Origin of the sequence: Rathayibacter sp. AY2B9, from assembly GCF_002931595.1 — a bacterium.
Lineage (GTDB): Bacteria > Actinomycetota > Actinomycetes > Actinomycetales > Microbacteriaceae > Rathayibacter.
Map to the genome: position 1 here is coordinate 113,057 of NZ_PSUB01000004.1, position 56,402 is coordinate 169,458.

The following is a 56,402-nucleotide window of genomic DNA, read 5'->3' on the forward strand; positions in this document are numbered from 1 at the left end:
CTGCCCGCCCTGGCGACGGTCGCCCTCTCGATCGTCCTCGCGTTCGTGTTCGGCTACACGCTCACGCTGCGGGGCGTGCTCCGCTCCGGAGTGACGTGGCGCGCCGCCGTCGGCATCGCGCTGGCGGCCGACACCGTCTCGATCGCCGTGATGGAGGTCGTCGACAACACGGTGGTGCTCGCGATCCCCGGAGCGATGGACGCGGGCCTCTCGTCCGGCCTCTTCTGGGGCTCGCTCGCCGGCGCCCTGGCCCTGGCCTTCGTCGTCACGACCCCGGTGAACCGCCTGCTCATCTCCCGCGGCCGCGGCCACGCGGTCGTCCACGGCCTGCACGGCTGAGCCGCGCGGGCCTCGACAGGGCGCCTGCGGCGGCTGCTCGACCAGCAGGAGGCGCGTGCCGATCGAGCCGCGCGGGCAGCGGGCGCCGCGAGATCCCGCCGGGCGTCAGCCCTGCAGGCGGCGGTAGTGGCGGTTGCGGACCGAGAGGATCGCGCCTCCGATCACCGCCGCGAGGAACGAGCCGGCCAGGACGCCGACCTTCACGTGGTCGTCGGACTCGCTGCCCGCGCCGAACGAGAGCTCGCCGACGAGCAGCGACACCGTGAATCCGATGCCGGCCACGAACGCCATGCCGATCACGTCCACCCAGCGCAGCGACGGATCCAGGCCGATGCCGCGGAACCGGGTCAGGAGGAAGGTGCTCCCGGCGATGCCGAGCGGCTTGCCGAGCACGAGGCCCGCGATGATGCCCACGGCGATCGAGTCCTGGAACGAGTCGACCAGGCCCGCGACTCCGCCGACCGTCACTCCGGCCGAGAAGAACGCGAAGACCGGCACCGCGACCGCGGTCGAGAGGACGCTCCAGCGATCGGCGAAGTGCGCGGCGAGGCCGTCGTAGACCGGGCGCCCCTCCGCATCCGACCCCACCTGCACCCGGGCGCGCTTCGTCGCGACGACCGGCACGGTGAAGCCGAGCAGCACGCCCGCGACCGTGGCGTGGATGCCCGAGGCGTGCACGAGCGCCCACGTCGCCACTCCGAGCGGGATCAGCACCCACCAGGCGCGCACGCCGCGCTGCACGCAGACCGCGAAGACCGCCAGCGGCACCAGCGCGAGCAGGAGCATCAGCACGTCGATGCCGGCGGTGTAGAAGACGGCGATGATCGTGATCGCGATGAGGTCGTCCACCACGGCGAGCGTGAGGAGGAACGTCCGCAGCGCCGGCGGGAGGAAGCGGCCGACCACGGCGATCACCGCGACGGCGAAGGCGATGTCGGTGGCGGCGGGGATCGCCCAGCCGTCCAGCGCGGCTCCTCCGCGGGGCAGGTTCACCGCGGTGAAGATCAGGGCGGGGACGGCCACGCCGCCGACGGCCGCGACGATCGGCACGAGCGCCGTCTTCGGGTCGCGGAGCTTGCCGGCGACGAACTCCTCCTTGAGCTCGAGCCCGACGACGAAGAAGAAGATCGCGAGCAGGCCGTCGGCCGCCCACGACCCGACGCTCAGCTCGAGGTGCAGGGCCTCGGGGCCGAAGCGGAAGTCGCGGACCGCGCTGTAGAGCGCGGACGCGGGGCTGTTGGCGACGATCAGGGCGAGGAGGGTCGCGGTGAGCAGGAACGCTCCGCCGACCGTGTCCTTCTGGAGGGTCTGGCGGAGTCCCCGCCAGATCGAGTGGGGGGCCTGATCGGCGGGCAGGGGCTGGTGCGGCATGAGGGGTTCCGTCCGGAGGGGTGGGTGAGCGCGGGGACGCGGCCGCGGACTCCGGAGGAGGGGCGGTCGCGGGTCAGCCGCGCGGCGGGGGGCAGCCGGCGATCTCGCCGTGCGCGTTCGTCCCCCAGGAGCTGAGCCATCCGTTCGTACCCGAGGCGCGCTTGGTCAGCAGCAGCCGGGTCGGGTACGCCGCGGCGGCGCGCGCGCGGGCGCGGCTCTGCGGAGGGAGGGTCAGGGGCACCTGTCAAGGGTACCGGTGGCGCCCGTGAGGGGGCAGGGTGCGGACGAGCGCGCGGAGAGGGGAGCCGCTCTCCGCGTGCTGAGAGAGCCGCGCATGCCGACGCCCGCGCCGATCCCGCCGCCGTCCGGCGCCGCGGGCGCCCGGAGCTCGCCTTCGCGGCCGGCGCGGAGGCGCCCGTCGCAGCTCCGTGCTCCTCGCGCGGGAGCAGCCGCGACCCCTGCACGCTCCACCCGGCACCGGTACCCCTACCCGTGGATCCACCGCAGGCGCATCGTAGGGCTATGAAGCAGATCCAGTACGCCGGCGCGACCTTCCAGGTGGGGGACGCGGTCGCCGACGCACTCGTCTCCTACGCCTCCGGGCTCGCCGCTCACGGCCGCACCGACAGTGTCGAGCTCCCCGTGCTCGGCGGCGACGGCCACGCGACGGTCGTGACGCTGCTGCTCAACTCCGCGACGAGCCTCTTCGTCTCCGGCGCCGCAGGCCTCCTGCCCGGGCTCGACGAGAAGGCCGTCGCCGCCGACCTCCGCCAGCGGACGCAGTGGCTGGACGCGGTCCCGGCGGTCACCGCCGTGGAGCCGAGCGCTCCGGAGGACCTGATCTGGCTCGAGTTCCCGGAGGTCGCGGCCCTGATGGACCCCGAAGCCGGCGCCCACTCCCCCGCGACGCTCCACCTCGTCGAGCACTCGCCGCGGCGCGACTCCCTCGTCTTCACCGTCGTCTACGTCAGCACCCTCGACCGCGACCTGGGCTCGGGGGAGATCCGCCGGCTGCTCGAGACGAGCCGCCGCAACAACGTCGAGCACGGCGTCTCGGGGATGCTCGTCTTCCGCGGCCGCCGCGTGATGCAGCTGCTCGAGGGCGAGGAGTCGGACGTGCGCTCGCTCTACGCGCGGATCCTCGCCGACCCGCGGCACGAGGGCGTGGTCACCGTCTGGACCAGCGTGCACGAGCAGCGGCGCTTCCCGGACTGGTCGATGGGCTTCGACGAGCTCGACCTGCCCGTCGAGCGGCCCGCCTCCTGGCCCGAGCCGGACCTCCCCGAGCAGTCGATCGACGCCGTGGCGGACGACTACCTCCGCCGCCGGTCGGAGGCGCTGCGGAGCGCGCTGGTGAGCAGCGACCCCCTCGTCGCGAGCCTCGCCGTCATCCTGCACGGGCACCGCCCCGAGCGCGTTCTCGAGGGCGGCGCCGGAGTGCGGCTCCGCTGCGCCGAGTGCCGCGCCTTCGACGCCCACGACGGGTACGACTCCTACCCCTGCGCGACCGCGAGGACCGCGATCCAGGCGCTCGAGGCGGCCTGACGCGAGCCGGGCGGCCGTGCGGGATCACCGTCCCGGGGCACTCCGAGCGCACCCCCCTTCCGCGGGTCTGCGCAAGCCCGTCCGCTCGCCCCGGCGCGCCCCTAGGGTGAGGCCATGACCGATCCCGGCGCGGCCCGCCACGACGTCCTCATCATCGGCGGCGGCAACGCCGGACTCTCGACCGCGGGACGGCTGCGGCGCTCCGGAGTGGACGACGTCGCGGTGATCGAGCCCCGGTCGACCCACGTCTACCAGCCGATGCTCTCCCACGTCGCGGGCGGCACAGCACCCGCCTCCGCGGCGACCCGGCCCCAGGGCTCGGTGACGCCGAAGGGGATCGTCTGGATCCAGGACCGCGTCGAGACGATCGACCCGGTCGCGCACACGGTCACCCTCCTCTCCGGCCGCACCGTCGGCTACGGGCAGCTCGTCGTCTGCCCCGGGATCCAGAAGGACTGGGCCGCGGTCCCCGGGCTCCAGGAGGCGATGGACTCGCCGTTCGGAGTGTCGAACTACGAGTACGAGTACGCCCGCAAGGCGTCGCAGGTGCTCCGCGAGGTCCGCTCCGGCACCGTCGTCTTCACGCAGCCCGGCGGCCCCGGCACCTGCTCCGGCGCCTCGCAGAAGCCGATGTACCTCGCCTGCGACTACTGGCGCGCGACCGGCGTCCTCGACCGCATCCGCGTCGTGCTCGTCGTGCCGACCCCCACCCTGTTCGGGATGCCGCTGATCGACTCCGAGCTCGAGCGGAAGGTGGCGGAGTACGGGATCGAGGTCCGCTACGGCCGCGAGCTGGTCGAGGTCGACGCGGCCGAGCGGAGGGTCGTCCTCGCCGTCGACGAGCGCGCGACCGCCCTCCCCGGCCCCGACCGCGCGCGGCGCTCGACCGACGGCCCGCGCGAGACGCTGTCGTACGACGTGCTGCACGCCGTGCCCCCGCAGTCGGCCCCCGACTGGCTGGCCGGCACCGGACTGGCCGCCGAGGGCGACGAGGGCGGCTTCGTCGAGGTCGACCCGCTGACCCTGCGGCACCCGCGGTTCCCCGACGTCTGGGGGCTCGGCGACGCGGCGGCCACGGTCAACTCGAAGTCCGGAGGAGCGCTGCGCCAGCAGACCACCACGCTCGCGAAGAACCTCGTCGCCGCGCAGAAGGGCCGCCCGCTCCCCCGCGTCTACAACGGCTACTCCGTCTGCCCCTTCGTGGTCTCGCGCTCGAGCGTGGTGTTCGCCGAGTTCGACGACCGCTACCGCCCGAAGCCGACCGTCCCCTTCTGGACGGGCCTGGCGAAGGAGCGGCGCCTCACCTACCTCGCCGACCGCCGCGTCCTGCCGTGGGTGTACTGGAACCTGATCCTGCAGGGACGGGCCTGAGCGTCCTCTTCCGGACATGTCCGGAAGAGGCGCTTGCCGCTGCCGGAGGCGCTCCCGAGACTGAGGGGTCGGCACCACCGTCCGACGTGCCCCCTCGTCTCCTGGAGGACCCGATGCGGCCCAGCCCGACTCCCGACCGCTCCGGCACCGCGCGATGACGACCGCGCAGGACTGGGGGCCCTCGACCGACGCGGACTCCGCCGGCGGTCCGCCCGCCTCGCGGAGGCAACGCGTGCGCGCCTGGATGCGCGGCGGCTCCTTCGGGCCGACCGGCCTCACCCGGCGCGGCTGCCTCCTGGTGCTGGCGTCGGTGCTCGTGGTGGCGGTGCCGGTCGTCGCGCTGACGCTCGCGCATGTCGATCCGCACGCGTCGCTCAAGGTCTGGATCCTGGCGATCACGCTGATCGCGCTGGTCGGAGCGCTGCTCCGGGTCGTCGCCGACGCCGGTCCGGACCCGCAGGCCGACCTCGACCGCGCGGGCAAGGCGGTCGGAGCAGTGGCCGCGGCCTACACGGCGCTGGCCGTGATCATCGACTGGGGGATGCTGCACCTCTGAGGCGCGGTCAGCGGGCCTCGTCGCGCGGGTCGTCCGTGCCGTCGGGAGCGCTGCCGATCACGTCCGGTGTGCCGCCGGTGCCGCCCTGCGCGCTCCCGGTCCCGCCCTGCGCCGCTCGCTCGTCCTCGCGCCGGCTGAGCCAGCCCGGGCCCTCGCGCCGCAGCCGCTCCGCCTCCGGACTCGGGACGGGCGGCGCCGCCGGCCGCCGCAGGAGCCGCACCTGCCGGACCGCGCCGAGCACCACTCCGGCGCCGAACAGCGGCAGGCCGAGCAGGAGCACCAGCCACAGCGGCGCGTGCCGGCGTCCGCCGCCGACGACCGCGCCGAGATCCCAGCCCGCGTCCGCCGCCAGCCAGAGCATCCCCGCCACGAAGACGGCGCTCACCAGCGAGAGCGCCCAGGGCTGTGCGAGGAGGAGCGCCTGCGTGCGCTCCGTGCGGAAACCCTTCGCCATGCGCCGATCCTAGGCGGGCGTCAGCCGGCGAGGATCCGGTCGACCAGCCCCTGCGCGTCGCCCTCCGCGGGAACGATCTGCACGGTGTCGCCCTCGATCGGCTGCATGACGGAGAGCGCAGACTCGACCCGGTCGCCCACGCGGAGGAGGAGCCGGGCGTCGGCCCCCTCGTCGATGGCCGCCTGCGAGCCGCGGCGCAGGAGGGCGGCGCCCGCCTCGTCGAACCGGACGTCGACGACCCCCGTGCTCGGATCGGCCTCGACCGCGGCGACGCCCGCGCGGGTGAAGTCCTCGGGATCGACGAGGACGTCCTGCCCGCCGACCGGGACGCACTGCGGATCGGAGCCGGGCTCGCAGAGCGCCGAGACGGCGACCCCGAGGCCGCCGACGGGCTCCGGAGTGGCGGACGGGGACGCCGCGGGCGACGACCCGGCGGAGCAGCCGGTCAGGGCGAGCAGGAGGAGCGCGGCGGCTCCGGGGGCGGTGCGGCGGATCACGGGGTCTCCTCGGGTCGCGTCGGAGCGCGCCACGATACCGAGGCTTCGGCGTAGCGGCCACTCGGCGGCACGGCTCCGGCGGAGCGGCTGCGGGCGGAGCGGCCGGTCCGCGGCACGGCCTGGGCGGGCGGCGGCGGCCCGCCCTCAGAGCCGGACGACCAGCTTCACCGCCGACACACCCTCGTGCAGCCGGTCGAGGGCGGGCTGCAGCGCGGCGAGCCCCTCACCCACCACCTCGGGCGCCGGGGCGCAGACGTGACGGCCCTCGGCGAGCGCCGCCGGCAGGTGGTCGCGCCACAGCATCGGCCCCACCTCGTTCGTCATCAGCGAGCCGCCCCAGACGAAGCGGGCGCGGATGCCGCGGCGCCGGGCCGCGATCTGCAGCGCCGCGGTGCCGCCGACCACGCGCAGCATCGTCCGCACGAAGGCGGCGCTGACACCGCGCCGGCGCGGGAGCGAGCCGAACGAGACGGAGGGGCTGGCCAGGGCGACCCGTCGCGCTCCGGTGGCCGCGGCCACCGCCACCGACGGGGCACCGGAACCCGTCCCGATCGCGAGCACCCCCGCGACCTCGTGGCCCGCGAGCGCCGCCACCAGGTCGGCGACGACGGTGGGGCTGCGGTAGTCGAGGACGATCTCGGCGCCCAGCTCGCGCATCCGATCGTGGTTGCGGGGGGACGCGGTCGTCGCCACGCGGTGCCCGGAGGCGACGGCGAGCTGGATCGCGTTGCTCCCCACGCTCGTCGTCCCACCCCAGACCACGACCGTCCTGCCCGTCGGCCGGACCGGGGCGCTCGGGTGCGGCAGGGCGAGGTGGTCCCGCTGGAACAGCGCCGTCGCCGCCGTCGAGACCGCGAGCGGCAGCACCGCCGCCTCCTCGAAGCCCAGCCGGTCGGGGATCGGCGCCGCCAGGTCCTCGCGCACGACCGTGTACTCCTGGAAGGCGCCCTCGTCGCGGTTCCGCCGCCCGCGCTCCATCCCGACCGCGTACGCGACGACCCGGTCGCCGACGGCGAAGCGCGTCGCTCCAGGGCCGACCGCCTCGACCACTCCCGCCACGTCCTCCCCGAGCACCGCCGGGTACGGCACCCACCGGAACATCAGATCGCCCGTCCACTGCTTCATCTCGTCGACCGGATTCACGGCCAGGGCGCGGTTGCGCAGCAGGACCTCCCCCGGACCGGGGACGGGCATCGGAGCGGGGCGGACGACGAGGTCGGCCCGCGGGGCGGTCAGCAGGGCGGCGGCGTTCTCGGGCACGGGCGGCTCCAGTCGGAAGTGATGGCAGGACGTGTCGTCACACTACTCCTGATGACACGTCGTGTCGTCAGCTATCCTGGGCGGATGTCACGCTGGGCCCCCGACGCCGCCCTCCGCCTCGAGCAGGCGGCGATGGAGCTCTTCGCCGAGCACGGCTACGCGGGCACCACCGTCCCCGCGATCGCGGAGCGCGCCGGGCTCACCACCCGCACCTTCTTCCGCCACTTCGCCGACAAGCGCGACGTCCTCTTCCTCCGCGAGCGCGAGTTCCCCGAGATCGTCGGCCGCCTGCTCGCCGGCGCCCCCGCCGGCCTCGCGCCGATGGACCTCGTGATGCACGGCCTCGAGGCGGCCGCCTCGGGCGACCTCCAGACCTGGCGCGCTCCGATCGCCGCCCGCCGTGCCGTCGTGCGCTCCGAGTCGCAGCTGCGCGAGCGCGAGCTCCTGAAGTCGGCCGCCCTCGCCGAGAGCATGCGCGCCGCCCTCGTCGACGCCGGAGTCGCGCCGGAGGACGCGGCCCTCGCCGCCCTCGCGGCCTCCGCCCTCTTCGACCTCGCCCTGGAGCGCTGGCTCGCCGCACCCGAGGGGTCCCTCCTGGTCGACGTCCTCCGCGCCGAGCGCGCACGCCTCGGCGCGCTGCTCGCGCGCTGACCCGCACGACGCTGTCGAGGCGTCGCGAACGGTCGTCCTCCGCGGCGGGAGGCGACCGTTCGCGACGCCTCGGACCGGCGAGCGGGGGACGATCCGCTCAGAGCGCCCAGGGGAAGGCGGGGGCGTTCGAGCGGGCGCCCTGCGCGGCCTTCGAGCGGCCGGGCTCGCCGAGCTCGGCGAGCAGCGCCTCCGACTCGCCGACGAGGACCGCGAGCGCGCCGGGCGTGAACCAGTCGGGGCGCAGGGCGAACAGGAGGTCCTCGGTCGCCGTGTTGCCGCTGGCGCCCGGCGCGAAGGGGCAGCCGCCGAGGCCGCCGAGCGCGCCGTCGACCACCGCGGCCCCGGCCTGCACGGCGGCGATCGCGTTCGCGACGCCCGAGCCCCAGGTGTCGTGGCCGTGGAACACGATCTCGCGCGGCGGGGACTCCGCGGCCACGCGCGAGACGAGCGACGCCACCTGGCCGGCGTGCGCCTGCCCGAGCGTGTCGCAGACGACCACGTCGGCCGCTCCCGCCGCTCGCGGGTCACGCGCGATCGCGAGCACGCGCTCCGGGTCGACCGGGCCCTCGAACGGGCAGGTGAACGAGGTGGCGATGCACAGCTGGATCCGCCCGCCGACGCTCTCGGCGAGCGCGACCGCCTCCGGCATCGCGGCCAGGCTCGCCTCGGTCGGCCTGCCGACGTTGGCGAGGTTGTGCGAGTCGGACGCCGAGAAGCAGTACTGGAAGCGGCGCGCCCCCGCGGCGGCCGCACGCTCGACGTGGCGCGGAGTCGCGACCCACACCCAGCACCGCTCCAGCTCCTCGGGAGTGAGCGCGGCGATCACGTCGAGGGTGTCGGCCATCGGAGGGACGAGGTCGCCGCGCGCGAGCGAGCCGATCTCGAGCTCGGGCACCCCCGCGGCGAGCAGCGTGCGCGCGAGGTCGACCTTGCGCTCGGTCGTCAGGAGCTTGCCGGTGAGCTGCAGGCCGTCGCGGAGGGTGACGTCGCGCAGACGCGCGGAGGCGAGCGCGGTCACCGGCCGGCCTCCTCGGCAGCGGCGGCGGAGGGAGCGGCAGGAGCCCCGCCGGCGGAGGGAGCAGCGGGACCGGTGCCCCGGAGCATCCCCAGCACCTCCTCGGTGTCCTGGCCCAGGTCGGGCGCGAGCGAGCGGATGGGGAGGGAGCGGCCGCCGAGCACCGGCACGATCCCCGGGAAGCCCACGCCGCGCAGAGTGCCGCCGGCGTCCTCGACGTCGAAGGGCTGGATCATGTCGCGCGCCGCGTACTGCTCGCTCGCGCTGATGTCGGCGGCCGTGTAGATCGGGCCGGAGGGGACGCCCTCGTCGTCGAGGACCGCGAGCGCCTCGGCGGCGGTGCGGCCCGTCGTCCACGCGCCGATCGCCGCGTCCAGCTCGTCGCGCCGGGCCCAGCGCTGCTCGTTCGAGGCGAGCGCCGCGTCCTCGCCCAGGTCGGCGCGGCCGATCACCGCCATCAGCCGCTGGAAGATCGCGTCCGCGTTCCCCGCGATCACGATGCTCGCCCCGTCGGCGCAGGTGTAGGCGTTGGTCGGGGCGATGCCCTCCATCCGCCCGCCGACGCGCTCCCGGACGATGCCGTGCGCCTGGAAGTCGGGGATCAGCGACTCCGTCATCGAGAACATCGCCTCGTGCAGCGCCACGTCGACGACCCGCTCCGCCAGCGGTGCCGGATCCAGCCCCGCGGAGCGGCGGGTCTCGCGCTGGAACAGCGCCATCATCACTCCGTAGCCCGCGTACAGCCCGGCGATCGAGTCGCCGATCGAGACGCCGACGCGCACGGGCGGCCGGTCCGGGTCGCCGACCAGCTCGCGGAACCCGCCCATCGCCTCCGCGACCGCCGCGAACCCGGGCCGGGCCGACAGCGGGCCGGTCTGCCCGAACGCGGAGATGCGGCCGATCACGATGCCGGGCCGGGCCTCGTCGAGCACGTCCGGCCCGATCCCCCAGCGCTCGAGCGTGCCGGGCCGGAAGTTCTCGAGCACCACGTCGCACTCGGCGACCAGGCGGCGGACGGCGTCGCGCCCCTCGTCCGTGCGCAGGTCGAGCGCGATCGAGCGCTTGTTGCGGTTGATCGTGTGGAAGAGGAGCGAGGTCTCGGACCCCTCGTGCAGCCGCCAGCGGCGCAGCTCGTCCCCCGTGCCGGGCCGCTCCACCTTGATCACCTCGGCGCCGAAGTCGGCGAGCAGCCGGCCAGCCGTGGGCGCCGCGATGAAGTTGCCGAGCTCGAGGACGCGGACGCCCGCGAGCGGGAGGGGTGCGGTCATGGCACGGCCTTTCGCTCCCGTCGAGGCTAGCGCGGAGGACGGCGCCACCCCCTGCCCTCACGCGGACGCCCGACCTACACTTGCCGGACATCATGCGCAGACACACCCTCACTCCGCGACCGGACTGGCGAGCCCGCTGCGACGAGATCGGCTTCAGCTTCTACGACCTCCCCTCCGAGGGCGGCCGCCCCTACTGGAACGAGTCCGCGGCCTACTCCTTCGAGCCCGCCGAGATCGACCTGCTCGAGCGCACGACCTCGGAGCTCTTCGACCTCTGCATGGAGGCGTGCGAGCTCGTGGTGCGGAAGGGCCGCTTCGCCGAGTTCGGCATCCCGCCCCGCTTCCACGAGCTGGTGCGCACCTCGTGGGACGAGGACGACCCCACGGTCTACGGCCGCTTCGACCTCGCCTACGACGGCGCGGGCGCGGTGAAGCTGCTCGAGTTCAACGCCGACACCCCGACCTCGCTGGTCGAGACCGCCGCGGCCCAGTGGCAGTGGCTCGTCGAGACGAAGGGTCCCGACGCCGACCAGTTCAACAGCCTGCACGAGCAGCTCGTCGAGCAGTGGCGCCACCTCCGCCTCGAGCGCTGGAGCCTCGACGAGGGCGCCCGGTTGCACCTCGCGTCGCTGCACGACTCCGGAGACGGCGAGCTGATCGTCGAGGACGCCGACACCGTCGCCTACATGGCCGAGACCGCGGCGCAGGCCGGCTTCGACCCCAAGCTGATCTTCGTCGAGGACATCGGCTACGAGCTCGACGGCGCGGGCTTCCTCGACGGCGACGGCGAGCCGATCCGCCACGTCTTCAAGCTGTACCCGTGGGAGTGGATGCTCGGCGAGCAGTTCGGCGGCCTCCTCCTCGACCGGCGCGAGCGCACCCGCTGGGTCGAGCCGGCGTGGAAGCTCCTGCTCAGCAACAAGCAGCTGCTGGTGGTGCTGTGGGAGATGTTCCGCGGCCACCCGAACCTGCTGCCCGCCTCCGTGCATCCGCTGCCCGGCACCGCCCAGGTGCGCAAGCCGCGCCTGGGCCGGGAGGGCGCCAACGTGACGGTCCTCGACGCCGACGGCTCGGTCGTCGCCGAGAACGGCGGGAGCTACGGCGCCGAGGGCTTCATCCACCAGGAGCGCGCCGAGCTGGCCCGGGTCGACGGGAAGACCGTCGTCATCGGCAGCTGGATCGTCGGCGAGACCCCGGCCGGCATCGACGTGCGCGAGACGAGCGGCCTGATCACCGGCGACCTGGCGGAGTTCGTCCCCCACTACATCGAGGGCGGACGGAGCGACGGGGCCGCGACGGACGCGGACGCCGCGTCGGCCGCCTCCCGCCCCGAGCACGGCGCCACCCCCGCCTACGGCGCTCCCGCGCCCGGCACCCCCGCGCCCGAGTACGGCGCCCCCGAGCACGACCGGCCGCAGGACACCCGCGCGGCCCGCCCGCAGGACGAGGAGACCCGATGACGGACGACGACCGCACCCCCGGCGATTCGGGGACGCCGAGCTCCGGGAACGACTGGGGCAGCCGCGAGCCCGGAGCGGGCTCCGGCACGCCGAGCGGCGGCTCGAGCGGCGGCACCGGCCGCGGCGACGGCGCCACCCGCACCGCTCCCCACCGCTCCCGGAGCGTCGGCATCAGCGGCATCGCGAAGAACCGCCGCGGCCTGCTCATCGGCGGCGCGGTCGCGGTCGGCGCGGTCGGCCTCGCCGTCGCCCTCGCGAACGGCGGCCCCTCGACCGACGGCGTCGTCGCCACGGGAGCCGACGGCCAGGACTACGTCATCCCCGAGAACGCCGAGCGCCCCGTCTATGCGAGCCGCGAGGACTGCCTCGCCGACGTGCGGGAGCAGATCGCCCAGCTCCAGGCGCAGGGCGAGGAGGTCGGCGACGACCCCGAGCAGCTGTGCGAGGCGACCGACGAGTACCGCGGGCACTACGCCGGCGGTTTCTGGCTCGGCCCGCTGATCTTCGCGTCCTCGCGCTGGAACTCGACGCGGGCGACCAGCTGGGCGCCCGTCGCGTCCGGCGGCTTCGCGGCCCGCGGAGCGACCCAGCCCGACGTCGTGCAGCGCGCGCCGGCCGGCTCGACCGTCGGCTCGAAGGCGACCCTCTCCGGCGGCTTCGGCTCCTCCGGCAAGTCCGGCTTCGGCTCCACCGTCGGCGGCTGACCGCGGCGCACCTCGGCCCTCGCGCCCGAGACGCGCCGAGGCGTCCGCGTGCCGCCGGGACACCGCTCGCAGGCCGGCGTCTCGACGATCACGGGGACGGCTCGCCGCCGCTCCCGCTCTCAGGAGGAGGGCGTCGCGCTCGGGAAGAAGTGCCGCTCGACGGGATCGCCGTCGGCGTGGGTCAGCGCCGCCGCGCGGATCTCGCGGTCGCGGCCGGTGAGCCGCTGGGTCTCCTGCCGCCGGAACTCGCCCCACGAGGGCACCATGAACGTCTCCAGCTGCACGTCGGCCTCCTCCCCGCTCCGGTAGAGCGCCCACCGCGAGGCGCCGGTCCGGCGGCGGGAGCTCTCCAGCAGCCGCATGGCCGATCGGAAGTCCGCGAGGGAGTCGGGGCGGACCGTCCACGAGATCTGCACCATCACCGGCCCGTCCGTCGGCTCCGGCTCGAACACCAGCGTGGGCGTGGGCCACGACATCGAGATGCTGCGGTCGACGGTGCCCGTCCCCGGCAGCAGGGGCAGCACCCGCACGCTGGCCGCCACGAGGAGGAGCAGAGCGGCCGCCGCGGCGTACGCGGGCGCGGTGCCGAGCACCTGCGCGGCCAGGCCCCAGCCGATCGACCCGACCGCCATGGTCCCCATGAAGACCAGGATGTAGATCGAGGCTCCGCGGGACCGCACCCACTGCGGCAGTGTGAGCTGCAGTGCCGCGTTCAGCACGGTGAGGGTGCCGATCCAGGCCAGCCCCGCGAGGACCAGCAGCAGCAGCGCCGGGACGAGGGGCAGGACGGCCGCCGCGAGCGTCCCCGCCGCGAACAGCACGGCGCTCGCCCCGATGACGACGTCGTCCGAGAGCTTCCGGCGGGCGAGCGGCAGGGCGAAGACGCCGAGCACGGCGCCGGCACCGAGGGCCCCGAGGAGGAAGCCGTAGCCGCTGGAGTCGAGCTGGAGGCGCTTCGCGGTGAGCGGCAGCAGCGCCCACAGCGCGCTGGCCGGCAGCGCGAAGAGCGCGGAGCGGAGGAGGATCCGGCGGACGAGGTGCGCGGAGGCGACGTACCGGATCCCTCCCTTCAGCGCGGCGCCGAACTGCTCGCGGTCGTCGAGGCCGGTCTGCGCCGGCCGCTTCCACCAGAGCAGGGCGAGCACGGCGCCGATGAAGCTCAGGGCGTTGATGCCGAAGACCACCGGAGCGCCGAACGCCGAGAGGACGACGCCCGCGAGGGCCGGGCCGACCGCGCGCGCGCCGTTCACCGTCACCCCGCCGAGGGCCGACGACGCCGCGATCAGGTTCCGGGGCACGAGCTCCGGCTGGATCGCCTGCCAGGCGGGCGAGGTCAGGGTGGAGGTGATGCCGAGGAGGAAGGTGAAGGCCAGGATCGTCCACGGCGTCAGCGCGCCGACCGCCGCCACGACCGTCAGAGCGGCCGCCAGCAGCGCGCTGGCCGACGACCCCCAGATGAGCAGCCGCCGCCGGTCGAGCGAGTCGGCCAGCACGCCCGCGGGGAGGGCGACGAGGATCGAGGGCGCCAGGCTCGCCGTCTGCACGAGCGCGACGACCGCCGCGCCCGCGGCCGCCTCGACCAGGTACCACTGGGCACCGACGGTCTGCATCCAGGTGCCGATGTTGCTGCCCAGCTGGGCGAACCACAGCACCCGGAAGGCGGTGATCGCCATGGGCGCCCAGGCCGACGGCTGCGTCGGCGCGGACGTCTGCGCCGGGGCGGCCGGAGCCGGAGCGACGTCCTCAGTCACGGGGCACGGCCTGCCGCACCGAGAAGAGGTTGCCGAACGGGTCCAGCAGCTGGCACAGCCGCTCCCCCGTGAACACCGTCTTGGGTCCGCGGTGGGCGACGGCGCCGTTCGCCGTCCAGTCGGCGACGACGGCGTCGACGTCGGGGACCGTCCAGTACGGGCTCGTACCGTCGGGTCCGGGCCGGTTCAGCTCGTCCCGCTCGTGCAGCGTCAGGCGGGTGCCGTCCAGGTCGTAGGCCACGAGCGCCCCGCCGCGGACGACGGGCTCGCGCCCGAGCCGCGCCGAGTACCAGGCGATCGCGGCGTCGAGGTCGTCGACGAAGTAGAAGACGTTTCCGACTCCGGCGAACTCCGTCGTCGTCATGCTCGGGCCGGCGGGAGGGCGTCGCGGAGGAAGGCGAGCGAGGGGCCGATGGCCGCCTCCGTGTACCCCTCGGCGTGACGGGTGCCCGGGATCAGCTGCAGCGTGCTGGCGACTCCGACCGCGGAGAGCGCCGCCTGCATGGCCTGCGCGTCGCTCACGGGGACGAACTCGCCGAGCGAGTTGGCCAGGAACACCGGCCCGCCGTCCGGGGAGGCGTGGCGCGTCGTGGAGGCGGCGGTGAGCAGCCCGCGGTCGCCCCCGACCTCGTTGAGGATCGTCCAGCGCAGGAAGGCGTCGTTCCGGCCGGTCTGGTTGATGTCGGCGCTCTTCATGACGTCGAGGTCCTGCGTCGTCGGCGTGGCCGGGAGGTCGTCGGTCGCCTCGACGATGCCGAGGAGGTCGAACATCCCCGACCAGCTGACGGCGGGCCGACCGGTGGCGATCGCGGCCTCCACGACCAGGTTCCCGCCCGCCGATCCGCCGAAGAACGCCAGCCTGCTCCGGTCGAACGCCCACTCGGACGCGACCGCCCACCGCTCCGCGGCGAGCACGTCGTCCCTGCTGGCCGGGAAGACCGAGTCCGGAGCCTCGCGGTAGTCCGCCGCGAACACGAGGTAGCCGGCGTCGACCAGCATCGTCGCGAGCGCCCGCTCCTTGCTCTTGTCCCCCCGGAACCACCCGCCGCCGTGGATCAGCACGACGGCCGGCCGAGCAGCGTCCTCGGCCGGGGACTTCGACCTGCTGTACACGTCCAGCACCTGCGGCGACGACCCCCCTTCGACGTACGGAACCCCGATGCTCACTGACGGCTCGTCCGACACGGTGACCCCCTCCGGTCCAGATTCTCGACTGCAGTCAGACCGTAGGAGCCGGGGGCGGCGCGAGCCAGGCCCTGGCGGGGTCACCCAGGAGGGCGCCCTCAGGCCCGCCTCCCGCGGCTGGGCGGATCGCGACTAGCCTCGGAGGGTGTTCCTGACCGAGCCGTACGGCTTCCGCGACCGCTCCGCCCTCGACGAGCGCCGGGCCCTGCTCGAGGACGAGCCCTCGGTGCAGCCCCTCCGGGCGTTCCGCGAGGAGCTCCTCGCCCGGCGCACGCGCAGGCATCCCGGTGCCGTGGTGCCCGACTTCGACCCGGCCGAGGCCGGCGTCGAGGCGCGTGCGCTCATCGTGCTGGAGGCCCCGGGACCGATGTCTACCGGCCCCGACGGCTCCGGCTTCGTCTCGGTCGACAACGACGACGCGACGGCCGCTTCGACCTGGACCCTCCGCGACGAGGTCGGACTGCACGCCCGCACCCTGATCTGGAACATCGTGCCGTGGCAGCTCGACGGCGCCCCCGACGCGGACGAGGTGCGGCAGGGCGCGATGGAGCTGCGCCGGCTCCTGCCGCTGCTCCCCGACCTGCGGGTCGTCGTCAACGCCGGGACCGCGCCGACCAGCGGCTGGAAGAAGAACATCGAGCCGTACCTGGTCGACGGCCCGACGGTCATCGACTCGTGGAGCCCCGGCCAGCGGGCGATGAGCCAGCCTCGCAAGCGCGACGAGCTGAAGCGCGCCTTCGAGCGCGCGACGCACCTGGTCGGCTGAGCCCCCGGGGCTCCGAGGCGTCACGAACGGTCGTCATCGGAGCCGGGAGGCGGCCCTTCGCGACGCCTCGACCGCCGGCGGGCGGTCCGCTCAGGCCGAGCGGGCGTCCCGCAGCGCGTCGGCCGACTGCTGCGCGGCGCGGCGGACGTCGCGGTCCGGGTCGCGGAGCATGCCCGTCAGGACGGCCTCGACGCTCGCCGCGAACTCGCCCTTCGCGTCGCGACCGGAGGAGATCCCCGCCAGAGCGGCCGCCACGAGAGCGCGCGCTCCGGCCGCGCGGACCCGGGGGTGCTCGTCGGTGGTCAGGCGGGACAGCTTCTTCTGCCCGCCCAGCACGCGCTCGGCGCAGACGCGGGCGCACATCTCGCGGACGCGCCAGGAGGGGTTCGCGAGTCCGGCGGTCACCGCGTCGGCGGCGTCGTCGTCCCAGACGTAGAGGAGCGCGCGGGCACCCCAGAGCTCGGGCCAGTAGAGGGAGGGCGCTCCCTTGAGGATCCCGTCGGCGTGCTCGCCGCCCACGGTGAGGAGGAAGGACTCGCCCTCGTACCCGCCGGTGAGCAGGGCCGCGGATCGCAGGGCGACGTTGCGCTCCCCCTCGCGGGCGACCTGCGCGCGCAGGCGCTCCTCGAGCGGATCGGTGAGGGTGACGGTCGGTTCGTTGTCGCGTGCCATGAGGCTCCCGAGAGTACTCGACCGCCCCGCGCCTTCGAAGACCCGCAGCGTTCGGCGCCGCGGCGGTCGGCCCTCTCCGTCCTGCGGCGATGGTCCGATCAGCACTCGTGCCACCTGCTGGTCGGGTGGCGCCGCAGGGACCACGGCTGAGGGACGCCTGGTAGATTCGATCCGATCGACCCCCTCCCAAGCCTCTACGCGATGCTCACATGGGAGGGGCCTTTTTCTTCGGCACCGAGGTACTGCGATGGCACGGAAACCGAGCCTGTCGTGGAAGCAGCAGGTCCAGCTCCTCCGTGACAGCGGGCTCGGCATCGCCGACGGGGAGGCCTGCACGAGCTACCTGGCCGCGCAGAACTACTACCGCTTCTCCGGGTACGCCCGCTACTTCCAGCGGGCTCCGCACGACGGGGACGACTCGTTCGCGGACGGAGTCTCGTTCGAGGACGTCCGAGCGGTCTGCGACGCAGATGAAGCGCTGCGGCAGAGCCTGCGTGCTCGACTGGCCCGTGCCGAGATCCTTCTCCGCAGCCGTACGGCTCATGTCATCGCTCGTGAGCACGGCCCGTACGAGTGCTCTCTCGAGAAGAGCTTCTACTCCGAGTCTCCGAACGCGGAGTCGACAGTCGATACGTGCCTCCGCGACATCGAGCGCAGCAGGGAACGGCATGTCCTCCGCTTCACGGAGCTCCCCGGCGGCAGGGGCGCGGCCGCCTTCGGCGAGCTACCGGTGTGGTCGGCCGTCGAGGCCTGGTCCTTCGGAACTCTGTCGAGATGCATCGAGCGAGGGGCACGAGGATCGCTTGCGGGGGACGTCGCGTCCGGTCTGGGAGTCGCCCGAGCCGGTTTCGCCTACCGGGTCCGCGCACTCGTCTACCTGCGCAACCGGTGCGCTCACCACAGCCGGCTCTGGAACCACTCCGTGATCGATGCGGGCCCCACGCCCAACAACGTCCGCGCGAAGGCGAAACGTCTCGCCGGGCAGTTCACTCCGCGCTCGGTCGTGGACGTCATCGCTTCGTTGGACGACATCCTCCTACGAGGAGCGGACGCGGCCCCGATCCTTCCGGAGCTCGTCGCCGAGCATTCCCTGCACGACGTGTTCTGGCGAGGGCTCACGACGCCCCGGAGCCCCCTCGATCATCGAGGACCGCAGTGAGAGCGACGCGACCGGGACGGTCCCTCCCGCCCCGCGCCACGGCGGATGCCGCAGCGGAACGGACGATGCCCGCCCGCTCAGGAGGCGCCCACCGGGAGGTCGGCCCCGCCTGACTATGCTGGTGCCACCCCCGGCAGCCGAGCCCTCTGAGCCTCGTCCGCGCCGGGGTGGCGCGGCTCACCCGCCCGGGGAGCGGAGGAGGTCCTCTCATGGCCGATCGGCCGAACCTCCGCCATGTCGCGGCGGTCGCGGGCGTCTCGCACATGACCGTGTCGCGCGTGCTCAGCGGGCACCCCAACATCAAGGAGTCGACCCGCCAGAAGGTCCTCGAGGCGGTCGACGAACTCAACTACCGGCCGAACATCGCCGCCCGCTCCCTCGTCACGCAGCGCACCGACCGCATCGGCGTGATGATCGAGAGCGGCGCCGAGTACGGGCCGTCGAGCACCCTCCGCGCGATCGAGCGCGCCGCCCGCGAGAAGGGGTACTCGATCACCTCCGTCGCGCTGCGGCCGGACCTCGAGATGACCCCCACCGACGCGATCGACCACCTGATGGGCCTCGGGATCGACGCGCTCTGCGTGATCGCGCCGCGCTCCTCCTCCGTGGCGACCCTCCGCACCGTCGAGATCGGCGTGCCGACGCTCGTGGTGAAGAGCGACAAGGATCCGAGCTTCCTCACCGTCTCGGTCGACCAGCAGGCCGGCATGTTCCAGGCCGTCGACCACCTGGGCAACCTCGGCCACCGCGACGTGCTGCACCTCTCCGGCCCCCTCGACTGGCTCGACGCGCGCGCCCGCGAGCGCGCCTTCCACAGCCGCGCGAAGTCGTGGGGGATGCACGAGCGCCCCATCGTCATCGGCGACTGGACCCCGGACTCCGGGTACGACTTCGCCGCGAGCCTGCAGTCGGTGCCCGACTTCACCGCGATGGTCGTCGCGAACGACGAGATGGCGCTCGGAGTGATCCACGGCCTCGTCGAGCGCGGGATCCGCGTGCCCGAGGACGTGAGCATCGTCGGCTTCGACGACCTGCCCACCGCCCGCCACTTCCTCCCGCCGCTGACGACGGTCCGCCAGGACTTCGACAAGCTGGGGACGACGGTCGCCGAGGTGATCCACGCGAGGATCCGCGGCCAGGAGATCCCGCAGCGCACCCGGATCCCCACGGAGCTGGTGATCCGCTCCTCCACGGCCGCTCCCCGATCGTGACCCTCCTGTTCCCGTCCCGCCGCATGCGCTCGCGTATCATCGGCGGCAGCCCCTGGCACGCCGGACCCTGACGGCGCGCCGCACACGAACCGAGGACGGCACGTGGCGATCTCATCGAGGACGACCCGGAGCTCCGCGGCACCCGTCGTCGAGATGACCGGCATCCGCGTCTCCTTCGCCTCCGGACCCGCTCTGAAGGACGGGAACCTGCGGCTGGTGCCGGGCGAGATCCACGGACTGATGGGCGAGAACGGCGCGGGCAAGTCCACGCTGATCAAGACGCTCACCGGCATCCACCAGCCCGACGCGGGCGAGATCCTCGTCGACGGCGTCGCCCGGCGCTTCAGCGGCCCGGCGGAGGCGAAGGCAGCGGGCATCACGGCCGTGTTCCAGGACGAGCGCCTCACCGACAACCTCAGCATCGGCGAGAACGTGATGCTCGGCCACGAGGTCCGCGGCCGCTTCGGCATCTCCTGGTCGCGCACCCACCACCGCGCGGCCGAGATGCTCGCCGAGCTGGGCCTGGAGGACCTCGACCCGCACCTGCCGCTGCGCTCGCTCTCGCCGGCGATCCGCCAGCTGGTCGCGATCAGCCGCGCGATGGTCGACCGTCCGCGCGTGCTCGTGCTCGACGAGCCCACCTCCAGCCTCGACCTCAGCGACGTGGCCCGCCTCTTCACCGTGCTGCGGAGGCTGCGCGACCAGGGCGTCGCGATCCTGTTCGTCTCGCACTTCCTCGAGCAGGTCCTCACCCTCAGCGACCGGCTGACGGTGCTCCGCGACGGCGGCACCGTCGGCGAGTACCCGGCGCACACCATGGACCGCGCCGAGCTGATCGCGAAGATGATCGGCAAGGACATCGATGCGCTGCGGCAGATCGGCTCCGACCGCCGCGAGCACCGCCGCCAGCCGGTCGGCCCGGCGATCTACCGCGCGCACGGGATCGGCCGCCGCGGCGCCGTGGGCCCGACCGATCTGGAGCTGCACCGCGGCGAGATCGTGGGCTTCGCGGGCCTGCGCGGCTCGGGGCGCACCGAGCTGGCGTCGCTGGTGAGCGGGGTCGAGAAGCCGGACACCGGCGAGGTGCTGATCGACGGCCAGCCCGCGCACATCTCCGACCCGGTGTCGGGCCTGCGCCACCGCATCGCCCACTCGAGCGAGAACCGCCGCGAGGACGGGATCATCGGCGACCTCTCCCTCCGCGAGAACCTCGTGCTGGGCCTGCAGGCTCTGCGCGGCTGGGCGCACCCGCTCTCGGCTGCCGAGACCGACACCCTGGTGCGCACCTACGTCGAGGCGCTGAACATCTCGCCGGCCGACCCGGACATCCCGGTGAAGTACCTCTCCGGAGGCAACCAGCAGAAGGTGGTCCTCGCGCGGTGGCTCGCGACCCGTCCGCGGCTGCTCGTGCTCGACGAGCCGGCGCGCGGGATCGACGTGGCGTCGAAGGTCGAGATCCAGGCGCACATCGCGCAGCTCGCGAAGGAGGGGGTGACCGTCGTCTACATCTCGTCCGAGCTGGAGGAGGTGGTTCGCCTCAGCGACCGCATCGTCGTGTTCAAGGACCGCGAGAAGATCGGCGAGGTCAGCAACGGCCCCTGGCTCACCGTCGACACGATCGTCGAGATGATCGCCGCCGACCGCGACGACGACCTCGACGACGACGACGACTGACCTCCCCCGCCGGCCGAGCGGCCGCACCGTCCACCGGGTCTCGATGAGCCGTCCGGGCTGCTCGACCGCCAGGACCTCGACGCGCCGGCGGGTCCCGCTCGGGCACCGGGCCTGCGAGGATCCGGGGGTGGACGATCAGCGACCGGACGAGCTCGCGGAGCTGCAGCGGCGCGCCTACGGCCGAGGCTCCGACATCGAGCGGGACCCCGGCGCGCTCGCCCGGCTCTCCGCGCTCGAGGCCCGCGTCCGTCCCGCCCTCGGCACCGCACTGCCGGACGCGGTGGTTCCCGCGGTCTCCGGGGACGCGGCGCCGGAGGACGCGGCACCTTCCGCGGACGCCTCCGCCGACGAGGAGTCCGACCCCCTCGGCCACGTCCCGCCCCGCCGCTCCCGTCGGCGCGGCCTCCTCCTCCTCGCCGCGCTGGCCGCGACGGCCGCCGTCGCCGCGGGGGCCACCCTCCTCGCCACCGCCGGGGACGGACAGCCCGGCCGCGCGGTCGCCGTGCTGCCGCTGTCGAACGGCACCGACCTCCCCGGCTGGGAGGGACTGGGGTTCGACGGATCGGTCACCACCGAGGACTTCGGCGGGCTCACCGTCGTGCGGCAGAGCCTGCCCGCCGACACGGGGCTCACCGTCGTCCGGCAGCGCCGCTCCTCGAGCGCCGGCTCCTGCCTCTACATCCTGCGGACCGCCGAGCCGCAGGACGGCCTGTTCTTCCAGGGCTGCACGGCCGGACCGTTCCCCGCGGTCGCGCAGTTCACCGTGACGTCGGCGGCGCCGGAGGCCCTGCGCGAGCGGTTCCCGATCGGCACGTCCCTGCGGTTCGCCCTCGAGGGCGACGAGATCCGCGTCCGATCCGACGCCCCCTGACCGCTCAGATCCCCGTCCGCCCGCGCGGATCGCCCACCTTCTTCGACTCGCTCGACCCGCGCTCGCGCAGGAACACGGCGAGCGCCGCCATGCTGCCCACCGCGAGGAACTCCGACTGCCAGTTCTGGAGCGTCCGGTTCCAGAAGTCGGCGGAGGAGACGTAGCCGAGCCAGTCGACGGGCGCTTCCAGGCTCGTCAGCTGCTCCTCGTTGTAGGCCACGACGCCCGTCACCGACTGCGCCGCCCAGGACAGCAGGAACACCGCCCCCATCACCAGCAGCAGCGAGTGCGAGAACAGCGCCTGCCGCAGGCCGCCGGCGGAGGCCGAGGGCGGCGAGTCGTCCTCCGCGGACGCGCCCGCCTTCTGCTGCTCGTCGGTCTCGAGCCCCTCCTCGCCCACCCGCTTCGACTCGGGCGACCCGCGCTGCACGAGCCAGACGGTCGCGCCGATGTAGAGGAAGAACTGGAGGTACTCCGACTGCCAGTTCTCGGCGACGTCGATCGCGAAGTCGGAGGAGGTGACGAAGCGCCAGTAGCCGACCTCCCGCAGCCCCTCCGCGACCTGGGTGTCGTTGTAGTCGGCGAGCCCGGCGAACGACTGCCCGGCGAGAGCGAGCAGGAAGATCGCGAGGAAGAACAGCGAGAGTCCGTTCTCGCGCAGGAAGCGGCGCATCCGGCTCACCTCCCGAGGATCCCGACGGCGAAGAACCCGATCAGGCCGAGCACGATCACGGCGTAGTACAGGGCGGAAGCGGTGCGCACGTCAGCTCCCGTCCAGGACGCAGTCGAAGGGCGCATCCGCCACCGGCGCGCAGCCGGCCGCGCGCACCAGCCAGCCGTCGTCGCCCGGAGTGAGGAACACCGCGGTGCCGCCGGAGCGCACGATCGCCGCCCGGCCGTAGACCTCGGCGTCCCCTGCTCCGTCTTCCGCGATCCCGAGCTCCAGCACGCCGCCGGGGCAGTCGCCCTCCCGGTCCTCCACGGCCTCGCGGGCGGAGCCGGTGAGCAGCGCGCACGCCGCGGCGCCGTCGCCGTCGGCGAGCGCGGAGAGGAAGGCGTCGGCCGCGTGGCGGGCCGCCGTGCCGTCCGCGGAGCATCCGCAGAGCGTGAGCACGAGGGCCGCCGCCGCGGCCGACGCGGGGACGGAGCGCGATCGAGGGAGCTTCATGGCCAGGGAAGCTACTCCCGGCCCTGAGCCCCGGGGAAAGGGTTGCCATCGGGCCCTGCGGGGCCCCGCGACCGGATCGTTACCGAAGCGCACCGCCGTGCTGTTGCGTCACAAGAATTGTTCACGGTAACATTTCGACGCGGCGCTGCTTCGGCCGGCGCCCACTGCACATCCTGCACTCACCGCACCTCGGGCCGCTAGGCCCGCATTCGAGGCCCTTCGGGGTCCACCATCTCGGGCACTCTCTTCGTGCCCGCGATCTCAAGGAGGAGATCTATGTCCAAGACGAGGCGTATCGGCCAGTTCCTGGGTTTCGCAGCAGTCGGCGCACTCGCGTTCGGACTCGCGGGCTGCTCGGGCGGTTCCGGCACCGATTCGGGCTCCGGCTCGAGCGGTGACCTCACCACCGTCGGCTTCGTGGCCGTCGGCCCCGAGGGCGCGTGGCGCCAGGCGAACGAGACCAACATCGAGGACACGTTCACCAAGGACGCCGGCTTCGACCTGAAGTACGCACCCGCCACCAACGGAGACCAGAAGTCGCAGATCGACTCCTTCACCTCCTTCGTGGACGAGGGCGTCGACATCATCCTGCTCTCCGCCACGGAGGGCTCCGGCTGGGAGGACTCGCTCGAGCGCGCCCAGGAGGCCGAGATCCCGGTCATCCTGATCGACCGCGGCATCGAGCCGGACAACACCGACCTCTACGTGACCCGCATCGCGCCGGACAACATCGCGGTCAGCACCTCGGTCGCCGACTGGGCCAAGACCACCTTCCCGAGCGGCGCGAAGTACTTCACGCTCGAGGGCCCCGCGGGCGTCTCGGTCGTCAACGAGCGCAACGAGGGCTGGGACGAGGTCATCGGCGCCGACTCGAAGTTCACCAAGATCGGCGCGCAGACCGCGAACTGGTCCACCGAAGAGGCCAAGAGCGTCTTCGAGACCGTCCTGAAGTCGAACAACAACGACGTCCAGCTGGTCTTCGCACAGAACGACGAGATGGGTCTCGGCGCCGTCCAGGCCGTCCAGGAGGCCGGCCTCACCCCCGGCACCGACGTCAAGATCGCCACGATCGACGGCACCAAGAACGCCCTGCAGGCGCTGGCCGACGGCGAGCTGAGCTTCGTCGCCGAGTACAACCCGCTGTTCGGCGAGACCGCCCTCGACGCGGTCGAGAAGACCCTGGCCGGCGAGACGGTCGAGTCCTCGATCGTCGTCCCGAGCGAGACCTTCGACTCGCCCGAGGCCGCCACCACCGCGCTGCCCGACCGCAAGTTCTAGTCGCTCAGCACCACCGGTCGCCCGGCGTCGTCCTCGACGCGGCACCACTCCCCCGGAGCGACCGGGGCCGGCTCTCCGCCGGCCCCGGTCGCTCCGACCCTTCGGCGCACCTGTTCGGCTGCGCCCCGCTCGAGAACGGAACGACGCGACATGACAGGTTCGCCTCCGATCGTCGAGATGAAGAACATCTCGATCAGCTTCCCCGGCGTGAAAGCCCTCGACGGCGTCGACTTCCGCCTGTTCCCGGGCGAGGTCCACACCCTCATGGGTGAGAACGGCGCCGGCAAGTCCACGCTCATCAAGGCCCTCACCGGCGTCTACCGCATCGACAGCGGAGACATCGTGATCGACGGGGAGACCCGTCGCCTGACCGGCACCGCCGACTCGCAGGCCGCGGGCATCTCCACCGTGTACCAGGAGGTCAACCTGGTCACGAACCTCTCCATCGGAGAGAACGTGATGCTCGGCTACGAGGTCCGCGGACCCTTCGGCATCAACTGGAAGGCCACGCACCAGGCCGCGAAGGTCGCGCTCGAGAAGCTCGGCCTCGGCCACCTCAACACGCGCCAGTCGCTCGCCTCGCTCTCGATCGCGATGCAGCAGCTGGTCGCGATCAGCCGCTCGACGGTGAGCGACTCCAAGGTGCTCATCCTCGACGAGCCGACCTCGAGCCTGGACGCGAACGAGGTCGAGAACCTCTTCGTGGTCATCCGCCGCCTCCGCGCGGAGGGCGTCGCGATCCTCTTCGTCTCGCACTTCCTCGACCAGGTCTACGCGATCAGCGACCGCCTGACGGTGCTGCGCAACGGCACCTTCGTCGGCGAGTACCTGACCCACGAGCTCGACCGCACCTCGCTGATCTCGAAGATGATCGGCAAGGACATCGCGGCGCTGCGCTCCCTCGACTCCGAGCGCGAGAGCCAGGACCACCTCTACCGCGACGCCCCGCTCTACACCGCGAAGGGCATCGGCAAGAAGGGCTCCATCGAGAGCACCGACCTGACGCTGCACCGCGGCGAGGTCGTCGGCTTCGCCGGGCTCCTCGGCTCCGGCCGCACCGAGCTCGCGCGCCTGATCTACGGCGTCGACAAGCCCGACACCGGCGAGATCACGATGCACGGCAAGAAGATCGACGTCCCGACGCCGACCGCCGGTCTCGCCCACAAGATCGCGTTCTCGAGCGAGAACCGCCGCGACGAGGGCATCATCCGCGACCTCTCGGTCCGCGAGAACCTCATCCTCGGCGTGCAGGCCAAGCGCGGCTGGGCCCGCCCCCTCTCCAAGAAGGAGAAGGACGAGATCGTCGGCAAGTACCTCGTCGAGCTCAACGTGCGCCCGGCCGACCCCGACCGCCCGATCAGCAAGCTCTCCGGCGGCAACCAGCAGAAGGTCCTCCTCGGCCGCTGGCTCGCCACCGCCCCCGAGATCCTCATCCTCGACGAGCCGACCCGCGGCATCGACGTCGGAGCGAAGGCCGAGATCCAGGAGAAGGTCGTCGCCCTCGCCGGCGAGGGCGTCGCCGTGGTCTTCATCTCGTCCGAGCTCGACGAGGTCGTCCGCCTCAGCGACCGCATCATCGTCCTGAAGGACCACCGCGTGATCGCGGAGATCCTCAACGGTCCCGCTGTCACTGCGGAGTCGATCGTCACTACCATCGCCGCAGAGGGAGTCGTCGACGAGGACGTCGTCGTCCTCGAGAGCGCCACGCAGGAGGCCGCATCATGAGCAGCGACACCCGACCCGCCCGGGGATCCGTCCTCGGCGGGATCATCCGCCGCCAGTACTTCTGGGGAGTCGTGGCGATCGCCCTGCTCCTCCTCGTCAACGTCGTCAAGGACCCGGGCTACCTGGCCGTCTCGGTCAGCCCCACCACCGGCTACCTCGTCGGCAACGTCATCGACATCGCCCGCGCCGCCGCTCCGATCCTGATGATCGCCGTCGGCATGTGCCTGGTCGTCGCGACCGGGGGCATCGACCTCTCGGTCGGCTCGATCATGGTCGTCGCCGGCGCCGTCTCGATGGAGTTCCTCAACTCCGCGGGAGCGCCCGACTCGCTCGGCGCGGCAGCGGGAGCCTTCGCGGTCGCCCTCCTGGTGGCCGCCGTGCTCGGAGCCGTGAACGGCGTCCTCGTCTCGGTGGTGGGCCTCCAGCCCTTCATCAGCACGCTCGTCGTGATGCTCGCGGGCCGCGGCCTGGCGAAGGTCATCACCGGCGGCCAGAACACCGCCGCCACCAACGAGCCCTTCCGCTGGCTCGCGAACGGGTACGTCTTCGGGCTCCCGGTCGTGTTCCTCCTCGCCATCGCCATCGTCGTGGTCGTCGGAGTCCTGGTGCGCCGCAGCGCCCTCGGCCTGATGATCGAGGCCATCGGCATGGACCCGAAGGCGGCCCGCCTCGCGGGCATCAACCGCCGGGGCCTGCTGATGACCGCCTACATCGGCAGCGGCATCCTCGCCGGAGTCGCGGGCGTGTTCGCCACGGCGAGCGTGATGACGGTCGACGTCTCGCGCACCGGCTACCAGCTCGAGCTCGACGCGATCCTCGCGGTCGTCATCGGCGGCACCTCGCTCGCCGGCGGCAAGTTCAACATCACCGGTGCCGCCGTGGGCGCGATCCTGATCGCCACCCTCGACAAGACCGTCGTGTTCCTCGGAGTCTCGTCCTCCGCGACGCCCGCCTTCAAGGCGATCGTCATCGTCGCGCTCTGCCTCCTGCAGTCCGAGCGCGTCCGCTCCGCCTTCAAGTCCCGTCGCGAGGCGCGCCGCAGCGTCCCGCAGAAAGAGGCGATCCCCGCATGAGTGCCGTGATGACCCGCTCCGCCCCTCCGGCGAGCACCAAGCGCACCTCCGGGGCGCGCGGCTGGCTGAGCCAGCACCTGGACAAGCTGCCCACCCTGGCCGCGCTGATCATCTTCTTCGGGATGATCGTCTACGGCGAGGCCGCCTACGGCCGGATCCTGCAGGCGAGCACGATCTCGAACCTGCTGGTCAACAACGCGCACCTGATCATCCTCGCCGTGGGCCTCACCTTCGTGATCCTCACCGGCGGCATCGACCTCTCGGTCGGCGCGGTGATCGCGTTCAGCAGCGTGAGCGGCGTGCTCCTGATCAACGCCGGCTGGAACCCCTGGCTCGTGATGGTCCTGATGGTCGTGATCGGCGCCCTGTTCGGCGTGATCTCCGGCGTCCTGATCCAGTACTTCAACGTGCAGCCGTTCATCGCGACGCTCGCGATGATGTTCCTGGCCCGCGGTCTCGCCTCCATGCTGAGCACCGTCCCGGAGCGCCTCCCCGAGGACTCGGCCGTGCTGAGCCTGGCCACGCCGATCAAGCTGATCGACGGCCCCAAGGTCAACGACTTCGTCATCAGCCCCGGCGTGATCATCGCGATCCTCGTCGTGGCCGGCGCGTTCTTCGTGCTCCACCGCACCCGCCTGGGCCGCACGGTCTACGCGATGGGCGGCTCCGAGCAGTCGGCGGCCCTGATGGGCCTCCCGGTGGTGCGGACCAAGCTGTTCATCTACATCATCAGCGGCACGCTCGCCGGTCTCGCCGGTGTGGTCTACACCGCCCGCCTCGGCAGCGCGCAGAACATCACCGGCACCGGCTGGGAGCTCGACGCCATCGCGGCGACCGTCATCGGCGGCACGCTGCTCACCGGCGGCGTCGGCTTCGTGCTCGGCTCGGTGGTCGGCGCCCTGGTGCTCGGACTGATGAACGTCCTGATCACCCGCGACGGCGGCATCCCGCCGGAGGCGACCACGATCATCACCGGAGGCATCCTCCTGGTCTTCGTCCTCCTCCAGCGCGCCGTCATGGCCCGCAGCAAGACCTGACCGGGTTCCCGCCCGATCTCCCCCGGCGCCCCCTCGTCCCTCCGCGGACGAGGGGGCGCCGTCGTGTCCGGGGCGCTCCGCCGGCCTCAGGAGGCGGAGCGGCTGAGCGTCAGCGCGGCCTGCTCGCGGGTGCCGTAGCCGCACTCCTCGGCGAGGCGGGCGAAGTCGGCAGGGCCCCGCCGCCGCAGGCCGATGCGGCGCCGGAGGGTGCCCGCCCGACGCGTCGCGATCTCCTCCGCCGGCGTGCGGCCGAGGAACGCGAACGCCTCCGCGAGCATGCGAGGGGAGACGAGCAGCTCCCGGGCGAGCACCGCGGCGGAGAACGCCGGGTCGCGGTGGCGTGCCTCGATCACCGGGATCGCCTCCGCGTAGACCTGGTCGGCGCCCCGGATCCGGACCCGCGGAGCGCTGTGCTCGACGATCCCCTCCAGCAGCAGCTCGCTCGCCCGCCTCACGCCGGCGGCGCCGAGCACGGCCGGATCGTCCTCGATCAGGCTGTTCGCGAGGGCGCGGGCAGGCGTCCAGACCGACTCGCGCACCGGCACGACCTCGTTGATCCGCTCGCGGACCCACCGGTGCTCGAGCACGGCGGCGTCGAAACTCCAGGTGTACGAGAGGGTGGGCCGCCGGTAGTCGATGCGCGCCGGGACCCTGGCGTCGAGGAGCAGGACGCTGTTCGGCGTCGCCTCGAGCACGCCCTCGTCGAGGACGACCTCTCCCCCGCCCTCGACGATCAGGGAGATGTGAACGCCCGCCGGCCTGTCCGCCCTGTCGACCGACGGCGAGGGGGCGACCCTGATCCCGTTCGGCCCCCACACCCGCGTCAGCGCGAGTCCCGGTCCATCCGCTGCGTCCATCCGCAGACCGGGAGCGCCGGTCCCGCGCTCGTCCCAGGCGCGAGCGAACGCCCGCGTCCGCTCCTCTGCGGCCCCCATCTCCCGCCTCCTCCGCGTCAAACGAACAGAATCCCTCATCTGTCGATTACCGCCGCTGGTTCGCACGGATCTCCCAGGCCTCCGCGCCTCGCGCTCGGAATCCGGCCGCTCGCCGTCGCCGGACCGGGAGGACGGCGGGGAGGACCGCACGGTCAGCGGCGCTGGGAGAGCCGCCGCAGCGCGCGGTGAGCGCTCCCCACGGAGGCGAAGCCCGCCTCCTCGGCTGCGCGCGCGAAGTCGGCGATCGCCAGGGACCGCCCGCCGATCAGGAGCAGGAGGGTCCCCGCCCGGCGCCGCTCGAGCTCGTCGTCCGCCGTGCGTCCGAGGAAGGAGAACGCGCGAGCCAGCGTCAGCTCCGACACCAGAAGCTCGCGGGCGAGCCGGGCGGCGGTGAGGGCGGGATCGCGGTGGCGCTCCTCGATGAGGGCCATGGCCTCCCCGTAGACCTCCTCGGCGCGGGGACGTCTGCGCGGCGCGGAGCTCTCGACCAGCTCCTTCAGGAAGGCCTCGCCCGCCCGGGCGACGGCGGGCTGCTCCGCCAGAGCGGGGTCGCCGTCGAGGAGACCGTTCATCAGCGCCCGCGCCGGGGCCAGGAAGCAGCCGGCGACGGGCAGGACCTCGCCGAAGCGCTCCGTGATCCAGCGCTGCTCCAGCGCCCGCTCGCCGAGCACCCAGGCGTAGATCACGGTCGAGCGGGGGAAGCGCGCCCCGGTCCGCGGCTCCGCGTCGATGACCACCAGATCACCACTGCCGCACTCGAGCATCCGTCCGTCCTGTCGGATGCGTCCTCCGCCCTCGACGACCAGCAGCAGATGCGCGCCCGGCGGGCAGCGCGACTGCGGCTTCTGCTCGAGAACGCAGCCACCGGGGATCCACAGTCTGGCGATCTCGAAGCCGAGCGAGCCCGTCGCCTCGACCCGCAGTCCAGAACGGGCCTCCACGCCGTTCCAGTGCTCGGCCATCCGCCGGTACATCTCGGCCGATCTCGACCTCATCGGGCGCCCCCTCCTCGCGGGCACGCTGACGCCTCACCACAGGAGTGATTCGCAGCCCGCGCGTGCTCCGTTTGTCACCGGACCGGTCACAGCGGACGGCGACGCTCCCGCTCACCGCGCCGGCGGCGCCCCGGCGGCAGCGTGCGACCGACGGGATCACCGGGTCAGGAGGGCGATCGCGACTCGGAGCGGCGTCGGAGCTCACCACTCCCTCCTCACGGCAGCGCCACTTCCTCCTCACCTGCCCCCGAGCGCTTGGGCCGACCGCCCGCCCGCGGGAAGACTCCCCAGCGGTACGGCGCCCGTCGTACCCGCCGAAGCGGCCGAGCGGACGACGACCGTCCTCCGAGCAGGCCGCCGGCGAGAAGACAGACCGAGGAGCTTCACTGTGACTTCCGACAACTCTCCCGCTGAGCAGGGTCCGCTGAGGCGACGCACCGTCGTCGCCGGCGCCACCTGGTCCCTGCCCGTGATCGCCGCAGCGACGGCCACCCCGGCCGCCGCCGCCTCTGCCACGCAGACCCTCGTGTTCAGCTCCATCCCGACCATGATCGCGTGCATGCCCAACACGGCGCCGATCACGCTGACCCTCACCGGCGGCACCGTCGCGAACGTCCCCGTGCGGGTGAACACCCCGCCCGGCTTCCGCTTCGGAGGGAGCGGGACCGACACCTTCGTGACCGACGCGAACGGAGTCGCCACCATCCCGGTCGGCGGCGTCATCGCGGGCCCCTCGACCGGCTCGGCCCTCGCCTTCGGCGGCTCGGCGAAGACGAACGCCCCGTTCCCGGTCCGCCAGACCGGCGACCTGCAGTACAGCACGGGCCTCGCCACTGTTCCCGACAACTCCGGATTCATCCACACCTCCTCGCAGGGTGTGAACGGCAACGTCTCCGTCAAGGCGAACGGCGACATCTGGCAGTACCGGCGGTCGGACGGCTGGCAGAAGCTCGGCACGGGCGCCTCCACGGAGCCCAGCACGTCCGGGCTCACGCAGCAGCCGGACGGAACCTACAACGCGCACTGGATCAAGGACGGAGTCCTCCAGTACGGCAAGGCGCTCGCGACCGTTCCGAACAACTCCGGATTCGTCCGCACCTACGGTCAGGGCGCGGACGGGAACGTCTCCATCAAGGCGAACGGCGACATCTGGCGGTACAACCGCCAGGCCGACGAGTGGACCCTTCTGGGCACCGGCGCCAGCACCGAGCCGAGCGCGGCCGGCATCTCCGCGAACCCGGCCGGGACCCTGAACGTCCACTGGATCAAGAACGGAGTCCTGCAGTACGGCACCGCAGCGGCCACGGTGCCGACCAACTCCGGATTCGTCCGCGTCTACGGCCTCGGCACCCGCGGCACGATCGCCGTGAAGTCGAACGGCGATATCTGGCGGTACACCCCGCAGGGCAACGTCTGGGACCTCGTCGGCACCGGAGCCATCACCGAGCCGAGCGCCGCCGGACTGACCCAGCGGCCGGGCGGGACGTTCGAGATCCACTGGATCAAGGACGGGGTCCTGCAGTACGGCACCCGGCTCGCGACCGTTCCGGAGAACTCCGGGTTCGTCCGCACCTACGGTCAGGGAGCGGATGGGAACGTCTCCGTGAAGGCGAACGGCGACATCTGGTACTACAGCACGGCGCAGAACACGTGGACCAAGATCGGCTCCGGTGCCAGCACCGGCCCCGATGCGGCCGGGATCACCGCCCAGGGAGACGGCGCGCTGAACCCCCACTGGATCAAGGCGAGAACCGACTGCCGCTGATCCGCGCCCGGCGGTCCTCTCCGCCCGCGTCCTGCCGGACCGCGGGCGAGGAGGGCCGCCTCCGCCCTCCCGCCGAGGACGGGCGCCTCGTCCGAGGAGGAACGCGCCACCCCGTCTCGGCGCCCCTCCCCCGGCCTAACGTGGTCACCGCCCGCGCACCCCGTCCCCGCTGCGAAGGAGCCCGGTGACCGCTTCCGAGCAGCCGGCCGCCCCGCGCGGTCTCGTCGAGACGCTGCAGCTGAGCGGTCCCCGCGTGGAGGCGTGGCTGAGGAGCCTCGGCTGGGCGAGCGACGGAGCTCCGCCCCTGCACCTCGCCGGGGACGTGCTCGCCGTCGACGGCTTCCGGCTGAGCCGCCTCTGGCACACACCCGGCACGCTCCGGACCGACCCGCCCCTCCCCGCCCCCGACCGGGCCGAGGTCGACCTCATCGTCCCGGTCGCCGGCGAGATCGTCGTCGACGGCCCTCTCGAGGTCGCTCGTCTGCGGCCCGGCGGGCTCGCCCTCCTCCGACGCGACGACTCCGCTCGGTTCCGGGCGGAGGAGGACTCCGCCTGGCTGGCGCTGAGGACGTCCTGGGGCAGGCTCGGCCTCACGAGCGCACAGTCCGACGGGCCGTCCTGCACCCTGCTCGCCGCCGACAGCTACAGCGGCGCCTTCGTCTCCCTCGTCAACGCGACCCTCAACGCGGACCTCGCGGCGGGCGATCCCGGCTTCAGCGAGCTGCGCCGGGCGCTCGAGGCGACCGCGTCGGCCCTGATCAAGCAGAGCCTGCCGCCCGCCCGTCCGGAGGACGGACTCGAGGGCGTCCTCCTCCGCGCGATCGCCGTCATCGATGCGGAGGCGGGTGACGCGGACTTCACCGCCGGCGTTCTCGCGATGCGGCTCCGCGTCTCGCGGGCGACGCTGGACCGCGCCTTCCACCGCCGGGGCACGACCGTGGCCGCGACCCTCCGCGAGCGGCGCGTGCACCTCGCCGCGTCGCTGCTCGCCGCGAGCCCGTCGCTCTCGCCCTCGGCTCGCGCGGCCGTGGCCGAGCGGGCCGGCTTCCGGACGCTGAGGGCGATGGACCGCGCGCTGAGACGTTCGCGCGACGTCGACCGCGGCTGATCCGACCGGACATCGGCGTACGCGTCGCTCCAGGATGCACTCGGGATTCGTCGAACCGGTTCGCCTCTCCTCTGGAGTGTCGGGAAATGATCCGGTTAGGCTCTTCACGTTGTCGTCAACATAGTGTTACCGTGAACATTGCCGCGTACGAAGCCGGCACACTCCCTCCCCTCAGCAATGGTGCCGACCCTGGAGCAAAGCGCGATGAAGCCTTTCCTGCGACCACTCGTCCTCGTGACGGCCGTGGCCCTCACCGTCCCCCTTCTGACGGCCCAGTCGGCGAGCGCAGCTCCCTCCGACAGCCTCGTCCTGCGCTACGCGCTCGACGAGACGAGCGGCACGACCGTCGCCGACAGCTCGGGCAAGGGCCGCACCGGCACGCTCGTCAACGGAGCCGCTCCTCGCGGAGCCGCGGGCGTCGCCCTCGACGGGACCGACGACTACGTCAAGCTGCCCGACGACCTGCTCGCGGGCCTGAACTCGATCACGGTCAGCACCGAGGTCCTGGTGAACGCGAACCAGGGCACGCCCTACTTCATCTGGGGCCTCGGCAACACGACGAACGGCGCCGGGAACGGCTACCTCTACACGACGGGCAACGGCTACAAGGCCTCGATCGCCACCGGCAACTGGACCACCGAGCAGACCGTCAACTCCAACGCGAACCTCGCGCGCAGCGTCTGGAAGACCCTCACCTACACGCTCGACGACGCGAGCGACACCGCACGCCTCTACCTCGACGGCACCCAGGTCGCGCAGCAGACAGGAGTGACCATCACTCCCGCCGCGATCGGCAACGGCACCACCACCGCGAACGCGATCGGCCGCTCCGTCTACACGGCGGACAAGACCCTCGCCGGCTCGGTCCGCGACTTCCGCGTCTACAGCACGGCGCTCAGCGCGGCCGACGTCGCGACCCTCCAGGCCCCGGACAGCACGCGCGTCTCCCGCGACTCCGCCGCCCTGGACCTCGGGAGCCTCTCCTCGGTCTCCGCGAACCTCACCCTCCCGACGACCGGCCCCAACGGCTCCGCCATCGCCTGGGCCTCGAGCAACTCCGCGGTCGTCTCGACCAGCGGAGTCGTCACGCCGCCCGCGACCGGGGTCGCCTCGGTCGAGCTGACCGCCACGACCACCCGCGGCTCGGCCACGGCCACCCGCACCTTCACCGCCACCGTGCCCGCCAAGGACGTGAACGCCGACGCCCAGAAGGCGCTCGACGCCCTCTCGATCGTCAACTCCGGCGACGTCCGCGGCAATGTGACGCTGCCCGCGAAGGCCGGCTCCTACGACGTCGCCTGGGCCTCCTCGAACTCGGCCGTGCTCAGCACGACCGGCGTCGTGAAGCGCCGGTCCGCCGCCACGCCCGTCACACTCACCGCGACGATCGCCGGCACGACCGCGACCCGGCAGCTGCCCGTCACGGTGACCGCGGCTCCCGCGGACCTCGACACCGAGTACGACGCGGGCTACCTCTGGACCCACTTCGCCTCGACCGACTACGAGAAGATCTACTTCGGCTCCAGCACCGACGGTCTGCACTGGTCGAAGCTCAACAACGACAAGTCCGTGCTCGCCAACCTCGGCGGCACCCTCGGCGTCCGCGATCCGCACCTCGTGCGCTCCCCCACCGGCGACGAGTACTGGATCATCGGCACCGACCTGCACGCCGAGGGCACCGCTCCCGGCGGTACCTGGGACCAGACCAACGCGAGCAAGAACCTCGTCGTCTGGCGCTCGACGGACCTCGTGAACTGGAGCGATCAGAGCATCGTCTTCGCCGGCTTCCCCGACGCGGGCAACGTCTGGGCTCCTGAGGCGATCTGGGACGACGCGACCGGCCAGTACTACGTCTACTGGGCCGCCCGCGACAAGACGCTGACCGGCGGGGCCTCCGCCCAGCGCGTCTACGTCTCGACCACGCGCGACTTCGTCGGCTTCTCCACCCCGAAGGTCTGGCTGGACGAGAACCCCGCCGCCGGCGGCGGGAGCCGCGGCAGCATCATCGACACGACCATCGCGAAGGAGGGGGACACGTACTACCGCTTCTCCACCGCCGACTGGCGCACGGTCGTCGACAAGGCCCCGAGTCTCGCCGGCCCCTGGACCCGCGTGATCGGCTTCGGCGAGGAGAAGTCCCGCGGCCTCTCCGACCACCTCGAGGGCCTCACCGTCTACCAGCTGCCCGACGGCCGCTGGGTCGTCATGGGCGACTCGTTCGGCTACTCCGCCTACGTCACCGACACCCTCGCGGACATGCGGTTCACGGCGCTTCCTGTCGGCACCACCGGCGCGAACACGTACTCGTTCTCGAAGCCCTTCCGCCACGGCTCGGTGCTCCGCCTCTCGAGCGCTGAGGAGGCGCGCCTGACGGCCGCCTACGGCACCAGCAGCACCGGCCCCGCCGCGAAGCCGGTCAACGCGGCCGGCGAGATCCTCCGCTACACCTTCGACGGCGGCTCGGGCACCACGGTGCGCGACAGCTCGGGCAACAACCAGAACGGCACGCTGCCCTCGGGTGGCACCTGGAAGGACGGCGCCCTGCAGCTCGACGGCACCGACGACTACGTCAAGCTGCCGAACGACCTGCTCGCCGGAGTGACGGACCTCACCATCCAGTCCGACGTCTGGATCGACCCCGCGCAGGGCGGCGCCTACTTCCTCTACGGCCTGGGCAACACCACGAACGGCGCCGGCGACGGCTACCTCTTCACCTCGGGCAACAACTACCGCACCAGCATCGCGACCGGGAACTACACCACCGAGCAGACCGTCGCCGGCGGCTCGGCCCTCCCCCGCGGCACCTGGGCGCACCTGACGTACACGCTCTCCGGCACCACCGGCACGATCTACCTCGACGGAGTGAAGGTCGCCAGCGGCACCGTCACGACCGACCCGAAGGACATCGGCGGCGGCTCCACCTCGGCGAACTACATCGGGCGCTCGAACTACGACGCCGACAACCGCTTCCGCGGCCAGATCCGCGAGTTCTCGGTCTACAACCGGGCCCTCAGCGCCTCCGAGGTGCTCGCCGCCTCCGGCAACACGTCGGCCCTGGTCGACCTGTCGCTCAGCGGCGACGTCCTGAAGACGGCCCCGATCGTCGACTCGGCGAGCAGGACGGTCACCTTCCCGGTGAAGCCGGGGACCGACCTGACGAAGCTCACCCCGACCTTCTCCACCGCGGCCGGCGTCACGGCGAGCCCCGCCTCCGGCACCGTCCGCGACCTCTCCACCCCGCAGACGGTCGTGCTCACGCCCGCCGCCGGCGGCACCGCGACCACCTGGACCCTGAAGGCCGTCGTCATGAAGTCCCCCGTCCTCGCAGGCCTGAACGCCGACCCGAACATCGCGGTCTTCGGCGACACCTACTACCTGTACGCGACCTCGGACGGCTTCGCCGGCTGGGGCGGCAAGACCTTCTACGCCTGGTCCTCGAAGAACCTCATCGACTGGACCCGCTCGGAGCAGCCCTTCCTGACGCTGGACGGCGCGAACGGCAACGTGCCGTGGGCGACCGGCAACGCCTGGGCGCCGACGATCACCGAGAAGAACGGGAAGTACTACTTCTACTTCTCCGGCGAGAACTCCTCGCTGAACCGCAAGACGATCGGAGTCGCGGTCGCGGACAGCCCGATGGGACCGTTCACGGCGCAGCCGACCGCGATGATCACCAACGGCGAGTCCGTGCGGTCCGGCCAGGCGATCGACCCCGCCGCGTTCACCGACCCGAAGACCGGCAAGAGCTACCTCTTCTGGGGCAACGGCGACCCGCTCTACGGCGAGCTGTCCGACGACATGCTCTCGATCAAGACCGGCACGATCAAGAAGATCAGCGGTCTGACCGACTTCCGCGAGGGTGCGTTCCTGAACTACCGCGACGGTCTGTACCACCTCACCTACTCGATCGACGACACCGGCTCCGAGAACTACAAGGTCGGCTATGCGACCTCGACCAGCGTCGACGGACCGTGGACCTACCGCGGCGTGATCCTCGAGAAGGACCCGTCGCAGGGCATCCTCGCCACGGGCCACAACTCGATCGTCAACGTGCCCGGCACGGACGACTGGTACATCGCCTACCACCGCTTCGCCATCCCCGGCGGAGACGGCCAGCACCGCGAGACGACGATCGACCGGGTGACCTTCGACAAGACGACCGGTCTCATGCAGAAGGTCGTCCCGACCCTCACGAGCGTCGCGGCGCAGACGATCGTCGACTCCGCGCCGCTCGCGGCCTCGATCACGGGGAAGGCGACGGTGGGCAGCACGCTGACCGCCTCCGCCTCCTCCCCGTGGACGGCGACCGGCTTCCAGTGGAAGCGCGGCGGGACCGCGATCAGCGGGGCGACGGCGTCGAGCTACACGCTCACCGCCGCCGACCGCGGAGCGACGATCTCGGTGGCCGTGACCGCCGCGAAGCCGCAGTGGACGCCGGCGACGGCCTCCGCCTCCGTCGGCCCCGTGACCGACTCGGCACCCGGGATCGCCGTGACCACGACCGCCACGACGCGCTGCGTCGCGGGGAAGATCGTCGTCACCGCGACCGCCACGAACCCGAACGCCTTCGCCGCGAAGATCGTGATCGGCACGACGTGGGGCTCCAAGAGCTTCGCCGACGTCGCTCCCGGCGCCACCGTCTCGGCCGCCTTCACCACCCGGGCGACCAGCGTGACCGACGGATCCGCGACCGCCACGGCGACCGCGTTCATCGGCGGGAAGCCGGCCACGGCCTCCACGACCGCCCCCTACTCCGCGGCAAGCTGCAGCTGACCCGCGGGCACGACCCACACCCACTGAGATCGAGCCGGCGACGACGCCGGCCGGAGAACGGAGAACACCCGACATGAACACCCGATCCCTTCTGATCCGCGGAGCCGCCGGACTGGCCGGAGGCGTCCTCCTGCTCGGAGTCGCCGGAACGGCTTTCGCCGCCGAGGCCAACTACGGCAACGACGACGTCGACGTCAACGTCGACATCGCCGACCTCCCCGGGACCGGCGCCCTCTCGATGACCGTCGCCGCGGACTCGACGACGCTGACCGAGACCGGCTCGGACAACGTCCGCCGCCAGTTCACCGGCACCCTGCCCACCGTCACGGTCACCGACACCCGTGACGCCGCGGACGTCTCCCCCGACTCCGCGTGGTACGTCATCGGCACGGCGAGCGACTTCACGTCGGCCGACGGCTCGACCATCGGCGCCGAGAACCTCGGCTGGACCCCGGACCTGGTCGAGGGTGGAGACCTCGGCGAGGTCGCCGCGGGCGATGAGGTCGGCACCGCCATCGACGGCGGCGTCAACGGCGTCGGCCTGAAGGGCAAGGAGCTGCTCGCGATCGTCGCCAGCAACTCCCAGCAGGTCAACCCCGAGGGCTCCTGGAGCGCCGACGCCGACCTCTTCCTCCGCACCCCCGTGAACGTGGACGCCGGCGCGTACTCGTCCACCATCACCCTGTCGCTCTTCGAGTGACCCGTCGCGGCCGGGGGACGCACTCCCTCGGCCGCGATCCCACCACGGCCGACGCGGCCGGGCCCGCCCGCCCGGCCGCGTCGTGCTTCCCCCGTGCGACCATGAGGTTCTGATGACTGCTCCGCGCCGCTCCGCCGCTCCCCGCCGCCCGCTCCTCCCCGCGCTGCTCGCGCTGATCGTCGCCCTCCTCGGCGCGGGAGTCGCTCCGGCGGCCGTCGCGGCCGACGGAGCGATCACCTGGGCGGTCAGCCCCTCCACCGACGGCGTCCCCGACAAGCGCGCGTGGGTCGAGCTCGAGCTCGCCCCCGGCGCGAGCGCCTCGGACGAGGCGGTCGTGCGGAACCTCAGCGACCAGCCCGTGACCTTCAGCATCACCAGCGCCGACGGCTACTTCACCGACACCGGCCGCTTCAACATGCTCAACTCGGACCAGGAGTCGGTCGACGCCGGGCTGTGGATCTCCGCCCCCGAGACCGTGACCGTCGATCCGGGCAGCAGCGGCGTGGTGCCGTTCACCGTGACGGTCCCCGACAACGCCACCCCCGGCGACCACGCCGCCGGCATCGCCGCCTCCGTGCTCTCGCAGGGCACCGAGGCGGGAGGTGCGAACGTCGGAGTGGAGAGCCGCATCGGCTTCCGCGTGATGACCCGCGTGACCGGCGAGGTGACCCCCTCCTTCTCCGTCGAGGACCTGGCCAGCGACTACCGCCTCTCCTGGAACCCGTTCCAGCCCGGCTCCCTCTCGCTCGTCGCCGACGTGGTGAACACCGGCAACGTGCGCCTGCTGCTCGACGGCACGGCGAGCGCCCAGGGCGCCACCGCCCCCGTCGTCGCGGCCGACGCGCCCCAGCAGGAGCTGCTGCCCGGCGATCGGCGCAGCGTCTCGGTGCAGCTCGACGGCATCTGGCCCCTCTTCGGAGTCGGCGCCGACCTGACCATCGCACCGACCGTCGCCGCCGCCGATCAGGAGCCGGTCGCCACCGCTCCCGTGACGGAGTCGATCACGGTCGCCGCCGTGCCGGTCCCGCAGCTGCTCGTGATCCTCGGCGTCGCCCTCATCCTCGCGGCGCTGCTCGCCGGGCGCTCGCGCTCGCGCCGTCGCATCGCCGCCCTGGTGCAGCAGGCCAAGGAGGAGGGCCTGCGCGAGGGCGCGCGCGTCTCCTCCTGAGCGCCCCCTCCGCTCGCTCCCTCCTCCTCCGTGCCGCCGAGGGGACGCCGGGCCGTCGGGGGGATCCGCTACACCGGGTTCCCCCGACGGTCCAGGGTTCGCTCACCGCGCGGCCATGCGTCAGAGTGAGCGGATGACCACCACCTCCCTGGAGGCGCCGACTCGGCGTCTCGGCCTCATCGCGCTCATCGCGACCCTCGGCGGCCTCCTCTTCGGCTACGACACCGGCGTCATCAACGGCGCCCTCGAGCCGATGTCGGCCGAGCTGGGCCTCACCGCGCTGACCGAGGGGGTCGTCACCAGCTCGCTCCTCTTCGCCGCCGCGATCGGCGCGATCTCGGGCGGACGCCTCGCCGACGCCCTCGGGAGGCGGACCACGATCCGCCTGCTCGCCGTGCTCTTCCTCGTCGGCGCCCTCGTCTGCGTGGTGGCGCCGGGCTTCGGCGTGATGGTCCTCGGGCGGGCGGTCCTCGGACTGGCCGTCGGCGGCGCCTCGGTGGTCGTGCCGATCTACCTCTCCGAGATCTCCCCCTCCGAGATCCGCGGCTCGCTCGCCGGCCGCAACGAGCTGATGATCGTGATCGGCCAGCTCGCCGCCTTCGTGGCCAACGCCGTCATCGGCACCGTCTGGGGCGAGCTGCCCGGCGTCTGGCGGATCATGCTCGCCGTCGCCGCGCTCCCCGCCGCAGCGCTCCTGCTGGGCATGACCCGGGTCCCGGAGTCGCCGCGCTGGCTGATCGCGCACGGCCGCCGCGACGAGGCGCTCGGCGTGCTCACCACCATCCGGACGCCCGACCGGGCCCATGCGGAGGCGGAGACCATCGCCCGCTCGATCGGCGCGAAGGACGGCCCGAGGATCCCCCTGCTGCAGGCGCTGCGCGAGCGCTGGGCGGTGCGCATCCTGCTGGTCGGCATCGGGATCGGAGTCGCCCAGCAGCTCACCGGCATCAACTCGATCATGTACTACGGCCAGTCGGTGCTGAAGGAGGCGGGCTTCGACCACGACGGCGCGCTCGTCGCCAACATCGCACCCGGGGCGATCGCCGTGATCGGCGGCCTGATCGGGCTGCGGCTCATGCAGACGATGAACCGCCGCACGACCCTCCTGCTCGGCTACTCCCTGACCACCGCGATGCACTTCCTGATCGGCATCGCCTCCGTCGCGCTCCCCGTGGGGAACCCGGCGCGGCCGTACGTGATCCTGGTGCTGGTCGTCGCGTTCGTGGGGAGCATGCAGACGTTCCTCAACATCGTCACCTGGGTGATGCTGTCCGAGATCTTCCCGCTGCGGATCCGCGGCGTCGGCGTCGGCATCGCGATCTTCTGCCACTGGATCACGAACGCGGTGCTCGGCCTGTTCTTCCCCACCCTCGTCTCCGGCGTCGGCATCACCGGAACGTTCTTCCTGTTCGGCGCCGTCGGCCTGCTCGCGCTCGTCTTCATCTGGAAGCGCGTGCCCGAGACCCGCGGCCGCGCCCTCGAGGAGGTCGAGGCGGGCGTCGTCTCCGGCGAGCTCCTGCGCCGCTGACGCCCGCCCTCGGTCTCCTCCTACTGGTAGGTGACGAGGTCGGGGAGGGGGCGCACCTCGGCCATGGTCTCGGCGGGGGTGAGCATGGGCGCGTCCTCGTCGTAGAAGTTCTTCCAGCCCCAGGCGATGCCCTCGGGGGCGCCCTCGTGCAGCGCGTCCCAGGTCGCCTGCTTGTCGGGCTGCGAGCCCTGGCCGTCGACGTGGATGAGGAACTCCAGCTCGGGCCGGTCGCGGCGGATGCTGTCGCGGTCCTGCAGCATCGACAGCCGGAACTGGTGCAGCACGAACATCTTCGGCGGCAGCCCCTCGCTCTGCACCAGGTCGGCCAGCCACTCCGACACGCTGTCGACCTCGGCGGCCGAGACGCGCCCGATCTGCTCCAGCGGCTTCTGGCCGGGCAGCAGGCGCCACTCCGGGTCGAGCGCGAGGCCGACGTTGGGCAGCGACAGGAGGTCCGCGTACTGCTTCGCCTGGGTGAGGAAGTCGGTCAGCCCCGACTGCAGGTCGAGCACCACGTACATCCCCGCCGCCTGCGCCGCGTCGATGTAGGGGCGGATGTCGGCGGCGTCGAGCTCGTTGGAGTAGTCGCCGTCCTTGCCGGGGTCGCCCGCCGCGACCGTGGTGATGATCTCGAGGCTCGGCACGACCTGCTTGTCGGTGAGCGCCCGGTACGGCTCGGCCACCGCCTCCGCCCGCGCGATCGTGGGCTCGAGGCCCTGCTCCCCCAGCACGCCGAGGACGGGAGCGCCCGGAGTGCCGTAGATCGCGACGAAGAGGTGCCCGCCGAACATCCGCTGGCCGCCGCCCGGCAGCTGCCAGCCGCTCGCGGCCGCGCGCACGGCCCACTCGGGCTCGGGCTGGGCGGCGAGCACGGGGCCGAGCAGCAGCGTGCAGGAGGCGTCGGCCTCGGCGATCGCGGTCACGGCTCCGCCCGAGGCGAGCAGGTCGTCGCCGTCGATCACGGTGACGGGCACGCCGGCCGCGCGGGCGGTCGCCAGCGCGGCGATGTCGGCGTCCTGCGCGCGGGCGAGGGCGTGCAGGCCGGTCAGGGCGTCGGCCCGGGCCGGGAGGGCGCCGAACGGAGCGTCGGAGGCGTTGGACGGCGCGGCGGCGGCGAGGTCGGCGAGCGCCAGGTCGGTCACGGTCACGCCGGACGCGGTGCTGAGGGCGGCCGCGTCGGAGGCGGAGGCGACGACGTCGACGCCCTCGGGCGCGGTGACGTCGCCGATCGCGAGCGCGCGGGTCACGCCGAGGCGGGCGAACTCGGCGGCGAGGGCGTCGGAGGTCGGAGCGGTGGAGGACGGTATGGCGGACGGGAACGCGGAGTCGGACGGACCCGCCGAGTCGGACGGCGTCGCGGAGTCGGACGGCGTCGCGGAGTCGGACGGCGTCTCGGAAGCCGTGGATCCCGCGGCCGCGGCGCCCGCGGTCGGGGCGGCCGTCGCTCCGGATCCCGCCGAGCCGACCAGCAGCGGCACGCCCCAGGCGATGCTCACCTGGGCGGCGCGCAGGCGGGACTCGGCGACGTCCTCGACCAGGACGACCAGCGGAGCCGAGGCGAACAGGGCCGCACTCGCGGCGAGCGCGTCCGGGGCGAGCGCCACCGGCCCGCTCGGAGCCGCGGTGCGGGTGCGGGGCGCCTCCTGCTGGGCGTCGTCCGGAGCGGAGGAGTCGGGCGTGCAGGCGCTGAGCAGCGGGAGCACCGCGAGACCGCCGATCACGACGCTGCGGCGCGAGAGCCCGGAGCGGGAGGGGACGGAACGGGGTGTCGAGGGCATGGCAGGCCTCTCCTCTCGGAGCCCGATCGGGGCTCTCTGGTGCGTGGCTGGTCCTCTCGACTATCGCAGGCCCGGCGGCGGCGAGCGCCGAGGGAGCCGTCCCGGGCGCGCCTCCGGAGGCCGTCCGGACATGCAGAAGGGGAGCGGCGCCGCAGCACCGCTCCCCTCCGAGAGACTGGATCAGACCGTGCGGGGGGCCTTCGCGAGGTTGGCCTCGAGCTCCTCGCGGTTCTGCCGCACCACGTAGGCGGGGCGGTCGCGCTCGACGCGCCACGACTCGCTCAGCGGCGTGATCGCGACGGTGTCGAAGCCGATCCGGTCGTAGAGGTCGGTCACGAAGTGGATCGCCTCGGGGTAGTCGCTCGACGTCGCGAGAGCGCGGCGGTCGGGCGTGCCGGCCGGGGTGCCGTCGGTGGTGATGTCGGCGGCCATGATGTGGTTGAACGCCTTGACGACCTTCGACTCCGGGAGGTGCTGCTGGAGCATCTCGCTGGTCGTGGTCTCGCCCTTGTCGAGCGCCTCGATGCGGCCGTCGCGCTCGAAGTAGTAGTTGTTCGTGTCGAGGACGATCTTGCCGGCGAGCGGGGCGACCGGCACCTCCTCGAGGTTCTTCAGCGGCACCGTCACCACGGCGATCTCGGCGGCCTCGGCCGCCTCCTGAGCCGTGGCGGCGCGGGCCTTCGGGCCGAGCTCCGCGATGAGGTCGGCGAGGGTCTCGGGGCCGCGCGAGTTCGCGATGACCACCTCGTCTCCGAGGGCGATGACCGCCCGTGCGACCTGGCTGCCGATGTTGCCTGCTCCGATGATTCCGTACGTCGTCATGCTGAGGAGAACGCGGAGAGTGCCCCGGCATTCCGCTCTGCGGCGTTCTCCCACGCCGCACCCAGGTCGGCCCGTCCCTCCAGTAGCCTCGGTCCTCGGGCGCCGCTGCCCGAGAAGGAGTCCGTGATGCCGCAGTACGACCTCCCGCTCGACCTCCTCGAGCAGTACGCCCCCGAGATCGCCGAGCCCGCCGGGTTCGCCGAGTTCTGGCGCGACACGATCGCCGAGGCGAGGGCCGTCGCGACCGAGCCGCGCCTCGAGCGGGTCGACGCCGGCTTCGGACTGCTCGACACCTTCGACGTCACCTACTCCGGCTTCGGCGGCCACCCGATCCGCGCGTGGCTGATCCTCCCCCGCGGCATCGAGGGCCCCCTCCCCGGGCTCGTGACCTTCATCGGCTACGGAGGCGGCCGCGGGCAGCTCGCGGAGTGGACCGCGATGTCGGCCGCCGGCTACGCGCACCTGGTCATGGACACCCGCGGCCAGGGGTCCGGGCACCGCTCCGGAGCGACGCCCGACCCGGTGGGCAGCGGGCCGCACGTCTCCGGCTTCATGACGCAGGGCATCGAGTCGCCCGCGGAGCACTTCTACCGCCGCGTCTTCACCGACGCCGTCCGAGCGCTCGACGTGCTGCGCGCGCACCCCGCGGTCGACGCCTCCCGCGTGGCCGTCTCGGGCGGCAGCCAGGGAGGCGGGATCGCCCTGGCCGTCACGGGGATCCTGGGCCTGCTCGGCGAGTCGGAGTCGGCGCGCGCGGCGATCGTCGACGTGCCGTTCCTCTCCCACATCCCGCACGCCGTGCGGCTGGTCGACACGATGCCGTACGGCGAGATCGTGCAGTACCTGCACACCCACCGCGGCGCCGAGGCGCGCGTGTTCGACACCCTCTCGTACTTCGACGGCACCTCCTTCGCCCCCTACGCGCAGTCCCCCGCGCTGTTCTCGGTGGCGCTCCGCGACGACATCTGCCCGCCGTCCACCGTCTACGCCTCCTACAACCGCTATGCCGGACCCCGCGAGATCCGCGTCTACCCCTTCAACGGCCACGAGGGCGGCGAGGCGTTCCAGATCGGCGAGCACGTGCGCTTCCTGGGGCGCGAGCTGGCGTAGGAGGAGGAGCCGCCCGGTCGGCGGACGGGGGCGGTGCGCCCCGGCGCATCACCCGTTCCGACTCTCGATCATCGCGCTGCCGATGCGGTCCTCGAGGTCGGCCAGCTCGTCGAGGACGTCGCCGACCACCCAGACCTGCCGGGCGCCTCGACGGGCGTCGCTTTGTGACGCCGTGCGTCGCGCTCGGTACCCGTTCGCGGCTCCGCTGGGCACTATCGACTCCATGACCCGCCAGATCCGCTTCAATGCCTTCGACATGAACTGCGTCGCCCATCAGTCCTCGGGCATGTGGCGCCACCCCCAGGACCAGTCCTGGCGCTACAAGGACCTCTCGTACTGGACCGACCTGGCGAAGCTGCTCGAGCGCGGCACGTTCGACGGCATCTTCATCGCCGACGTGCTCGGCACCTACGACGTCTACGGCGGCTCGAACGAGGCGGCGATCCGCCACGGCGCGCAGGTCCCCGTCAACGACCCGATCCTCCTCGTCTCGGCGATGGCCGCCGCGACCGAGCACCTCGGCTTCGGCATCACCGCGGGCACCGCCTACGAGCACCCGTACCCGTTCGCGCGGCGCATGTCGACGCTCGACCACCTGACGAAAGGCCGCGTGGGCTGGAACGTCGTCACCGGCTACCTCCCCAGCGCCGCCCGCAACATGGGCCACGAGGACCAGCTCGAGCACGACGACCGCTACGACGTCGCCGACGAGTACCTCGAGGTGCTCTACAAGCTGTGGGAGGGGTCGTGGGAGGACGACGCGGTCGTCCGTGACCGCGAGTCCGGCGTGTTCACCGACCCGGCGAAGGTGCACGAGATCGGGCACCGCGGCAAGAACTTCACCGTCCCCGGCATCCACCTCTCGGAGCCGTCGGTGCAGCGGACCCCCGTCATCTACCAGGCGGGAGCCTCACCGCGCGGCATCCGCTTCGCGGCGGGCAACGCGGAGGCGATCTTCGTCGCATCCTCGACGAAGGCCGGCCTGAAGGCGACCGTCTCGCGCATCCGCGACGCCCTCGAGGCGGCCGGCCGCGACCGCTACTCCGCGAAGATCTACACGCTGCTGACGATCATCACCGCCGAGACCAGCGAGGCCGCGCACGAGAAGCACCGCGACTACCTCTCCTACGGGAGCGAGGAGGGGGCGCTGGTCTTCATGTCGGGCTGGATGGGCATCGATCTGTCGCAGTACGACCTCGACGAGCCGATCGGCAACGTGAAGAGCAACGCGATCCAGTCGGCCGTCGCCAACTTCCAGGAGGCGAACGAGGACGGCTCGGAGTGGAAGGTCCGCGACATCGCCAAGCTCAGCGTGATCGGCGGGCTCGGCCCGTTCGTCGTCGGCTCGCCCGCGGAGGTCGCCGACCACCTGCAGGAGTGGGTCGAGGAGACCGACGTGGACGGGTTCAACCTCGCCTACGCGATCACGCCCGGCACCTTCGAGGACGTGGTGGAGTTCATCGTGCCGGAGCTGCGCAGCCGCGGCGCGTACCCGGAGGAGTACGTCGAGGGCAGCCTCCGCCAGAAGCTGCACGGCCGCGGCGACCGGCTGCCGGAGGAGCACCTCGGCGCCGGCTTCCGCTACGCGCCGGCGGCGGTCTGACGACAGGGGGCGCCGGGCGGCCGGTGGGGGCGGGGGTCTCGATACGCCGCGCCGGACGCACGAGCACCCCGCCGCGATGCGCGACGGGGTGCTACGGACGTGCGGAGGGGCTCAGCCCTCGAAGGTGGCGTCGAGCGTGATGTCGACTCCGGTGAGCGCCTTGCTGACGGGGCAGGTCTCCTTGGCCTCGTCGGCGGCCTTGAGGAAGGCGGCCTCGTCGATGCCGGAGACCTCGCCGCTCACGACGAGCTTGATGCCGGTGAGCTTGAATCCGCCGGCCGAGTCCGGGCCGAGCGAGACGTCGGCGCGGACGTCGAGCGCCTCGACGGTGCCGCCGGCCTGGCCGAGGACGGCCGAGAACTGCATCGCGTAGCAGGCGGAGTGGGCGGCCGCGAGGAGCTCCTCGGGGCTGGTCGAGCCGTTGGCGTCGTCGGCGGCGCGCTTGGGGAACGAGACGTCGTAGGTGCCGATCTTCGAGCTCGAGAGCTCGACCTGGCCCTCGCCGGTCTCGAGCGAGCCGTTCCAGGCGGTGCGTGCGGTACGAGTGGGCATGAGTCCTCCTTGGGGGGGCGGGGAGAACCGTAGAACGATCGTTCTCCCCTGATGCGCCGAGCCTAGGTGGAACGCGCGGCGTCCTGCAACCACCGGCCTCGGACCCTCGGCGAGATGCCAGTCCGGCGCGCCTCCGTCGGCGTGTCGCGTACGGGAGCGGCCTGTCGCGGAGGAGAGGACGGCTGCCAGGTCAGTGCACGAGCTTCAGGCCGACAACGCAGCCGACGATCCCGAGGACCAGCAGCGTGCGCACGAGCGAGAAGCCCTCGCCGCCGAAGAACATGCCGTAGAGGACGGTCAGCGAAGCGCCGATCCCGACCCAGACCGCGTACGCGGTGCCGGTGGGCAGCTCGCGCATCGCGTAGGCGAGGCCGGCCATGCTCGCGACGACGCCGACGCCGAAGACGACCGACGGGCCGAGCCGGGTGAATCCCTCCGACTTGCCGAGGGCGGTGGCCCACACGCCCTCGAGGACACCGGAGAGGATGAGGACGATCCAGGACATGACAGCTCCTACGAGTCAGTCTTGTCGCGTTCCGGGTACTGCTCCCTCGTCCGGTCGCCGTCGTCGGCTCCGGACAGTCTGCCCGTGCGCGCTGAGCAGGCCCTGGGCAGCGCGCGGCGGGAGCGGAGCCGCCGCGACCGCGACTCCGCCCGCCGCCGTCAGCGCGGCTGAGCCGGGTTCGTCGGCACTCCGTGCGAGGGCGGGTTGACCGGCGGACCGGACGTCGCCGGCGAGACCGGCGAGCCGGACGAGCGGGACACCTCGGGCAGCGACTCCGGCACGCTGCCTGCCGGCTCCGCTCCCCCGCGCAGCTGCTCGAGGCGCGAGTGCAGGATCGTCGTCACCGGCAGGCGGTGCCCGTGCGCCTCCTCGTAGGCGAGCAGCACGACGAGGCCGGCCTCGTCGAGCGGGCGGATGCGCTCCGCGAGCGTGCCGAGCGGGATGTCGTTCCAGTCGGGGAGCGGCAGCTCCTCGCGGGAGGGTGTGTCGGTCATTCGTGCTCCTTCCGTTCCCCCCATCCCACGCCCCGGACGGCCGTCCGCCCAGGGGCTTGACCGGTCGCGGGGAGAGCGGAGCGGTTGGGGCGGTCGGGAGGGACGGTCCGGCGGAGCGGCGGCCCCGCCGGGACCGTCAGCGGATCAGGCGGTGCGGCGGGAGGAGCGGCGGGTCGCCAGGTGCACGAGGACTCCGACCACGAGGAGGATCCCCGCGTAGAGCCAGACGATCGGGTCCTGCTGGCTGAGGAGCAGCACGCACGAGGCGACGCCGAGCACGGGGATCGCCGTCCACACGCGGAAGTGGTCGTGCTCGACCTTGTCGCGCCGCAGCACGAGCACCGAGACGTTCGTGCTGATGAACACCAGCAGGAGGAGCAGCACCACGGTCTCGGCGAGGGTCGCCAGATCGCCGACCAGGGTCAGGAGGCATGCGGCCAGCGTGGTCACCGCGATGGCCACCCACGGCGTGCGGCGCTTCGGCAGCACGCGGCCGAGCACGTCCGGGAGGAGGCCGTCCTTCGCCATGCCGTAGGTGACGCGGCTCGCCATGATCATCGTCAGCAGCGCTCCGTTGGCGACCGCGACGAGCGCGATCAGGCTGAACAGCCACGCCGGCACCCCGGCTCCGCTCGCCGTCACGACGTCGAGCAGCGGGGCGGAGGATCCGGACAGCTCGTCGGCGGGCAGCGCGATCGAGCTCGCCAGGCCGACCAGGACGTACACCGCACCGGCCGTCAGCAGCGAGCCGAACAGCGCGCGCGGGTAGACGCGGCTGGGATCGCGGATCTCCTCGGCGATGTTGGCCGAGGTCTCGAAGCCGACGAAGGAGTAGTACGCGATGATCGCCGCGCCGAGCACCGCCAGCGCCGGCGCCTGCTCGGAGCTGAGCTCGACCGTGCGGGCGAGGTCGCCGCCTCCGCCCGCCACCAGCAGCGCGACGCATCCGATCACGATCAGCAGGCCGCCGACCTCGATCACGGTCATCACCGTGTTGCTGAGCAGCGACTCCGCGACTCCCCGCGCGTTGAGGCACGCGACGAGGATCAGGAAGACGATGGCCGTCGGCACGGTCGGCACGTCGAGGAAGGTGCCGAGGTAGTCGCCGGCGAACGCGAGCGACAGGCCGGCCGCGCTGGTCACTCCGGCCGCGAGCATGGCGAAGCCGACCAGGAACGAGACGATCGGGCGCTTGAAGGCCCGCTGCGCGAACACCGCCGCGCCTCCCGCCTTCGGGTACTTGGTCACCAGCTCGGCATAGGAGCCGGCGGTCAGCAGCGCGAGGCCGAGCGCGAGCAGGAGGGGCATCCAGACGGCGCCGCCGACCTCCGCCGAGAGCGTGCCCATGAGGGCGTAGATGCCCGCGCCGAGGACGTCGCCGAGGATGAAGAAGTAGAGCAGCGGGCCGGTGATGCGGCGGCGCAGGGAGGTGCCGCCGGCCTCTCCGGTCGCGGGGGCGTCGCTCGTGGTGGCCATGTCGTCCTCTCGTCGCGCGCTCGGGAGCGAGCACGACGGGCCACGCTAGAGAGGAGGGGGCCGGGAGGTCGAGAAGGTTGACCGGGTGGGGCCGAGGGCGCTACACGCGCGGGGCGTCTGCGGAGCGGGCGCCTGCGGTCCGGGCGCGACTTGCGGGCCCGGCGCCTTCCGCGGGCCGGGCGCGTTCCCCGATCGGGCACGGCATGCCGCGCCCCGCGCCGGCCGTCAGCCGAGGACGACGTGCTCCCCGCCGCGCTGCTCGGCGATCTCCTCGCCGACCTCCTCCGCCTCCTGGCGCGACTCGTGGTGGCTCAGCGGGACCCGGGCGTGGGCGATGCGGTTGTGCCAGCCCTGCTCGTCGGAGTAGGTCTCGATGGGGAGGACGGTCGTGGTGCTCATGGTGCTCCTTCGTGGTGGTCCCTCCATGGCACCTCGCTCCCCCCGCCGCTCGGGAGAGGGTTGACGCGAGCCCGTGTCTCGCGCAGGAGGGAGGCGGCTCGGCGGCACAGCAGCGAGCGGCTGCGCCGCGGCGCGTCAGGGCGAGACCATGCCGCCGTTCACGTTGAGGGTCTCGCCGGCGACGAAGCTCGACTCGGCGGACGCCAGGAACACGTAGGCCGGGGCCTGCTCGGCGGGCTGCGCGGCACGGCCCATCGGCGACTCGCTGGAGCCGAAGTCGGGCAGGCTCTCGGGGTCGACGCCGCCGCTCACCTGCAGGGCGGTCCACGTCGGGCCGGGCGCCACGACGTTCACGCGGATGCCCTTCGCGGCGAGCTGCTGCGCGAGGCCCTTCGAGAGGTTGTTGATCGCGCCCTTCGTCATCGCGTAGTCGAGGCGGTCGGGGGCGGGCTTGTGCGCCTCCGCCGACGCCGTGTTGATGATCGTGGCGCCCGCGGGCAGGTGCGGGAGGGCCGCGCGGATGATCCGGAACGGAGCGAAGACGTTGACCGCGAAGGTCGCCTCGAACTGCTCGTCGGTGATGTCGAGCAGGTCCTCCTTCCATATCTGCTTCCCGGCCACGTTGACCACCGCGTCGAGCCCGCCGAGGCCCTCGACCGCCTCCGCCACGAGCCGCGTGCAGTACTCGGCACTCGTGAGATCGCCGGGGATCGGCACGGCGGTGCGCCCCTCCGCGCGGATCAGCCCGATCACGTGCTGCGCGTCCTCCTCCTCGCTCGGGAGGTAGGCGAGGGCGACGTCGGCCCCCTCGCGGGCGAAGGCGATGGCCACGGCGGCGCCGATCCCGGAGTCGGCTCCCGTGATGAGCGCGCGGCGGCCCGCGAGCCGGCCGGTGCCGCGGTAGCTCTCCTCGCCGAGGTCCGGCACCGGGGTCATCCGCGACTGCAGCCCGGGCTCGGGCTGCTGCTGGACCGGCGGAGTCACATCCGGGTACTGGGTGGCGGGGTTCGTGAACGTGTACTGGTCGGGCATGGCTCCTCCGTCCGCGGCACCCGGATCGGGCCGCTCCCCTCCATCCCAGGCGAGCCGCGCCTCCGGGGCCACCCCGTGCACGGGCGGGCGGCGCTGTGGTAGCCGGCGCCGCGCCTGCTCGGAGGACCGGCACGGCGACCCGGACGTGCCGGTGCTCCGCTCCGCGGATGAACACCGGACGACAGTGGGCTCCCCCGCGCGCCGACGCCGCGCGGGCGTGCGAGGCTTGATGGTCGTCCCCCTCCCGCCCGCCCCCGACCTCAGGACACCGTGAACCCTCAGGACACCGCGAAAGCCCCCGCCTTCCCCTGGATCGGCCTGCTCACGCTCGCCGGCGCCGTCTTCGTCTCCGTGACGAGCGAGTTCCTCCCGACCGGGCTCATCCCCGACATGTCGCGCGACCTCGGGGTGAGCATCTCGCTCACCGGCCAGCTCGTCACGATCTTCGCCGCGACCGTCGTCGTCGCGACGACTCCGCTGACCCTGGTGACCCAGCGCTTCTCGCGCAAGAGCCTCCTCCTCGTGGCGCTGTGCACCATCGCGGTCGCCAACGTCCTCGCCGCGCTCGCCCCCACCTTCGGGCTGCTCATCGGCGCGCGCATCCTCGGCGGGCTCGCCCACGGCCTCTTCTGGGCGATCGTCGCCGCCTACTCCGCGCATCTCGTCGCTCCGGAGCAGCTCGGCCGCGCGACTGCTATCACGGCGGGCGGCGGATCCGCGGCCTTCGTCCTCGGCGTCCCCCTGGGCACGGCGCTCGGGCACGCGTTCGGCTGGCGGCCCACCTTCGCGATCCTCGGCGGCGTCGTGCTCGTGCTCGCGCTGATCGTGGTGAAGTTCCTGCCCGCGGTCGACCACCACATCCCGCTGCGGACCGGCGAGATCCGCCTGCCGGCGCGGAAGGACCGGACGCTCCCCCGCATCATCGGCGTCTGCGTCGTCATCCTGCTGGTGCTGATCGGCCAGAACACCCTCTCGACCTACATCACGCCCTGGCTCGAGAACGCCTCCTTCGCCCCCGACACGGTGCCGCTCGTGCTCTTCGCGTTCGGCGGCGCAGGGGCGGTCGGACTCGTCCTGGCCGGCTTCGCGACCGACCGGTTCCCCCGCTCGGGCTTCGTGGTCGCCGCGATCGCGGTCGTGCTGGCGCTCGCGGGCCTGGCCGTCGCCGCGGGCACCGGCGCCGCCACGGCCGTGGTCGTCGCCGCGGTGATCTGGAACATCGCGTTCGGCGGCATCCCGGCGATGCTGCAGACCCGGATGCTGCGCACCTCCTCCTTCCAGCTGCGGAGCCTCGCCGCGGCGCTCCAGACGACGGCGTTCAACATCGGCATCGGCGGCGGCGCGGTCGTCGGCGGACTGGCGATCGACGCGAGCGGGCTCGACGTGCTGCCGTGGGTCGCGATCGTCATCGTCGCGGTGGGGCTCGTCGTCAGCCTGATCGTCGACGCCCGGGCGACGGCGGCGGTGCGTGGAGCAGGGGATACGGTCGAGGGATGAGAGACGGAACCCGATGAGCCCGAGCACCCTCGAGCCGCCGCTGACCCTCCCCTACTACGGGGCTCCGCCGATGGCGGCGCTCCGCCGCTTCTTCGGCAACTACCTCCGCTTCCGCGGGAGGGCGAGCCGGGCCGAGTACTGGTGGATCATCCTCCTCGGCAGCGTCCTCACAGGGCTGCTGCAGCTGGCCGACGGCGGTCCGTGGCGCCTCGACTTCACGCTGACCCCGTACCCGAGCGGCGCGCCGTTCCAGACCTTCTGGGTGTCGCTCGCCGCGGGCGCGATCGCCCTGGCGACGTTCCTCCCGTCGCTCTCGCTGATCTGGCGGCGACTGCACGACGTGAACCGCAGCGGGCTGTGGATCCTCGCGATCCTCGTGCCGATCGCCGGCTACGTGTTCCTGCTGATCCTGTTCGTGCTGCCGCCGCGGCCGGAGGGCGCGCGGTTCGACTGAGCGGCGGACGCCTCGGCGGTGGAGTGCCGGACCCGGCCGACGAGTCGGCAGTGCGGCTCGCCTGCCGCCCGCAGGACGACGCCCGTTCTCGCATTATCCGCAGGAACCGTGATGCGCCCGAGCCCCAGGGTCGTGTAACCGGCTTCCTTCTCATCGGTGACCCTGGACGTGCCGATCGCGAGACAGATCATTGACCAAGCGAGAGCGGCGAAGAACAGCACCAGCGGCACGAAAAGGGGCAGACGCGATCCCGGAGGACGGACCGCGAACCCGACGAAAAGCCAGATAGAGGCGATCGCCTGGGCGAGAGTTCCCCACCCGGTGCTGAGAACACGTGTAAGCGCAGACCACCCGGGCAGCACTTCCACCCTCTCCGGCACCAGCGCAGGTACCCTCTCCGCCCCCGACATCATGCGCCCTCCGTCGGCGGCGCCAGGGCGACAGCGCCAGCGGCGCGCGCATCAGCCCGCTGCACCGCCCGATAGACCGTCGACCGCGCGACCTTGAACTCCGCCGCGAACTCGGCGACGGTGCAGTTCCCGGCACGATGCTCTGCGACCAGATGCGCCTCGATCTTCGGCGACAGCTTCGGCTGACGGCCACGCAGACGCCCCTTGGCCTTCGCGACCTTCATCCCCTCACGAGTGCGGGCACGAATCAGATCCCCCTCGAACTCCGCGACCATCGCGAGCACGTCGAACAGCAGCCGGCCGATCGGATCCTCCGGATCGTGGACCGATCCCCCGATGCTGAGCTTCACCCCGCGGCGGGTCAGCTCATCAACGATGTCGCGAGGGTCTGTGATGGACCGCGCGAGCCGGTCGAGCTTCGTCACGAGCAGAGTCGATCCGGCGTTGCACGCAGCCAGCGCCTCTCGTAGCGCGGGACGCTCGCGGTTCCGGCCGGTCAGACCCGAGTCGACGTAGATCCGATCGGATGGGACGCCGGCCGCCCGGAGCGCGTCGCGCTACGCGGTCGCATCCTGCTTGTCGGTTGAGACGCGGGCGTATCCCACGAGCGACCGTGCGCTCAGTGTGTCAGTTGACGCCCCACCATCGGGCATCTCATCGGGCGGGTCTATTGCGACAAACAGCGCCGCGAGATTCCGGTCTCATGCGCGGCCATCCTGGGCGGCCGGATGACGACCCCTCATCGGACGCCGGACGCATCGACGCACTAGCCCTCCGAGGCTCGCGCCGCACTACCGTCGAATGCGCCCGCCCAAGGCACCCCTAATCCAGTAAGGGGGTGTCCTGCCCGCAGCACGGTGAGGGTGGCAGCCCGTTCGAGCCGGGCCGGGTCAGAGGAGCCTCGCGCTGCGGGCGCGAGGCTCCCGCTCGACGCGGAGAGCGATTCCCTATCGGTACGCATGTCCAAATCCTCGCGCATCGAACAGGGGCCGGAGAGGCTCCTCGACGCCGGAGCGGCTGTCCTCATCTACTCCGGAGGTGTCCGTTAGGGGGACTTGGGTTCAGCCGGTCGTTGCAATACCACCGTGAGTCGGAGTGTTGGCGATGGGATCGAAGTTGAAGCAGCGTGCCCGGGGTGGCGCGGTTCTGGGAGCTGCCGAGGGAAGGGTCGAGTCGGTCGGCGGCCCGTGATGCTGTCGGCGTGCCGGTGAAGAGCCGCTCAACGGAGCAATCAGCTGCTTTCCGTCCGTCGCCTCGCAGGGGGTGTCTGCTCGGATCTTATGCTTGATTCGTCACATTGTTTAGTGGTTCAGTATCGCGTCGACGTTTTCGGTCGTTCCGTATCCCACCATTCGATGAGGTTGGCGTGCAAGATTAGCGCGAAGGCTTCGACTGCAAGGTCGCCTCCGGTGGTCAGGGAATCGATTGCGGCAGGGTCCCACTGGTCGAGATTCACTACCTCGTCAGTGGAGGTGGGTGTAGCTCGAATGGTTGTGTCAACGCTCCATCCGTTTGAGCTGTGGGTTGCGGTAGCCGCGATGACGTCGTACGGGGTGGAGTAGTGGCGGCGCATCCACCCCACGACGTCGGCGAGGTCGCGGGTGTCGGTCAATCGTTCTCGATCGGGGTGTAGACGGGGCATCCGGTCCCGTAGGGCGGTTGGATGATGGGTGCGGCGGTGGTGCTGCTGGTAGATCGGGTGTTTATGGTGCTGTCGATTTTGTAGGCGTTGACGATGCCGATGGGGTTAGCGAGGGCATCGGAGCCGTTGTAGGCGTTATATCCGAAGAGAACGAAGTAGACGGGTGTGCAGTTCGCGTCGTAGAGCGTCTTAGAGCCTGAGCTCCCGGGTGCGTAGAGGCCGTAGCTGAGTGTCTGCTGAATATCGAAGTTGGTGTCCGCGTCAAAGTGGCCGCGAGCGATGATGTGATTCAGTCCGAACCGGGAATTTCCGCAACGCAGCGGCAGGTGCGACAACCGTACCCAGGACGAGCGCAACGAACACCGTGGCGATTTTGCCAGCGGACCGATTTCGTGAGGTGTGCATGACTATTACGACCTTCATCCAAGTCCCCGCGCTCACCCCTTGTGAGCGGTCGTCGTGCACGTCTAGGTCTACTCCGCATAGCTCGGCAATACAACCCTGGGTGTTGCCGACACCCGGGCTTGGCAGCGGGACACGCATGCCCTTCGAAGATCATCAGTGGGACAGTGTTCGTGGCAGCGAGCTGCAAGTTGGCGTCTGCGGGAGGGCCGTTCCCCGCACCAGCCCGGCGCGCGGGATGCGCCGCGCGCGGGCGCGGGCGGCAGCGTTCCGCAGGACAGCCGCTCGCGGCCATCACTGCTACTGCAGCGACCAGCGCCAGTTCCGAGCGCAGTAGGAACATCCCGCGCTGATGTCCTCCGGCCCGAACGTCGGAGTAATGATCGACGGTGCGAGCTTCACCGCCACAGGCTTCGCGGGACGATACCGCTGCCCGCAGACGTCTAGGCGCCCGGCCAACCATCCCCTTACGGAACACATGATCGTGGAGTGCTGAACGTTCTGATTCATGGCGTGTTCACCGACGTGCCGGACCATGATGCTCATGGATGCACGAGAACTGGCATGGGGCATTCTGGCGTGGCCTGCCGTTGCGGTCCTTGCGCTGCTGCGAACTGTGGGCAGCTGGGATGTATCGGGCGGGTCCGCAGCAGGGCTCATCGCAGGCACGGCAGCTGCGTTCACTGTCGCGGGCGCACTCCTATGGCTTCCCTCGAGTCTCTGGCTCGACCGGCGGACACGCCGCACCCTGCGCGTCGGGCGGGCGGCCGCGTTCCTGGGTCTGGGACTCGTGATCGGCGCCGCCGCCTCCACCGCGCTGGTACTCGCGTCGGGAAACGCGACCTGGCCCTCCTCCGCGGGCCTCATCACGGAATATGCAGTCACGGCAGGAATCGCTTCCCTCCTCGGCTGGCTCCTCGCCACCACCCTTCGCGCGAAGAAACTGCCGATCGTTCAGACGACGGCGAATCGCGTGAACCGCTGAACGGTCCCCTTGCGCGACGCGATAGGCACCGTGTCCGAATAATGGTGCCGTCACCGCGATCCGTCAGAGCAGAATCCGGCAGTCGACCTCGATCCCTGTCACTTCTCGGCTACGGTGAGCCAGTCATGGTCGTTCGGCAGATCCTTCTCCGCCGCGACGGGTCCTAGTTCGGTAGGCGCCCCCGTCGCGGTGGTCGTGCTGCCTGCGC

The 56,402-nt window shown here is 72.3% G+C and carries 52 protein-coding genes, 1 pseudogene and 1 riboswitch (1 of these 54 cut by a window edge); of the genes and pseudogenes, 27 read left to right on the forward strand and 26 right to left on the reverse strand.

Translation table 11 applies throughout. The features are described 5' to 3' along the window. Positions 1-339: the 3' portion of a DUF4396 domain-containing protein gene (locus tag C5C25_RS05770; RefSeq protein ID WP_104250014.1), read on the forward strand. The gene continues 123 nt to the left of window position 1, outside the view; 339 of the gene's 462 nt are visible here — the last part of the coding sequence; the start codon falls outside the window, past its left edge; it ends in the stop codon at positions 337-339. 105 nt (positions 340-444) lie between these two features. Here the strand turns inward: C5C25_RS05770 and nhaA are convergent, their stop codons facing one another. Beyond that, the gene (gene nhaA, locus C5C25_RS05775) at positions 445-1,710 is read right to left on the reverse strand and encodes a Na+/H+ antiporter NhaA (protein ID WP_104250015.1); all 1,266 of its coding nucleotides are present in this window, start codon (positions 1,708-1,710) and stop codon (positions 445-447) included. 73 nt (positions 1,711-1,783) lie between these two features. Beyond that, entirely contained in the window at positions 1,784-1,951 is a 168-nt protein-coding gene (locus C5C25_RS16460) for a hypothetical protein (RefSeq protein WP_181133650.1), read from the reverse strand. A 281-nt stretch (positions 1,952-2,232) separates the two neighbouring features. On the opposite strand from C5C25_RS16460, the gene C5C25_RS05780 reads away from it, so the two are divergent. From C5C25_RS05780 to C5C25_RS05790, 3 genes are all read left to right on the forward strand, one after another. Then, complete coding sequence (locus C5C25_RS05780) at positions 2,233-3,255, forward strand: BLUF domain-containing protein (protein ID WP_104250016.1); 1,023 nt, start codon at positions 2,233-2,235, stop codon at positions 3,253-3,255. A 114-nt stretch (positions 3,256-3,369) separates the two neighbouring features. Beyond that, on the forward strand, positions 3,370-4,626 hold the full coding sequence (locus C5C25_RS05785; protein ID WP_104250017.1) for an NAD(P)/FAD-dependent oxidoreductase: 1,257 nt from the start codon (positions 3,370-3,372) through the stop codon (positions 4,624-4,626). 154 nt (positions 4,627-4,780) lie between these two features. Continuing rightward, positions 4,781-5,182, forward strand: a complete 402-nt coding sequence (locus tag C5C25_RS05790; RefSeq protein WP_104226999.1) for a hypothetical protein — start codon at positions 4,781-4,783, stop codon at positions 5,180-5,182. 7 nt (positions 5,183-5,189) lie between these two features. Here the strand turns inward: C5C25_RS05790 and C5C25_RS05795 are convergent, their stop codons facing one another. The 3 genes from C5C25_RS05795 to C5C25_RS05805 all read right to left on the reverse strand — a co-directional run bounded on the left by C5C25_RS05795 (position 5,190) and on the right by C5C25_RS05805 (position 7,393). Beyond that, positions 5,190-5,636 (reverse strand): hypothetical protein, encoded by a 447-nt coding sequence (locus C5C25_RS05795; RefSeq protein ID WP_104247793.1) that lies wholly within the window; start codon positions 5,634-5,636, stop codon positions 5,190-5,192. 20 nt (positions 5,637-5,656) lie between these two features. Then, a complete protein-coding gene (locus C5C25_RS05800) occupies positions 5,657-6,133 on the reverse strand; it encodes a hypothetical protein (protein ID WP_104234350.1) in 477 nt (158 codons plus the stop codon). 144 nt (positions 6,134-6,277) lie between these two features. Next, entirely contained in the window at positions 6,278-7,393 is a 1,116-nt protein-coding gene (locus C5C25_RS05805; protein ID WP_104250018.1) for a zinc-binding alcohol dehydrogenase family protein, read from the reverse strand. Positions 7,394-7,477: 84 nt separating this feature from the next. On the opposite strand from C5C25_RS05805, the gene C5C25_RS05810 reads away from it, so the two are divergent. Beyond that, complete coding sequence (locus C5C25_RS05810) at positions 7,478-8,044, forward strand: TetR/AcrR family transcriptional regulator (protein WP_181027219.1); 567 nt, start codon at positions 7,478-7,480, stop codon at positions 8,042-8,044. 97 nt (positions 8,045-8,141) lie between these two features. Here C5C25_RS05810 and C5C25_RS05815 read toward each other — a convergent pair whose 3' ends face one another. Both C5C25_RS05815 and C5C25_RS05820 read right to left on the reverse strand, forming a co-directional pair. After that, positions 8,142-9,062: a hydroxymethylglutaryl-CoA lyase gene (locus C5C25_RS05815; protein WP_104250020.1), complete on the reverse strand. Its 921-nt coding sequence runs from the start codon at positions 9,060-9,062 to the stop codon at positions 8,142-8,144. Further along, complete coding sequence (locus C5C25_RS05820; protein ID WP_104250021.1) at positions 9,059-10,327, reverse strand: CaiB/BaiF CoA-transferase family protein; 1,269 nt, start codon at positions 10,325-10,327, stop codon at positions 9,059-9,061. The genes C5C25_RS05815 and C5C25_RS05820 overlap by 4 nt, the downstream gene beginning before the upstream one ends. Before the next feature lie 92 nt (positions 10,328-10,419). On the opposite strand from C5C25_RS05820, the gene C5C25_RS05825 reads away from it, so the two are divergent. Continuing rightward, positions 10,420-11,787, forward strand: a complete 1,368-nt coding sequence (locus tag C5C25_RS05825; protein WP_181133642.1) for a glutathionylspermidine synthase family protein — start codon at positions 10,420-10,422, stop codon at positions 11,785-11,787. Then, positions 11,784-12,491, forward strand: coding sequence for a hypothetical protein (locus C5C25_RS05830; RefSeq protein ID WP_104250022.1), 708 nt, complete (start codon positions 11,784-11,786; stop codon positions 12,489-12,491). Before C5C25_RS05825 ends, C5C25_RS05830 begins: the two co-directional genes overlap by 4 nt. A 119-nt stretch (positions 12,492-12,610) precedes the next feature. Here the strand turns inward: C5C25_RS05830 and C5C25_RS05835 are convergent, their stop codons facing one another. The 3 genes from C5C25_RS05835 to C5C25_RS05845 are packed head-to-tail and all read right to left on the reverse strand — an operon-like array spanning position 12,611 to position 15,409. After that, a complete protein-coding gene (locus C5C25_RS05835) occupies positions 12,611-14,242 on the reverse strand; it encodes an MFS transporter (protein WP_258069350.1) in 1,632 nt (543 codons plus the stop codon). After that, the gene (locus tag C5C25_RS05840; RefSeq protein ID WP_104250023.1) at positions 14,235-14,606 is read right to left on the reverse strand and encodes a VOC family protein; all 372 of its coding nucleotides are present in this window, start codon (positions 14,604-14,606) and stop codon (positions 14,235-14,237) included. The genes C5C25_RS05835 and C5C25_RS05840 overlap by 8 nt, the downstream gene beginning before the upstream one ends. Then, positions 14,603-15,409, reverse strand: a complete 807-nt coding sequence (locus C5C25_RS05845) for an alpha/beta hydrolase (protein WP_181074596.1) — start codon at positions 15,407-15,409, stop codon at positions 14,603-14,605. The genes C5C25_RS05840 and C5C25_RS05845 overlap by 4 nt, the downstream gene beginning before the upstream one ends. Positions 15,410-15,572: 163 nt before the next feature. Between C5C25_RS05845 and C5C25_RS05850 the strand changes: the two genes are divergently transcribed. Beyond that, on the forward strand, positions 15,573-16,193 hold the full coding sequence (locus C5C25_RS05850; RefSeq protein ID WP_104250025.1) for a hypothetical protein: 621 nt from the start codon (positions 15,573-15,575) through the stop codon (positions 16,191-16,193). Positions 16,194-16,283: 90 nt separating this feature from the next. Here C5C25_RS05850 and C5C25_RS05855 read toward each other — a convergent pair whose 3' ends face one another. Next, complete coding sequence (locus tag C5C25_RS05855; protein WP_244230570.1) at positions 16,284-16,865, reverse strand: HEAT repeat domain-containing protein; 582 nt, start codon at positions 16,863-16,865, stop codon at positions 16,284-16,286. A gap of 247 nt (positions 16,866-17,112) precedes the next feature. Between C5C25_RS05855 and C5C25_RS05860 the strand changes: the two genes are divergently transcribed. The 4 genes from C5C25_RS05860 (at position 17,113) to C5C25_RS05875 (ending at position 21,780) form a co-directional block, all read left to right on the forward strand. Continuing rightward, entirely contained in the window at positions 17,113-18,024 is a 912-nt protein-coding gene (locus C5C25_RS05860) for an Abi family protein (protein WP_104250026.1), read from the forward strand. 209 nt (positions 18,025-18,233) lie between these two features. Continuing rightward, complete coding sequence (locus C5C25_RS05865; RefSeq protein WP_104238662.1) at positions 18,234-19,235, forward strand: LacI family DNA-binding transcriptional regulator; 1,002 nt, start codon at positions 18,234-18,236, stop codon at positions 19,233-19,235. A gap of 153 nt (positions 19,236-19,388) precedes the next feature. Next, positions 19,389-20,909 (forward strand): sugar ABC transporter ATP-binding protein, encoded by a 1,521-nt coding sequence (locus C5C25_RS05870; RefSeq protein WP_104250096.1) that lies wholly within the window; start codon positions 19,389-19,391, stop codon positions 20,907-20,909. A 127-nt stretch (positions 20,910-21,036) separates the two neighbouring features. Next, entirely contained in the window at positions 21,037-21,780 is a 744-nt protein-coding gene (locus tag C5C25_RS05875) for a hypothetical protein (RefSeq protein ID WP_104250027.1), read from the forward strand. 4 nt (positions 21,781-21,784) lie between these two features. On the opposite strand, the gene C5C25_RS05880 is transcribed toward C5C25_RS05875, so the two are convergent. Next, on the reverse strand, positions 21,785-22,453 hold the full coding sequence (locus C5C25_RS05880) for a DUF6766 family protein (protein WP_104250028.1): 669 nt from the start codon (positions 22,451-22,453) through the stop codon (positions 21,785-21,787). A gap of 90 nt (positions 22,454-22,543) precedes the next feature. Beyond that, complete coding sequence (locus C5C25_RS05885) at positions 22,544-22,948, reverse strand: hypothetical protein (RefSeq protein WP_104250029.1); 405 nt, start codon at positions 22,946-22,948, stop codon at positions 22,544-22,546. Between the two features lie 276 nt (positions 22,949-23,224). Between C5C25_RS05885 and C5C25_RS05890 the strand changes: the two genes are divergently transcribed. From C5C25_RS05890 to C5C25_RS05905, 4 genes are all read left to right on the forward strand, one after another. Next, a complete protein-coding gene (locus C5C25_RS05890; RefSeq protein WP_104222394.1) occupies positions 23,225-24,226 on the forward strand; it encodes an ABC transporter substrate-binding protein in 1,002 nt (333 codons plus the stop codon). Positions 24,227-24,376: 150 nt separating this feature from the next. Continuing rightward, positions 24,377-25,951, forward strand: coding sequence for a sugar ABC transporter ATP-binding protein (locus tag C5C25_RS05895; RefSeq protein ID WP_104222393.1), 1,575 nt, complete (start codon positions 24,377-24,379; stop codon positions 25,949-25,951). Beyond that, positions 25,948-27,024 carry an ABC transporter permease gene (locus C5C25_RS05900; RefSeq protein WP_104238658.1) on the forward strand — a complete coding sequence of 359 codons (1,077 nt, stop codon included), beginning with the start codon at positions 25,948-25,950 and terminating at the stop codon, positions 27,022-27,024. Before C5C25_RS05895 ends, C5C25_RS05900 begins: the two co-directional genes overlap by 4 nt. Then, positions 27,021-28,061 carry a sugar ABC transporter permease gene (locus C5C25_RS05905; RefSeq protein ID WP_104222391.1) on the forward strand — a complete coding sequence of 347 codons (1,041 nt, stop codon included), beginning with the start codon at positions 27,021-27,023 and terminating at the stop codon, positions 28,059-28,061. Before C5C25_RS05900 ends, C5C25_RS05905 begins: the two co-directional genes overlap by 4 nt. A gap of 86 nt (positions 28,062-28,147) precedes the next feature. On the opposite strand, the gene C5C25_RS05910 is transcribed toward C5C25_RS05905, so the two are convergent. Both C5C25_RS05910 and C5C25_RS05915 read right to left on the reverse strand, forming a co-directional pair. Next, on the reverse strand, positions 28,148-28,996 hold the full coding sequence (locus tag C5C25_RS05910; protein ID WP_104250030.1) for a hypothetical protein: 849 nt from the start codon (positions 28,994-28,996) through the stop codon (positions 28,148-28,150). Positions 28,997-29,148: 152 nt separating this feature from the next. Continuing rightward, the gene (locus C5C25_RS05915) at positions 29,149-29,991 is read right to left on the reverse strand and encodes an AraC family transcriptional regulator (protein WP_104250031.1); all 843 of its coding nucleotides are present in this window, start codon (positions 29,989-29,991) and stop codon (positions 29,149-29,151) included. A 388-nt stretch (positions 29,992-30,379) separates the two neighbouring features. On the opposite strand from C5C25_RS05915, the gene C5C25_RS05920 reads away from it, so the two are divergent. The 6 genes from C5C25_RS05920 to C5C25_RS05945 all read left to right on the forward strand — a co-directional run bounded on the left by C5C25_RS05920 (position 30,380) and on the right by C5C25_RS05945 (position 41,033). Then, positions 30,380-31,756, forward strand: a complete 1,377-nt coding sequence (locus tag C5C25_RS05920) for a hypothetical protein (protein ID WP_104250032.1) — start codon at positions 30,380-30,382, stop codon at positions 31,754-31,756. A gap of 184 nt (positions 31,757-31,940) precedes the next feature. Further along, a complete protein-coding gene (locus C5C25_RS05925) occupies positions 31,941-32,864 on the forward strand; it encodes a helix-turn-helix domain-containing protein (protein WP_104250033.1) in 924 nt (307 codons plus the stop codon). Between the two features lie 204 nt (positions 32,865-33,068). Next, positions 33,069-37,637 (forward strand): family 43 glycosylhydrolase, encoded by a 4,569-nt coding sequence (locus C5C25_RS05930; RefSeq protein ID WP_181133643.1) that lies wholly within the window; start codon positions 33,069-33,071, stop codon positions 37,635-37,637. A gap of 73 nt (positions 37,638-37,710) precedes the next feature. Beyond that, positions 37,711-38,337 carry a hypothetical protein gene (locus tag C5C25_RS05935; RefSeq protein ID WP_104250035.1) on the forward strand — a complete coding sequence of 209 codons (627 nt, stop codon included), beginning with the start codon at positions 37,711-37,713 and terminating at the stop codon, positions 38,335-38,337. Between the two features lie 112 nt (positions 38,338-38,449). Then, entirely contained in the window at positions 38,450-39,505 is a 1,056-nt protein-coding gene (locus tag C5C25_RS05940; RefSeq protein WP_104222384.1) for a WxL protein peptidoglycan domain-containing protein, read from the forward strand. A 133-nt stretch (positions 39,506-39,638) separates the two neighbouring features. Further along, the gene (locus C5C25_RS05945; RefSeq protein ID WP_244229508.1) at positions 39,639-41,033 is read left to right on the forward strand and encodes a sugar porter family MFS transporter; all 1,395 of its coding nucleotides are present in this window, start codon (positions 39,639-39,641) and stop codon (positions 41,031-41,033) included. Positions 41,034-41,053: 20 nt separating this feature from the next. Here the strand turns inward: C5C25_RS05945 and C5C25_RS05950 are convergent, their stop codons facing one another. Next, positions 41,054-42,811, reverse strand: a complete 1,758-nt coding sequence (locus C5C25_RS05950) for a hypothetical protein (RefSeq protein ID WP_104250037.1) — start codon at positions 42,809-42,811, stop codon at positions 41,054-41,056. A gap of 180 nt (positions 42,812-42,991) precedes the next feature. After that, the gene (locus C5C25_RS05955; RefSeq protein ID WP_104227021.1) at positions 42,992-43,633 is read right to left on the reverse strand and encodes an NADPH-dependent F420 reductase; all 642 of its coding nucleotides are present in this window, start codon (positions 43,631-43,633) and stop codon (positions 42,992-42,994) included. Positions 43,634-43,759: 126 nt separating this feature from the next. Between C5C25_RS05955 and C5C25_RS05960 the strand changes: the two genes are divergently transcribed. Next, the gene (locus tag C5C25_RS05960) at positions 43,760-44,743 is read left to right on the forward strand and encodes an acetylxylan esterase (RefSeq protein WP_104250038.1); all 984 of its coding nucleotides are present in this window, start codon (positions 43,760-43,762) and stop codon (positions 44,741-44,743) included. A 48-nt stretch (positions 44,744-44,791) separates the two neighbouring features. Here the strand turns inward: C5C25_RS05960 and C5C25_RS16465 are convergent, their stop codons facing one another. Continuing rightward, positions 44,792-44,956 (reverse strand): hypothetical protein, encoded by a 165-nt coding sequence (locus C5C25_RS16465; protein WP_181133644.1) that lies wholly within the window; start codon positions 44,954-44,956, stop codon positions 44,792-44,794. 10 nt (positions 44,957-44,966) lie between these two features. Here C5C25_RS16465 and C5C25_RS05965 point away from each other — a divergent pair, with 10 nt between their 5' ends. After that, complete coding sequence (locus tag C5C25_RS05965) at positions 44,967-46,346, forward strand: LLM class flavin-dependent oxidoreductase (protein WP_104222379.1); 1,380 nt, start codon at positions 44,967-44,969, stop codon at positions 46,344-46,346. A 111-nt stretch (positions 46,347-46,457) separates the two neighbouring features. On the opposite strand, the gene C5C25_RS05970 is transcribed toward C5C25_RS05965, so the two are convergent. From C5C25_RS05970 to C5C25_RS05995, 6 genes are all read right to left on the reverse strand, one after another. Next, on the reverse strand, positions 46,458-46,898 hold the full coding sequence (locus C5C25_RS05970) for an OsmC family peroxiredoxin (protein WP_104247811.1): 441 nt from the start codon (positions 46,896-46,898) through the stop codon (positions 46,458-46,460). A gap of 190 nt (positions 46,899-47,088) precedes the next feature. Beyond that, on the reverse strand, positions 47,089-47,403 hold the full coding sequence (locus tag C5C25_RS05975; protein ID WP_104250039.1) for a multidrug efflux SMR transporter: 315 nt from the start codon (positions 47,401-47,403) through the stop codon (positions 47,089-47,091). A gap of 9 nt (positions 47,404-47,412) precedes the next feature. After that, positions 47,413-47,476: riboswitch (guanidine-III (ykkC-III) riboswitch) on the reverse strand. Between the two features lie 85 nt (positions 47,477-47,561). Further along, positions 47,562-47,897 (reverse strand): hypothetical protein, encoded by a 336-nt coding sequence (locus C5C25_RS05980; protein ID WP_104250040.1) that lies wholly within the window; start codon positions 47,895-47,897, stop codon positions 47,562-47,564. A 144-nt stretch (positions 47,898-48,041) separates the two neighbouring features. Then, positions 48,042-49,373 (reverse strand): APC family permease, encoded by a 1,332-nt coding sequence (locus tag C5C25_RS05985; protein WP_104227025.1) that lies wholly within the window; start codon positions 49,371-49,373, stop codon positions 48,042-48,044. 225 nt (positions 49,374-49,598) lie between these two features. Continuing rightward, entirely contained in the window at positions 49,599-49,772 is a 174-nt protein-coding gene (locus tag C5C25_RS05990; RefSeq protein ID WP_159940661.1) for a DUF2188 domain-containing protein, read from the reverse strand. A gap of 135 nt (positions 49,773-49,907) precedes the next feature. Further along, positions 49,908-50,804: an SDR family oxidoreductase gene (locus C5C25_RS05995; RefSeq protein WP_104227027.1), complete on the reverse strand. Its 897-nt coding sequence runs from the start codon at positions 50,802-50,804 to the stop codon at positions 49,908-49,910. A 270-nt stretch (positions 50,805-51,074) separates the two neighbouring features. Here C5C25_RS05995 and C5C25_RS06000 point away from each other — a divergent pair, with 270 nt between their 5' ends. Further along, a complete protein-coding gene (locus C5C25_RS06000) occupies positions 51,075-52,301 on the forward strand; it encodes an MFS transporter (RefSeq protein WP_104250041.1) in 1,227 nt (408 codons plus the stop codon). A 13-nt stretch (positions 52,302-52,314) separates the two neighbouring features. Further along, a complete protein-coding gene (locus C5C25_RS06005; protein WP_104250042.1) occupies positions 52,315-52,755 on the forward strand; it encodes a DUF805 domain-containing protein in 441 nt (146 codons plus the stop codon). A 409-nt stretch (positions 52,756-53,164) separates the two neighbouring features. Here C5C25_RS06005 and C5C25_RS06015 read toward each other — a convergent pair. Continuing rightward, a pseudogene (locus tag C5C25_RS06015) lies at positions 53,165-53,818 on the reverse strand (recombinase family protein). Between the two features lie 955 nt (positions 53,819-54,773). Continuing rightward, complete coding sequence (locus tag C5C25_RS16260; RefSeq protein WP_146076920.1) at positions 54,774-55,142, reverse strand: hypothetical protein; 369 nt, start codon at positions 55,140-55,142, stop codon at positions 54,774-54,776. A gap of 611 nt (positions 55,143-55,753) precedes the next feature. Between C5C25_RS16260 and C5C25_RS16265 the strand changes: the two genes are divergently transcribed. After that, positions 55,754-56,194: a hypothetical protein gene (locus C5C25_RS16265; RefSeq protein ID WP_146079434.1), complete on the forward strand. Its 441-nt coding sequence runs from the start codon at positions 55,754-55,756 to the stop codon at positions 56,192-56,194. Positions 56,195-56,402: the final 208 nt, after the last annotated feature.

Coding starts and splice junctions, on each gene's coding strand:
- nhaA (WP_104250015.1), bottom strand. CDS start 1,710: ATGCCGCACCAGCCCCTGCCCGCCGATCAGGCCCCCCACTCGATCTGG.
- C5C25_RS05780 (WP_104250016.1), top strand. CDS start 2,233: ATGAAGCAGATCCAGTACGCCGGCGCGACCTTCCAGGTGGGGGACGCG.
- C5C25_RS05785 (WP_104250017.1), top strand. CDS start 3,370: ATGACCGATCCCGGCGCGGCCCGCCACGACGTCCTCATCATCGGCGGC.
- C5C25_RS05790 (WP_104226999.1), top strand. CDS start 4,781: ATGACGACCGCGCAGGACTGGGGGCCCTCGACCGACGCGGACTCCGCC.
- C5C25_RS05795 (WP_104247793.1), bottom strand. CDS start 5,636: ATGGCGAAGGGTTTCCGCACGGAGCGCACGCAGGCGCTCCTCCTCGCA.
- C5C25_RS05810 (WP_181027219.1), top strand. CDS start 7,478: ATGTCACGCTGGGCCCCCGACGCCGCCCTCCGCCTCGAGCAGGCGGCG.
- C5C25_RS05820 (WP_104250021.1), bottom strand. CDS start 10,327: ATGACCGCACCCCTCCCGCTCGCGGGCGTCCGCGTCCTCGAGCTCGGC.
- C5C25_RS05825 (WP_181133642.1), top strand. CDS start 10,420: ATGCGCAGACACACCCTCACTCCGCGACCGGACTGGCGAGCCCGCTGC.
- C5C25_RS05830 (WP_104250022.1), top strand. CDS start 11,784: ATGACGGACGACGACCGCACCCCCGGCGATTCGGGGACGCCGAGCTCC.
- C5C25_RS05840 (WP_104250023.1), bottom strand. CDS start 14,606: ATGACGACGACGGAGTTCGCCGGAGTCGGAAACGTCTTCTACTTCGTC.
- C5C25_RS05855 (WP_244230570.1), bottom strand. CDS start 16,865: ATGGCACGCGACAACGAACCGACCGTCACCCTCACCGATCCGCTCGAG.
- C5C25_RS05860 (WP_104250026.1), top strand. CDS start 17,113: ATGGCACGGAAACCGAGCCTGTCGTGGAAGCAGCAGGTCCAGCTCCTC.
- C5C25_RS05865 (WP_104238662.1), top strand. CDS start 18,234: ATGGCCGATCGGCCGAACCTCCGCCATGTCGCGGCGGTCGCGGGCGTC.
- C5C25_RS05870 (WP_104250096.1), top strand. CDS start 19,389: ATGACCGGCATCCGCGTCTCCTTCGCCTCCGGACCCGCTCTGAAGGAC.
- C5C25_RS05880 (WP_104250028.1), bottom strand. CDS start 22,453: ATGCGCCGCTTCCTGCGCGAGAACGGACTCTCGCTGTTCTTCCTCGCG.
- C5C25_RS05885 (WP_104250029.1), bottom strand. CDS start 22,948: ATGAAGCTCCCTCGATCGCGCTCCGTCCCCGCGTCGGCCGCGGCGGCG.
- C5C25_RS05890 (WP_104222394.1), top strand. CDS start 23,225: ATGTCCAAGACGAGGCGTATCGGCCAGTTCCTGGGTTTCGCAGCAGTC.
- C5C25_RS05895 (WP_104222393.1), top strand. CDS start 24,377: ATGACAGGTTCGCCTCCGATCGTCGAGATGAAGAACATCTCGATCAGC.
- C5C25_RS05900 (WP_104238658.1), top strand. CDS start 25,948: ATGAGCAGCGACACCCGACCCGCCCGGGGATCCGTCCTCGGCGGGATC.
- C5C25_RS05905 (WP_104222391.1), top strand. CDS start 27,021: ATGAGTGCCGTGATGACCCGCTCCGCCCCTCCGGCGAGCACCAAGCGC.
- C5C25_RS05910 (WP_104250030.1), bottom strand. CDS start 28,996: ATGGGGGCCGCAGAGGAGCGGACGCGGGCGTTCGCTCGCGCCTGGGAC.
- C5C25_RS05915 (WP_104250031.1), bottom strand. CDS start 29,991: ATGAGGTCGAGATCGGCCGAGATGTACCGGCGGATGGCCGAGCACTGG.
- C5C25_RS05930 (WP_181133643.1), top strand. CDS start 33,069: ATGAAGCCTTTCCTGCGACCACTCGTCCTCGTGACGGCCGTGGCCCTC.
- C5C25_RS05935 (WP_104250035.1), top strand. CDS start 37,711: ATGAACACCCGATCCCTTCTGATCCGCGGAGCCGCCGGACTGGCCGGA.
- C5C25_RS05940 (WP_104222384.1), top strand. CDS start 38,450: ATGACTGCTCCGCGCCGCTCCGCCGCTCCCCGCCGCCCGCTCCTCCCC.
- C5C25_RS05945 (WP_244229508.1), top strand. CDS start 39,639: ATGACCACCACCTCCCTGGAGGCGCCGACTCGGCGTCTCGGCCTCATC.
- C5C25_RS05950 (WP_104250037.1), bottom strand. CDS start 42,811: ATGCCCTCGACACCCCGTTCCGTCCCCTCCCGCTCCGGGCTCTCGCGC.
- C5C25_RS05955 (WP_104227021.1), bottom strand. CDS start 43,633: ATGACGACGTACGGAATCATCGGAGCAGGCAACATCGGCAGCCAGGTC.
- C5C25_RS05960 (WP_104250038.1), top strand. CDS start 43,760: ATGCCGCAGTACGACCTCCCGCTCGACCTCCTCGAGCAGTACGCCCCC.
- C5C25_RS05965 (WP_104222379.1), top strand. CDS start 44,967: ATGACCCGCCAGATCCGCTTCAATGCCTTCGACATGAACTGCGTCGCC.
- C5C25_RS05970 (WP_104247811.1), bottom strand. CDS start 46,898: ATGCCCACTCGTACCGCACGCACCGCCTGGAACGGCTCGCTCGAGACC.
- C5C25_RS05975 (WP_104250039.1), bottom strand. CDS start 47,403: ATGTCCTGGATCGTCCTCATCCTCTCCGGTGTCCTCGAGGGCGTGTGG.
- C5C25_RS05980 (WP_104250040.1), bottom strand. CDS start 47,897: ATGACCGACACACCCTCCCGCGAGGAGCTGCCGCTCCCCGACTGGAAC.
- C5C25_RS05985 (WP_104227025.1), bottom strand. CDS start 49,373: ATGGCCACCACGAGCGACGCCCCCGCGACCGGAGAGGCCGGCGGCACC.
- C5C25_RS05990 (WP_159940661.1), bottom strand. CDS start 49,772: ATGAGCACCACGACCGTCCTCCCCATCGAGACCTACTCCGACGAGCAG.
- C5C25_RS05995 (WP_104227027.1), bottom strand. CDS start 50,804: ATGCCCGACCAGTACACGTTCACGAACCCCGCCACCCAGTACCCGGAT.
- C5C25_RS06005 (WP_104250042.1), top strand. CDS start 52,315: ATGAGCCCGAGCACCCTCGAGCCGCCGCTGACCCTCCCCTACTACGGG.
- C5C25_RS16265 (WP_146079434.1), top strand. CDS start 55,754: ATGGATGCACGAGAACTGGCATGGGGCATTCTGGCGTGGCCTGCCGTT.